The organism is Nonomuraea sp. JJY05 (genome assembly GCF_043496855.1).
GTDB lineage: Bacteria > Actinomycetota > Actinomycetes > Streptosporangiales > Streptosporangiaceae > Nonomuraea.
The window spans coordinates 169,727-226,155 of record NZ_JBIEIS010000018.1 but is presented as its reverse complement, the minus strand read 5'-3'; the positions used below and the strand labels follow the sequence as shown (position 1 = coordinate 226,155).

The 56,429-nt window shown below is 69.7% G+C and carries 53 protein-coding genes and 1 pseudogene (1 of these 54 cut by a window edge); 31 read left to right on the top strand and 23 right to left on the bottom strand.

Annotated elements, in window-relative coordinates; translation table 11 throughout:
• The first annotated feature begins 1,068 nt into the window (after positions 1-1,068).
• Positions 1,069-1,314, top strand: coding sequence for a hypothetical protein (locus ACFKCF_RS28705; RefSeq protein WP_394498316.1), 246 nt, complete (start codon positions 1,069-1,071; stop codon positions 1,312-1,314).
• 47 nt (positions 1,315-1,361) lie between these two features.
• The gene (locus ACFKCF_RS28700) at positions 1,362-1,991 is read left to right on the top strand and encodes a hypothetical protein (protein WP_394498314.1); all 630 of its coding nucleotides are present in this window, start codon (positions 1,362-1,364) and stop codon (positions 1,989-1,991) included.
• A gap of 168 nt (positions 1,992-2,159) precedes the next feature.
• Here the strand turns inward: ACFKCF_RS28700 and ACFKCF_RS28695 are convergent, their stop codons facing one another.
• On the bottom strand, positions 2,160-2,300 hold the full coding sequence (locus ACFKCF_RS28695; RefSeq protein ID WP_394498312.1) for a hypothetical protein: 141 nt from the start codon (positions 2,298-2,300) through the stop codon (positions 2,160-2,162).
• 143 nt (positions 2,301-2,443) lie between these two features.
• On the opposite strand from ACFKCF_RS28695, the gene ACFKCF_RS28690 reads away from it, so the two are divergent.
• Positions 2,444-2,773: a hypothetical protein gene (locus tag ACFKCF_RS28690; RefSeq protein WP_394498310.1), complete on the top strand. Its 330-nt coding sequence runs from the start codon at positions 2,444-2,446 to the stop codon at positions 2,771-2,773.
• 515 nt (positions 2,774-3,288) lie between these two features.
• On the opposite strand, the gene ACFKCF_RS28685 is transcribed toward ACFKCF_RS28690, so the two are convergent.
• Positions 3,289-3,864: a DoxX family protein gene (locus tag ACFKCF_RS28685; RefSeq protein ID WP_394498309.1), complete on the bottom strand. Its 576-nt coding sequence runs from the start codon at positions 3,862-3,864 to the stop codon at positions 3,289-3,291.
• Between the two features lie 857 nt (positions 3,865-4,721).
• Here ACFKCF_RS28685 and ACFKCF_RS28680 point away from each other — a divergent pair.
• Both ACFKCF_RS28680 and ACFKCF_RS28675 read left to right on the top strand, forming a co-directional pair.
• Positions 4,722-5,099 carry a hypothetical protein gene (locus tag ACFKCF_RS28680; RefSeq protein ID WP_394498307.1) on the top strand — a complete coding sequence of 126 codons (378 nt, stop codon included), beginning with the start codon at positions 4,722-4,724 and terminating at the stop codon, positions 5,097-5,099.
• Between the two features lie 72 nt (positions 5,100-5,171).
• Positions 5,172-5,366, top strand: a pseudogene (locus ACFKCF_RS28675) (hypothetical protein); the annotation flags it as partial.
• 18 nt (positions 5,367-5,384) lie between these two features.
• Here ACFKCF_RS28675 and ACFKCF_RS28670 read toward each other — a convergent pair.
• A complete protein-coding gene (locus ACFKCF_RS28670) occupies positions 5,385-5,558 on the bottom strand; it encodes a hypothetical protein (protein WP_394498324.1) in 174 nt (57 codons plus the stop codon).
• Between the two features lie 338 nt (positions 5,559-5,896).
• Here ACFKCF_RS28670 and katG point away from each other — a divergent pair, with 338 nt between their 5' ends.
• Complete coding sequence (katG, locus tag ACFKCF_RS28665; protein WP_394498305.1) at positions 5,897-8,173, top strand: catalase/peroxidase HPI; 2,277 nt, start codon at positions 5,897-5,899, stop codon at positions 8,171-8,173.
• A 117-nt stretch (positions 8,174-8,290) separates the two neighbouring features.
• Positions 8,291-9,298, top strand: a complete 1,008-nt coding sequence (locus ACFKCF_RS28660) for an NAD-dependent epimerase/dehydratase family protein (protein WP_394498303.1) — start codon at positions 8,291-8,293, stop codon at positions 9,296-9,298.
• A gap of 6 nt (positions 9,299-9,304) precedes the next feature.
• Here ACFKCF_RS28660 and ACFKCF_RS28655 read toward each other — a convergent pair whose 3' ends face one another.
• Together ACFKCF_RS28655 and ACFKCF_RS28650 are read right to left on the bottom strand one after the other, a co-directional pair.
• Positions 9,305-10,513, bottom strand: a complete 1,209-nt coding sequence (locus ACFKCF_RS28655) for a cytochrome P450 (protein ID WP_394498301.1) — start codon at positions 10,511-10,513, stop codon at positions 9,305-9,307.
• 519 nt (positions 10,514-11,032) lie between these two features.
• Positions 11,033-11,989, bottom strand: a complete 957-nt coding sequence (locus tag ACFKCF_RS28650; protein WP_394498299.1) for a Gfo/Idh/MocA family protein — start codon at positions 11,987-11,989, stop codon at positions 11,033-11,035.
• Positions 11,990-12,071: 82 nt separating this feature from the next.
• Here ACFKCF_RS28650 and ACFKCF_RS28645 point away from each other — a divergent pair, with 82 nt between their 5' ends.
• Entirely contained in the window at positions 12,072-12,971 is a 900-nt protein-coding gene (locus ACFKCF_RS28645; RefSeq protein ID WP_394498298.1) for a LysR family transcriptional regulator, read from the top strand.
• Positions 12,972-13,030: 59 nt separating this feature from the next.
• Here the strand turns inward: ACFKCF_RS28645 and ACFKCF_RS28640 are convergent, their stop codons facing one another.
• Positions 13,031-13,657: a TetR/AcrR family transcriptional regulator gene (locus tag ACFKCF_RS28640; RefSeq protein WP_394498296.1), complete on the bottom strand. Its 627-nt coding sequence runs from the start codon at positions 13,655-13,657 to the stop codon at positions 13,031-13,033.
• A gap of 156 nt (positions 13,658-13,813) precedes the next feature.
• Between ACFKCF_RS28640 and ACFKCF_RS28635 the strand changes: the two genes are divergently transcribed.
• The 4 genes from ACFKCF_RS28635 (at position 13,814) to uidA (ending at position 18,757) form a co-directional block, all read left to right on the top strand.
• On the top strand, positions 13,814-15,100 hold the full coding sequence (locus ACFKCF_RS28635; protein WP_394498294.1) for a sugar ABC transporter substrate-binding protein: 1,287 nt from the start codon (positions 13,814-13,816) through the stop codon (positions 15,098-15,100).
• A 77-nt stretch (positions 15,101-15,177) separates the two neighbouring features.
• Positions 15,178-16,056, top strand: a complete 879-nt coding sequence (locus ACFKCF_RS28630; RefSeq protein WP_394498293.1) for a carbohydrate ABC transporter permease — start codon at positions 15,178-15,180, stop codon at positions 16,054-16,056.
• A gap of 1 nt (position 16,057) precedes the next feature.
• Complete coding sequence (locus ACFKCF_RS28625) at positions 16,058-16,933, top strand: carbohydrate ABC transporter permease (RefSeq protein ID WP_394498291.1); 876 nt, start codon at positions 16,058-16,060, stop codon at positions 16,931-16,933.
• A 30-nt stretch (positions 16,934-16,963) separates the two neighbouring features.
• Positions 16,964-18,757, top strand: a complete 1,794-nt coding sequence (uidA, locus tag ACFKCF_RS28620) for a beta-glucuronidase (RefSeq protein WP_394498290.1) — start codon at positions 16,964-16,966, stop codon at positions 18,755-18,757.
• A gap of 128 nt (positions 18,758-18,885) precedes the next feature.
• Here uidA and ACFKCF_RS28615 read toward each other — a convergent pair whose 3' ends face one another.
• Complete coding sequence (locus ACFKCF_RS28615; RefSeq protein WP_394498288.1) at positions 18,886-19,299, bottom strand: RNA-binding S4 domain-containing protein; 414 nt, start codon at positions 19,297-19,299, stop codon at positions 18,886-18,888.
• A gap of 180 nt (positions 19,300-19,479) precedes the next feature.
• Between ACFKCF_RS28615 and ACFKCF_RS28610 the strand changes: the two genes are divergently transcribed.
• The 3 genes from ACFKCF_RS28610 (at position 19,480) to ACFKCF_RS28600 (ending at position 21,905) form a co-directional block, all read left to right on the top strand.
• On the top strand, positions 19,480-19,764 hold the full coding sequence (locus tag ACFKCF_RS28610) for a hypothetical protein (protein ID WP_394498286.1): 285 nt from the start codon (positions 19,480-19,482) through the stop codon (positions 19,762-19,764).
• A gap of 163 nt (positions 19,765-19,927) precedes the next feature.
• Positions 19,928-20,536, top strand: coding sequence for a dihydrofolate reductase family protein (locus ACFKCF_RS28605; protein WP_394498285.1), 609 nt, complete (start codon positions 19,928-19,930; stop codon positions 20,534-20,536).
• A 265-nt stretch (positions 20,537-20,801) separates the two neighbouring features.
• Complete coding sequence (locus ACFKCF_RS28600; protein WP_394498283.1) at positions 20,802-21,905, top strand: pentapeptide repeat-containing protein; 1,104 nt, start codon at positions 20,802-20,804, stop codon at positions 21,903-21,905.
• A 12-nt stretch (positions 21,906-21,917) separates the two neighbouring features.
• Here the strand turns inward: ACFKCF_RS28600 and ACFKCF_RS28595 are convergent, their stop codons facing one another.
• Entirely contained in the window at positions 21,918-22,520 is a 603-nt protein-coding gene (locus tag ACFKCF_RS28595; RefSeq protein ID WP_394498282.1) for a hypothetical protein, read from the bottom strand.
• A 145-nt stretch (positions 22,521-22,665) separates the two neighbouring features.
• Between ACFKCF_RS28595 and ACFKCF_RS28590 the strand changes: the two genes are divergently transcribed.
• Positions 22,666-23,625 carry a helix-turn-helix transcriptional regulator gene (locus ACFKCF_RS28590; RefSeq protein WP_394498281.1) on the top strand — a complete coding sequence of 320 codons (960 nt, stop codon included), beginning with the start codon at positions 22,666-22,668 and terminating at the stop codon, positions 23,623-23,625.
• 9 nt (positions 23,626-23,634) lie between these two features.
• On the opposite strand, the gene ACFKCF_RS28585 is transcribed toward ACFKCF_RS28590, so the two are convergent.
• Positions 23,635-23,799, bottom strand: a complete 165-nt coding sequence (locus ACFKCF_RS28585; protein WP_394498279.1) for a hypothetical protein — start codon at positions 23,797-23,799, stop codon at positions 23,635-23,637.
• A gap of 273 nt (positions 23,800-24,072) precedes the next feature.
• Here ACFKCF_RS28585 and ACFKCF_RS28580 point away from each other — a divergent pair, with 273 nt between their 5' ends.
• Positions 24,073-24,357, top strand: a complete 285-nt coding sequence (locus ACFKCF_RS28580) for a hypothetical protein (RefSeq protein ID WP_394498278.1) — start codon at positions 24,073-24,075, stop codon at positions 24,355-24,357.
• 98 nt (positions 24,358-24,455) lie between these two features.
• On the opposite strand, the gene ACFKCF_RS28575 is transcribed toward ACFKCF_RS28580, so the two are convergent.
• Genes ACFKCF_RS28575 through ACFKCF_RS28560 form a run of 4 tightly spaced genes read right to left on the bottom strand, consistent with a single transcriptional unit; the run spans position 24,456 to position 28,108 of the window.
• A complete protein-coding gene (locus ACFKCF_RS28575; protein ID WP_394498276.1) occupies positions 24,456-25,589 on the bottom strand; it encodes an NAD(P)/FAD-dependent oxidoreductase in 1,134 nt (377 codons plus the stop codon).
• Between the two features lie 22 nt (positions 25,590-25,611).
• Positions 25,612-26,376, bottom strand: a complete 765-nt coding sequence (locus ACFKCF_RS28570; protein WP_394498275.1) for an amino acid ABC transporter ATP-binding protein — start codon at positions 26,374-26,376, stop codon at positions 25,612-25,614.
• Positions 26,373-27,224: an amino acid ABC transporter permease gene (locus ACFKCF_RS28565; protein ID WP_394498273.1), complete on the bottom strand. Its 852-nt coding sequence runs from the start codon at positions 27,222-27,224 to the stop codon at positions 26,373-26,375. The genes ACFKCF_RS28570 and ACFKCF_RS28565 overlap by 4 nt, the downstream gene beginning before the upstream one ends.
• Positions 27,221-28,108, bottom strand: a complete 888-nt coding sequence (locus ACFKCF_RS28560) for an ABC transporter substrate-binding protein (RefSeq protein WP_394498271.1) — start codon at positions 28,106-28,108, stop codon at positions 27,221-27,223. The genes ACFKCF_RS28565 and ACFKCF_RS28560 overlap by 4 nt, the downstream gene beginning before the upstream one ends.
• A gap of 233 nt (positions 28,109-28,341) precedes the next feature.
• On the opposite strand from ACFKCF_RS28560, the gene ACFKCF_RS28555 reads away from it, so the two are divergent.
• The gene (locus ACFKCF_RS28555) at positions 28,342-29,268 is read left to right on the top strand and encodes a LysR family transcriptional regulator (protein ID WP_394498270.1); all 927 of its coding nucleotides are present in this window, start codon (positions 28,342-28,344) and stop codon (positions 29,266-29,268) included.
• Between the two features lie 27 nt (positions 29,269-29,295).
• On the opposite strand, the gene ACFKCF_RS28550 is transcribed toward ACFKCF_RS28555, so the two are convergent.
• From ACFKCF_RS28550 to ACFKCF_RS28540, 3 genes are all read right to left on the bottom strand, one after another.
• Entirely contained in the window at positions 29,296-31,086 is a 1,791-nt protein-coding gene (locus tag ACFKCF_RS28550) for a DUF2264 domain-containing protein (RefSeq protein WP_394498268.1), read from the bottom strand.
• A 66-nt stretch (positions 31,087-31,152) separates the two neighbouring features.
• Entirely contained in the window at positions 31,153-32,163 is a 1,011-nt protein-coding gene (locus ACFKCF_RS28545; protein WP_394498266.1) for a LacI family DNA-binding transcriptional regulator, read from the bottom strand.
• 29 nt (positions 32,164-32,192) lie between these two features.
• The gene (locus ACFKCF_RS28540) at positions 32,193-32,969 is read right to left on the bottom strand and encodes a sugar phosphate isomerase/epimerase family protein (protein ID WP_394498264.1); all 777 of its coding nucleotides are present in this window, start codon (positions 32,967-32,969) and stop codon (positions 32,193-32,195) included.
• Between the two features lie 270 nt (positions 32,970-33,239).
• Here ACFKCF_RS28540 and ACFKCF_RS28535 point away from each other — a divergent pair, with 270 nt between their 5' ends.
• The 12 genes from ACFKCF_RS28535 (at position 33,240) to ACFKCF_RS28480 (ending at position 48,080) form a co-directional block, all read left to right on the top strand.
• The gene (locus ACFKCF_RS28535; protein WP_394498262.1) at positions 33,240-34,691 is read left to right on the top strand and encodes an ABC transporter substrate-binding protein; all 1,452 of its coding nucleotides are present in this window, start codon (positions 33,240-33,242) and stop codon (positions 34,689-34,691) included.
• Between the two features lie 72 nt (positions 34,692-34,763).
• Positions 34,764-35,732 carry a carbohydrate ABC transporter permease gene (locus ACFKCF_RS28530; RefSeq protein WP_394498260.1) on the top strand — a complete coding sequence of 323 codons (969 nt, stop codon included), beginning with the start codon at positions 34,764-34,766 and terminating at the stop codon, positions 35,730-35,732.
• Complete coding sequence (locus ACFKCF_RS28525; RefSeq protein WP_394498259.1) at positions 35,732-36,604, top strand: carbohydrate ABC transporter permease; 873 nt, start codon at positions 35,732-35,734, stop codon at positions 36,602-36,604. The genes ACFKCF_RS28530 and ACFKCF_RS28525 overlap by 1 nt, the downstream gene beginning before the upstream one ends.
• An 8-nt stretch (positions 36,605-36,612) precedes the next feature.
• Positions 36,613-37,773 (top strand): hypothetical protein, encoded by a 1,161-nt coding sequence (locus ACFKCF_RS28520; RefSeq protein ID WP_394498257.1) that lies wholly within the window; start codon positions 36,613-36,615, stop codon positions 37,771-37,773.
• Positions 37,767-38,753, top strand: a complete 987-nt coding sequence (locus tag ACFKCF_RS28515) for a hydroxyacid dehydrogenase (RefSeq protein WP_394498255.1) — start codon at positions 37,767-37,769, stop codon at positions 38,751-38,753. The genes ACFKCF_RS28520 and ACFKCF_RS28515 overlap by 7 nt, the downstream gene beginning before the upstream one ends.
• Positions 38,750-39,721, top strand: a complete 972-nt coding sequence (locus ACFKCF_RS28510; protein WP_394498254.1) for a D-2-hydroxyacid dehydrogenase — start codon at positions 38,750-38,752, stop codon at positions 39,719-39,721. The genes ACFKCF_RS28515 and ACFKCF_RS28510 overlap by 4 nt, the downstream gene beginning before the upstream one ends.
• 5 nt (positions 39,722-39,726) lie before the next feature.
• Positions 39,727-40,854: a mandelate racemase/muconate lactonizing enzyme family protein gene (locus ACFKCF_RS28505; RefSeq protein WP_394498252.1), complete on the top strand. Its 1,128-nt coding sequence runs from the start codon at positions 39,727-39,729 to the stop codon at positions 40,852-40,854.
• Positions 40,855-41,175: 321 nt separating this feature from the next.
• On the top strand, positions 41,176-42,000 hold the full coding sequence (locus tag ACFKCF_RS28500; protein ID WP_394498250.1) for an alpha/beta fold hydrolase: 825 nt from the start codon (positions 41,176-41,178) through the stop codon (positions 41,998-42,000).
• Between the two features lie 85 nt (positions 42,001-42,085).
• The gene (locus tag ACFKCF_RS28495; RefSeq protein WP_394498249.1) at positions 42,086-42,700 is read left to right on the top strand and encodes an acyl-homoserine-lactone synthase; all 615 of its coding nucleotides are present in this window, start codon (positions 42,086-42,088) and stop codon (positions 42,698-42,700) included.
• Between the two features lie 82 nt (positions 42,701-42,782).
• Complete coding sequence (locus ACFKCF_RS28490; protein WP_394498322.1) at positions 42,783-45,020, top strand: GH92 family glycosyl hydrolase; 2,238 nt, start codon at positions 42,783-42,785, stop codon at positions 45,018-45,020.
• The gene (locus ACFKCF_RS28485; RefSeq protein WP_394498247.1) at positions 45,020-46,294 is read left to right on the top strand and encodes a glycosyltransferase; all 1,275 of its coding nucleotides are present in this window, start codon (positions 45,020-45,022) and stop codon (positions 46,292-46,294) included. Before ACFKCF_RS28490 ends, ACFKCF_RS28485 begins: the two co-directional genes overlap by 1 nt.
• Positions 46,295-46,502: 208 nt before the next feature.
• Positions 46,503-48,080: an alpha/beta fold hydrolase gene (locus ACFKCF_RS28480; RefSeq protein WP_394498245.1), complete on the top strand. Its 1,578-nt coding sequence runs from the start codon at positions 46,503-46,505 to the stop codon at positions 48,078-48,080.
• Positions 48,081-48,146: 66 nt separating this feature from the next.
• Here the strand turns inward: ACFKCF_RS28480 and ACFKCF_RS28475 are convergent, their stop codons facing one another.
• The 5 genes from ACFKCF_RS28475 to ACFKCF_RS28455 all read right to left on the bottom strand — a co-directional run bounded on the left by ACFKCF_RS28475 (position 48,147) and on the right by ACFKCF_RS28455 (position 52,708).
• Positions 48,147-48,809, bottom strand: coding sequence for a class I SAM-dependent methyltransferase (locus tag ACFKCF_RS28475; protein ID WP_394498244.1), 663 nt, complete (start codon positions 48,807-48,809; stop codon positions 48,147-48,149).
• A gap of 263 nt (positions 48,810-49,072) precedes the next feature.
• On the bottom strand, positions 49,073-49,501 hold the full coding sequence (locus tag ACFKCF_RS28470; RefSeq protein WP_394498243.1) for a hypothetical protein: 429 nt from the start codon (positions 49,499-49,501) through the stop codon (positions 49,073-49,075).
• 184 nt (positions 49,502-49,685) lie between these two features.
• Positions 49,686-50,840 carry a glycerophosphodiester phosphodiesterase gene (locus ACFKCF_RS28465; RefSeq protein WP_394498242.1) on the bottom strand — a complete coding sequence of 385 codons (1,155 nt, stop codon included), beginning with the start codon at positions 50,838-50,840 and terminating at the stop codon, positions 49,686-49,688.
• Positions 50,841-51,020: 180 nt separating this feature from the next.
• Positions 51,021-52,037, bottom strand: a complete 1,017-nt coding sequence (locus ACFKCF_RS28460) for an MBL fold metallo-hydrolase (protein WP_394498240.1) — start codon at positions 52,035-52,037, stop codon at positions 51,021-51,023.
• Positions 52,038-52,156: 119 nt separating this feature from the next.
• Complete coding sequence (locus ACFKCF_RS28455; protein ID WP_394498238.1) at positions 52,157-52,708, bottom strand: MFS transporter; 552 nt, start codon at positions 52,706-52,708, stop codon at positions 52,157-52,159.
• Positions 52,709-52,848: 140 nt separating this feature from the next.
• Here ACFKCF_RS28455 and ACFKCF_RS28450 point away from each other — a divergent pair, with 140 nt between their 5' ends.
• A complete protein-coding gene (locus ACFKCF_RS28450; protein WP_394498236.1) occupies positions 52,849-55,086 on the top strand; it encodes an Orn/Lys/Arg decarboxylase N-terminal domain-containing protein in 2,238 nt (745 codons plus the stop codon).
• 142 nt (positions 55,087-55,228) lie between these two features.
• Here ACFKCF_RS28450 and ACFKCF_RS28445 read toward each other — a convergent pair whose 3' ends face one another.
• Complete coding sequence (locus tag ACFKCF_RS28445) at positions 55,229-56,386, bottom strand: CU044_5270 family protein (RefSeq protein WP_394498234.1); 1,158 nt, start codon at positions 56,384-56,386, stop codon at positions 55,229-55,231.
• A 21-nt stretch (positions 56,387-56,407) separates the two neighbouring features.
• Positions 56,408-56,429 carry the 3' end of an RNA polymerase sigma factor gene (locus tag ACFKCF_RS28440; RefSeq protein ID WP_394498232.1) on the bottom strand. It continues 503 nt past the right edge of the window, so the window shows 22 of its 525 coding nt (coding positions 504-525); the start codon falls outside the window, past its right edge; it ends in the stop codon at positions 56,408-56,410.

The following is a 56,429-nucleotide window of genomic DNA, read 5'->3' as shown; positions in this document are numbered from 1 at the left end:
TCGATCGGTGTGGAGGGCAGAGACGAGTGGATCTTTACATCCCGCTTATCCGAACACAAGATCTAAAGCGGTAATGCCAAATTCCCGAGCTTGTTGAGGTTTCGGCCGGTTTTTCGTCGTACCACCCAAGCGACCGCGCCGGGCCAGTGGTCGACCCGGACATGTGCCTACCTGCAGGAATTCATGGGTTGGCCTGGGCTCACATCGACCTGTCAGGCCGATGCGCCAGGTTGAGGTAGCCAAGAGAACCATCGCCGCGTGCTCGGGGAGCGCGGCACCGTCCATCTCGGAACCGATACAGATGTAGAACGTCATGCAGTTCTCTGGTTGTTTCGGAGGTAAAGCGGGACAACCTGGTCACCCGAACCGGTCTGGAGAGCTCAAGAGAGCACCCGCTTTAGGAGAGCGGGAGCTGTTTGGAGTCCAGTATGGCTTGTAATGGGGGATATGTAGCTGGCGCTCGATATGCATCAGTTCCTCGACGATGGTCTCCCGTCATGTATTACTTGATTGCTGGTTTCCCTGCTCGGGACAATATGCCTAATGGGAGGGCGAAAGGTGTATCCGCTCTTCGGGTGCGGGTGCTTAACGGAGATGGTAGGCCATTCGTCCCGAGTGGCGACGAGGACGGGCCATGGGCGTAGAGGGCCGGATTAGCTACTCGATGTTCGTTGTGTGCGGTGTTCGACGGTCTGGCGTTGCGACAGATGTCAGAAGAACGTCAGTTGTTCCATATGGCCGTGGCCAGCGCCTCGGGTGGGCATTTTTGCCATGTTGTGCCAATCTGCCTGTCCGCCTTGGAGTGTGGCCCATCGGGGCAGTGGCTCTGTTGGCCTGAGGGCTGTGGCCGACAGTCATTTAGGGATCACGCGCTTTACCTATCCACTACACTCCGATTATGTTCAGTTGCATTCGGCGACATCCCGGTGTGGTGTTCCGAGGGAAGGAGAGGCGATGCCACGGTGGGCGACGATAGCGCCGGGAGTGTTGGTGGGTTCGTTGCTGGTGACTGGGCCTGTGTGGGCGTCCGCGCATCCGTGGACCGATGCGTATGGTCAGCTCGGTGACGTGGAGATCAGCGCTGACCGGAAGAACGTGTCACTGTGTGATCGCCTCGACGACGAGGACAAGGTGGCTGTGGAGTACAAGACCACGATCGGCCGGACGATCCTGCTGCAGGCCGGACCTAAGCGGGGATGTGTCCTGGACTCGGTCTTCTTCGGCTCCATCAAGTGGGCCAGGTTTTGCTACGGCCCGGATGTCGATCCCGACGGTGGCTCGTGGCGCTGGTGTAACCCGGCCCGCAACCTGTAGGCGAATTTTCAGGACGACTCCATCTTGTGGACGACCGGAGGAACGGTGTGCTGACCGGGGCCGCTTCCCGTGGGCTGCCGCAGCAGGCTCGTCAACGCCGGCCGGGGCTCGCCGCGCTCGCTGTGCTGCTTGTGCTTGGCGGTGCCCTGGCCACGACCCTGCTGGTGATGCGCGCCGACGAGCGTACCTCCGTTGTCCGCGTCACCAAGCGGATCGGCGCCGGTCAGCCCTTCGGTCGCGACGCGTTGCAGGAAGCTCGCATCGCCGATGAGGGGGTGTCTTATTGGCCTTGGTCTCAGCGTGATCGTGTCGCCGAGACCGTTGCCACGGTCACAGTGCTTCCGGGGACACTGCTCACCCAGCCGATGGCCGTAGCAGGCGACAGCGGAGCGGTCGCTGGCAAGACCGTCAAGGTGGGACTCGCTCTCAAGCCTGGCCAGGCCCCCTATGACCTACAGCGCGGGGAACATGTCCAGCTTATTCACGTGCCCGGGCGTGGACCCGGCTCTCTAGGGCCTTCGCTTGTTGTGGAGGAGGCTCTGGTGGACAGTGTGAGTTACGCGTCCGGTTCGGCCAGCCAAGCCACCGTTACCGTCGACAGTGCTGTCGCGCCTGTGGTTGCGGCCCACGCCGTCAGCGGTGAGATCGCCCTCGCCGTCATACGTGCGCAACCCTGACCCTGGAAACGACGCGCCACACTCTGTATTTCAGACCGGGCTGATCGAGATCGGCTTCTAATCCAACGGTCGCAGGTTGGAATCCTGCAGGGCGCTTCTCCGCGTGCGGAAATTCACGCCGTAGGCGCGCTCGGTTGAGGCATAGGGCAGATGTGAGGCAAAGCTGAGTCACCCGCTGAGCTCCCGGCCGAGCGTGGTTGCGGCGCTCAGCGCCAGGGAGGTCGTCTCCTGCGCCGTGCGATGGGCAGCCACCGATAGCCCCGAGACGTAGGTATTGGCGGTGAGCACGATGCCGGCGTGCCCGAGCATCGCCTGCACAACCTTCGAGTCCGTGTGGGGTCAGTGCCAAGGTGGCGGCGCCGTGCCGCAGGTCATGCAGCCGGACCGGTGACACTCCAGGACCAGCGAACCTTTCGGCAGCAGACGCCAAAGGGCAGCAGAAGGCCAAGCTCATGGACTCTCGGCTTACGCTGAACCTAAGGCTCAATTCCGTAGATGAGCTCTACGGGCGCATCCCCTCCGATATTTACCACCGCGTGGGCATCGGTTATGTCTATGAAGGACTGGCCGATGTGACGCACCAATGGCACAGCTATGCGAGATCGCTCAACGGTATCCCGATGATCGGAATACTGTTGCTGCCGGGTCGATATGCGGTTCCTATCGATGTTCCCGACCTTCAGCCTGTTCGGCATGCGCCGCTCGGCCCGAACGAAGTCCTTCAGATCGACATGGCTACCACGAGGTCTATGGCTGGTCGCCGGAGCCCGAAGGGAGTGTGAGATCCTTCCCGTGCCCCTACCGCCATACCACTTCAGCCCTCATCGCAGCCGGAGTGATCATCGTTCTGGTCGACGAGCTGTCGAAGCCGCTACACGATGCCGAGCATGGTCAAACAGCGCTTCTCGTGAAGGCAGGGCCGTCTTCGGCTATGCACTGGAGGTTGTGTGAGGGCGGAGCAGGCGGAGGTGTCGCCGCCGACTCCATCCCGATCTCGATAGCCGCGCTGATCAGCTTCCGAGCAGGCAGCCCCGTAGCGCGACCGTGCCTTGCTCAAGGGCGGGTTACCAGCGCGTTTGGGCACGTTCGCCGAGGTAGGGAGGGATCGCACAAGCGTGCGGCTGGACTGCTCTCCGTCCTGACCGGACGCCTCGCGAGGGGGCGGTGCCAACGTAGGAGCGTCGCCGGGGTGACCGGGAGCAGCTCCGCCCACCGGTGGGCGCGGGGCAGGGTCGAGGCGCCGGCCGTGCAGTGTGGCGATCCGCGCCCGGCGTCCTCGGCCTACCAGCGCAGGTGATCAAAATTGAACGTTGGTCATCGTGTACCACGTGGGAGCGAATACCAGCAGGGCCAGTGCGACCAGGACCGCCAACGACTTGAGTACGCGTGAGGTGGTGATGGTCGCGGGTGCGATGGGCCTCAGCTTCCATCGTCCGACCGCGATGAACGCCGCGACGCCTCCCAGCAAGAGATTCGCAGGCACCAATTCGTATTCGTCGCGCATGATATGAAAACCAGTCGCGAGGATCATTGTCAGCGTCAGGCCGGCGGCGGCGAGCGGCGTCAGCTTCGGTCTGACTCCCGTCATCGCCGGCAGGATCAGGCCGACGCCGCCGAGTACTTCAAGGACCCCGATGAAGACGATCAGGGACTGCGGCACCGCGGCGTACCAAGCCACCGCCCGGGGTGCTGCCGCATACAGAGCCTCGTCGTACAACAGCACCTTGCCGAAACCGCTGCCGGCAAAGAAGAAGCCCCACAACGCTTGGAGTGCCCAAAGTGCGCCGTTGAGAGTGAACCTCATTCCGCGCCCCTTGGGCTGCTGCTCGATGTCCTTAACGCCGAGGAGGTTCTCGCTGACGTGCTGGCTCATGTCCTGTCACTACCTTTTCTTATCGGGTGGGCCGGGGAACTCGCCGCTTTTTTGTTCCTTCGTCAGCACGTGGTGATCGGTACGTGGTGACAGGACTCATCCGACCACCGCAGCGAGGTCGCGCGCACCGTCCGTGGGACAGGGTGGGACACGCGGGGCGCGGTCTAGCTGCGAAAACAACAGTTTTTGCCGCGACTGAGGGCTGGGACGGTTCCCGCGGGGCGGGTATCGAGCGTCCCCGATCAGGCGTCCGTGAGGCTCGTGTCCGCTCTCCGGGTGCAGTGCTGGTTGCAATCCAGCGCCGCCCATGCCGTACCGGACAGACCGCCTGCGCCCGTCGGGTCCAGGTTGAAACGGGCCAAGATCCGAGCTGCGGTTCCCTTGAGCTCATGGTCATTCCTACCTGGCAGTCCCGGATGCCAGGGGGATATGGCTGAGGTGGGACGGGCAGGATGATCCGGTTGCGGTCTCGCTGCCGCCTCCTGACCTCTGCTGACTCATGCAACGCCCCGGGTTGCTTCTGCCGGAGGGACCATCGGCGTTATGGGCGTCAGGCAGAACGCCGGCGGCCGTCCGGCGCTGTCGCAGACCGGTGGGTCTTGCTGGTCAGCCCGCCACGGGATCGGCCGAGGGTGTGATCTGTCTCCTGGTTGTGGTGGTGCCCGCTCTCGGACCTCCGCCGCGTGCTGATGCGCTCGCACGATGATGGAATCCACCGCCGCCGGCCAATCGATGTTCCCCGCAGCGTCGGCTTCGGCCTGCGCCAGCTGCAGGCTCGCTGGCTCAACACCGACTCAACAGCTTCTCAACGGGTCAGGCCGCACGATACCGGCACGAACTCGAACAGGAGGCTCAGCATGAAGACGCTACAGGCCCTCGTCGCAGCCGCCGCCATCACCGCCGCGACCCTCGCCGCCGCCCCGGCCGCGAGCGCGACCACCGAGTCAGGCTGCCCCCGTCCGCGGGTGGCCAATCTGGACCCCGGCTACGTCACCATGAGAGGCACGTTCAACCTCAAGGCCGGCCCGTACGCGGGCAGCAGATGCGGCAACATCACCACGGTCGCCAAGGGCAGGGTGCTGTACGTCCACTGCTGGGTCCTCAACAGCCACGGCCACCCTTGGGGTTACATGCGGATCAAGGGCACCGGCACGCACGGCTGGATGTCGGTCGACAACGTCGACTACGGCAAGGGTCTCAACTTCGCCAAGTGCCCCGGCGCCGAACTCCGGTAGCCGGCCGTATCACGGCGGCCGGGAGGGGCGTCGGAAGGAGAGACGGTACCGTCAGCGGCCCACGCCGGTGAAGTGAACTGGCCGCCGGCCGACGGCGGGTCGTGCCGAGGCTGTGAGGCCGCGTGCGTGTCGGGGCGGCTGCCGCTGCTTGTCCACGCGTTGCGTGCCACCTGGTTGCAGCGGCATGGCGCCACGCTGACCCTGGAGGGGCACCAGAACACGGGCGGCATTCAGAAGGCCGTTGCCACCACGGCCGAGCAGGTGCACGCCGAGCTGGACAGGGCGTCAGTTCAACGGGTAGCCGAAGTCGTCGTTTCGCTGCTCGGGGGTGATGAGGACTGGGGTGTCGCGTCCAGCCGGTGGGAACACGGACACGGCTCCGTCTGCGGCGGCGAGGAGTTCGGTGGCGGCGTCGCCGTCGAGGTCGATCAGCGACACGGCCTGGCCGAAGCCCGTCACGCTGGGGTCGGAGATGCCGGCGGGCCCGCCGGGGTGGTTGAAGAGCGGCAGCGGGCTGCACGAGGTGGGAAGCCCGTTCCACGGTGAACTCTTTACGGCGGCTGGTGAGGATGAGCTGATCGCGGGCGGTCAGTGAGGCGGTGTTCCGAGGGAGCGGGGCCAGCCGGGCGAGCATCCGGTCCGGCGCCCAAGTACGACACCCGAGCCTGGAAGGCCAGGTCAACCGCCCTGCACCAGTTTTGGCCCGACACACGTCTAGATGTCATCTATTGGGGCACCTACCCGGACTGAGCGACTTAGACGCATTGCCTAGTGATCCGGAAGGTCGGAGGAAGCAGATGAGCGACACCCAGGACAACGCCCCGTCCAGCGCGCAGGGCGTGGATCGGAAGGCGGCGGCCGGCTACCCGCTCGCGCAAGACTCCGTGACCGCGCATGGCAGCGAGAGCGAGAACCCGGCAATCGACTCGCCGACTTCGAAGACCGGCGGTCGTCCGCGCACGAACCGGGACTGGTGGCCCAACCAGCTCGACCTCTCGGTGTTGCGCGCGCACTCGTCCAAGGGCAACCCGCTGGCGGAGGGCTTCAGCTACGCCAAGGAGTTCGAGAAGCTCGACGTCGAGGCCCTCAAGCAGGACATCATCGAGGTGCTCACCACCTCGCAGGACTGGTGGCCGGCCGACTTCGGCCACTACGGCGGTCTCATGATCCGGATGAGCTGGCACGCTGCGGGCACGTACCGGATCCACGACGGTCGCGGCGGGGCCGGCGATGGCGCTCAGCGTTTCGCCCCGCTCAACAGCTGGCCCGACAACGCCAACCTCGACAAGGCCCGCCGGTTGCTGTGGCCGGTGAAGCAGAAGTACGGCCAGAAGATCTCCTGGGCCGACCTGCTCGTGCTCGCCGGCAACGTCGCCCTGGAGTCGATGGGGTTCAAGACCTTCGGCTTCGGCTTCGGCCGCGAGGACGTCTGGGAGCCGGAGGAGATCTTCTGGGGGCCGGAGGACGCCTGGCTCGGTGACGAGCGCTACGTCACCGACAAGGAGATGGTGCCGAACTTCGGCGCGACCGAGATGGGTCTCATCTACGTCAACCCGGAGGGTCCCCGTGGCAACGCGGACCCGGCTGCGGCGGCGCATTTCATCCGCGAGACCTTCGGACGGATGGCGATGAACGATGAGGAGACTGTCGCACTCATCGCCGGCGGCCACACGTTCGGCAAGACCCACGGCGCCGGCGTCGCCGACGACCACGTGGGGCCGGAGCCCGAGGGCGCGCCGCTGGAGGCGCAGGGCCTGGGCTGGCTGAGCAAATACGGCACCGGCAAGGGCGGTGACACGATCACCAGCGGTCTCGAGGTGACGTGGACCGACCGGCCGACGCAGTGGAGCAGCCGTTTCTTCGAGATCCTCTTCGGGAACGAGTGGGAGCTCACCACCAGCCCCGGCGGCGCGAAGCAGTGGGTCGCCAAGGACGCCGACGCCATCATCCCCGACGCGCACGACCCGTCGAAGAAGCACAAGCCGACGATGCTCACGACCGACCTGTCGCTGCGTGTCGACCCGACGTACCGGGAGATCTCCCTCCGCTTCAAGGAGAACCCCGACGAGTTCGCGTTGGCCTTCGCCAAGGCCTGGTACAAGCTGCTGCACCGCGACATGGGTCCGGTCAGCCGCTTCCTCGGACCGTGGGTCGCCGAGCCCCAGCTGTGGCAGGACCCGGTGCCGGCCGTCGACCACGAACTCGTGGGTGACGCCGACGTCGCTTCCCTCAAGAAGAAGGTCCTGGAGTCCGGCCTCACGACCGCTCAACTGGTCTCCACCGCCTGGGCCTCCGCCGCGAGCTTCCGGTCCACCGACAAGCGCGGCGGCGCCAACGGCGCCCGGCTCCGTCTCGAGCCGCAGCGCAGCTGGGAGATCAACCAGCCCGAGCAGCTCACGACGGTTTTGGACACCCTTGAGAGCATCCAGCGCGAGTTCAACGAGGCCGGCGGCGCGAAGATCTCGCTCGCCGACCTGATCGTGCTGGCCGGCTCGGCCGCCGTCGAGAAGGCGGCAGGCGAGGCCGGCGTGGCGGTGACGGTGCCGTTCCGGCCGGGCCGCACCGACGCCACCCAGGAGCAGACCGACGTCGAGTCCTTCCGGGTCCTCGAGCCGCGGGCCGACGGGTTCCGCAACTACCTGCGTTCCGGCGAGAAGACCCAATCGGAGGTGCTGCTCGTCGATCGTGCCTACATGCTCAACCTGACCCCGCCCGAAATGACCGTCCTCATCGGCGGCCTGCGTTCCCTCGGGGCCAACTTCGGCGGTACGCAGCACGGCGTCCTCACCGACCGGCCCGGCGTGCTCACCAACGACTTCTTCACCAACCTGCTCTCCCCGGGCACCCGGTGGAGGGCATCGGACTCCGAGGAGCAGGTGTACGAGATCCGCGACGCGGCCACCGACGAGGTGAAGTGGACCGCCACCGCGGTCGACCTCATCTTCGGCTCCAACTCCCAGCTACGAGCACTCGCGGAGGTCTACGCCAGCCAGGACGCTCGCGACAAGTTCGTGACCGACTTCGTCGCGGCCTGGACCAAGGTCATGGAACTCGACCGGTTCGACCTGGCCTGACCCGTGTACTGGCGGTGGCGGCAATGTCTTGACGTGGGCTGGGGGTGCAGGCGCCCGATCCGCGCGGCTTCAGAGCCACGCCGAATAGGCCGGCAAACTGCCGGTTAATATCGGCTCGTGACGGTTCAAGATCGAAGCGCCTTCATCATCGGAGGCACAGGGCAGATCGGCCGGGCCACAGCCGCCCGGCTCACCGCCGCCGGGTACGCGGTGACCCTTGGGCACCGCCGGCCCCGTCCGGACGCCGCGGACCTGGACGGGGTGGTGTCGGTCCAGGTCGACCGGGCCGACACCGAGGCGCTGCTCGATGCCCTCGACGGCCACGATCTGGTCGTGGACACGGTCGCCTTCGCCCCCTTCCACGGTGCGCAGCTCGCCCAGCTGGCCGGCCGCGTCGGCTCGCTGGTGGTCATCTCGACGGGAGCGGTCTACCAGGCTCCCGGCCTGCCGGTGCCGATCCCGGAGACGTGGCCGACGGTCGAGCGCGACGCCCACGACTATCCGGCGGGGAAGGCGGCGCTGGAGCGCTGCCTGCTGGCCACGCCCGGCCTGCCGGTCAGCATCCTGCGGACGGGCGTGCTGCACGGCCCGTACGGCAAATCGCTGGATCACTGGTCGTTCATCAAGCGGGCGCTGGACAAGCGGCCGCACGTCGTACTCGCCCAGGACGGGCAGAGCCGGTTCCCCACCACGGCGGTGGCGAACGTCGCCGAGCTGATACATCTGTGCGCGCAGCACCCGGCGGCCCGGGTCCTCAACATCGCCGATGACCCGCTGACCGTCGCCGAGATCGGCGCCAGGATCTTCGCTGTCATGGGCCACGAGGCGGAGATCGTCACCTTCGCGGGCCCGTCGCGTCCGGACGGCCTGGGTTTCAACCCGTGGAATGTGCCGGAGCCGATCGTGTTCAGTCTGGACAGGGCCCGTGCCGAGCTCGGATACCGCCCTGCCGTCTCCTACGACGACGCGCTGCGCCAGGACATCGAATGGGCCGCCCGCGCCGTATCCGAGACCGAGGCGGGCGGCGGAGGCTGGCAGGATGTCTTCCCTGATCTGATCGTTCGCCACGGCCCCGACGTCTGGTTCCCCTACGCGGCCGAGGACGCGTATGTCGCCGGCGCGTAGGCGGCACTACCAGGCGACAGGCATCGCGTGCAGCCCGAAGAAGGGGGCATCGTCGGCGAAGGACAACTCCTCGAACCCGATCGCCAGGCGCAGCGTCGGTATCCGGCTCAGCAGCGTGCCGTAGGCGATCTGCAGCTCGGCGCGGGCGAGGTTGCGGCCGATGCACTGGTGTACCCCGTGGCCGAAGGCAACGTGGTGGTGGGCGGACCGGCGGATGTCGAACGTGTCGGGGTCCTCGAACGCCCGTACGTCACGGTTGGCGGATGCGGCCAGCACCGTCAGGCGATCACCGGCGCGGATCCGCGCGGAGCCGATGTCCAGGTCGTCGGTCGCGATCCGGTCGAAGCTGACCCAGTCCTGCACCGAGTGGAAGCGCAGCAGCTCCTCGATCGCACCCGGCAGCAGGCTCGGGTCGGCGCGCAGCGCGGCAAGCTGCTCGGGGTGCCGCAGCAGCGTGAGTACGCCCAGGGAGATCGTGTTCGCGGGCGAGTCGTAACCCGCGAGCAGCAGGAGGAAACCGATGTTGATCAGCTCGTCCGTGGTCAGCTCGCCGGTGGGCAGGTGTCTGGCGGCCAGCCGCCGGATCATTCCGTTGTGCGGTTCACGCTCTGCGCTGCGGATGAGTTCGCGCAAATAACCGCGAACGTCCCTGGACGCCTGGGCCGCCACGCTCGGATCCATACTCGTCACCGACAGCATCCGCAGCCGTGACTCGAAGAACTCGTGGTCGCCGGCCGGGATGCCGAACAACTCGCAGAGGACTCGCGCCGGAACCCGGCGGGCGTACAGACCGACGAGGTCGGCGGGCGCCCCGGCCTCCAGCAACTCGTCGACCGCCGTATCGGCGATCCGCTGGAGGGCGGGCCGCATGGCGTCCATCGGACGGGTACCGAGCTCCGAGATCAGCAACCGCCGGAACCGGCTGTGTTCCGGTGGATCCATATCGACGAAGAAGCCGTCGTCGGGGCGATCGTCGTCGGGTCCGCGAGGCCGTTCAGGGCGTCCGGTGTTCGAGCTGATCCTCGGGTCGCTGAGGAGCTGCCGAGCCTCGGCGTAGCGGGTGACCGCCCAGACCGGTGCGCCGTTGGGCAGGGCGGCTCGGACGACCGGCGCGGTGGCACGCATCCGCTGATACTCGTCCGGCGGTGCGAACGGGCAGGTCCGCTCCATGGGGAAGGTCGGCGTCGCGGTCATGTCCTGCTCGGATGCACTCATTGCGCTTCCCCGTCGATGTGGTCGGAAACGACGAGCCGGCACCTTGGCCCGGCTCCGCACCCGCGCCGTGCCGCGGTCTGCGCCTTCGGCTACGGCGGGACCATCGCCCATATGATCCTCGTCTGCTGGGGGCGTGAGCCTGCTGGAGGAATCGCTGGATCGCCGACCACAGGCCGGCGACGTGTGGCCGGGGTGCGGTCATGCTTCTCGTGTGTTGGCAGATGTGTCTGTTCAGGTAGTGCCGATGGTAAATCGGGTGGTTCAAAGATTGCTAGTGGTGGCATTTTCCGGATTTGTCATGCATAATCCCCTTCGCTTGTGATCAAGGGAGCGCAGGTGGGAGGTCTGCCCGTGAGCGACGGCCAGACAGCCCAGCCCTTGGCAGCCGACCGGCCCGCTGCGGCGCCGAGCCCCGCTCGGCAGGGCTGTCAACAACCCCCGGGTCGCCGACCTGTACGCGACCGCGACCGCCTCTACCTGGGCTGAGAGGCCGCCGATGCGACGGATCGTCAGCGGTCCTCATCGGTTCTCGCGGTGGAAGTGCTCGACGAGCTCTTGGACTCGGAGGCCGGCGGCGAAGTCGGCCAATGTGGTGTCCTCGCCCCGCACGGCGCGGGCGAACTCGCTGAGCCGGGTGTGCTCGCTGCCGCGCGGCTCGTCCACGTCGGCCGGGATCCATCCCTGCTCGTCGCCGAGCCACAGACGTGCCCAATCGGTGATCCGGTACGAGCGTTCGGTCCCGAGCAGGGTCCACTCATACGTCTCCGGGCCCGCGGCCACCTGCCCGGACAGGGTGACGGGCACGTCGCCCGCCAGGAACAGGCCATAGGCGGTGTCCTCCGCCCTCGCGCCGTAGGTGACGTGGGTGTGCACCGGTTCGAGCGGTTCCAGCAACCGGTCGGTCAGGAACAGATAGTGCGAGGCGACCTCGCGCAGGAAGCCGCCCTGCGCCCGCCCGGCCACCCATCCGGCGCTCTCCTGGAAGGCCCTGGGCCACTGGGGGAAGGTGAAGCGCAGCTCGATCCCGCGTATCGTGCCGATCTGACCCTTCTGGAGCGCGTCGCCGACGGCCAGCGCGGCGGCGCGGTCGGACAGGACGAAGTTCAGAGCGTTCGGTGCCCCCGTCGCCGCGGCTACCCGTACCATCTCCCGGCCCTCGGCGAGGTCCACGGCGAGTGGCTTTTCCGCGAAGACCGCCAGCCCTGCCTCCATGGCGCGTATGGCGTAGCGGGCGTGGGTGGCCGGGGGTGAGGCGATGTAGACGGCGTCGAGCGGATGGTGGCCGAGCAGTTCGTCCGCGTCGTCGACATAGGCGGGCCCCGGGTGGGCCGTCCGAGCTGACGCGACTGCCCGCGTGCTGGGGTCCGCGGCCGCGACGACCTCGAACTGCGGGTGCCGCTGAGCGACCTCGAGCATTTCGGCACCCATCACGCCCAGGCCGATGATGCCGAGGCGGATCCTGCTTCCGTCTTCCATGCACAGATCTTCGAGTACCTGCATATTTCAGCACAAGCGATGTTTTCTTAATGACAATGAAGTGGGGCTGTATGATCTGTGCGTGCTCGACGTTCACCGCCTGGCCGTGCTGCGCGCCGTCGTGGAGACCGGCTCCATCCAGGCCGCCGCGACCAACCTCGGTTACACCCCGTCCGCGATCAGCCAGCACATCGCCGCGCTGCAGCGGGAAACGGGCACGCTGCTCATGCAGCGACACGGGCGCGGCCTGCGCCCCACCGAGGCCGGACGGCTCCTGGCCGACCACGCCGGGGAGATCCAGACGCAGATCGCCCGCGCGGAGACCGCCCTCACCGACCTGCGCGCGGGCAAGACCAGCCGGCTGACCGTCCGCTACTTCGCCAGCGCCGGCGCCGTCCTCATTCCGCCCGTCATCGCGAAGTTCAGCCGGCTCTTCCCGGAGATCAGGCTGGAGCTACGGCTGGGCAAGGGGCTGACCGGCGAAGCCGCCGACGCCGAGATCATGGTGCTGGACGACACCGTTCACGTGCCGGCCGGGCTGCGCTGCATCCACCTGCTCGATGACCCCTTCCTGGCGATCCTGCCGCCAGGGCACACCCTCGCCGGGGAGAGGGAGATCGAGCTGGGCAGGCTGCGGGGCGAACCATGGGTCGACAACGAGTGGCCGGGCAGCATCTGCCGGCAGACGATGCTCGACGCGTGCGGGTCGGCCGGCTTCAACCCCAGCTTCGTGGTGGAAGCCCACGACTACGCCACCGCGGCCGCGTTCGTCTCCGCCGGGCTGGGCGTGACCATGGTGCCGCGGCTCGCGCTCAGCACCATGCCCTCCATCTCGTTCGCCTGCCTGCCGGTCACCCGGCCGGCCCCTGTCCGCTCCATCTTCGTCGTCGTCAAGGAGGCGAACGAAGATCATCCTGCCCTTTCGGCGTTCCTCGACCTGCTCCGCGAAACCGCCGGCTCGCACGCACCCGCCTCTGATTGACCGGCCGTCCCCAGCTGCCCCCGCGTGACTCGGCGGCGTCGGGAGAAGCTCCGAAGCGGCTACGTGCCGAGGGGGGTGTGCGGTCCCAGCAGGTCCTTCAAGGCGGCCGTCATCGCCGCGACGAGGTCGCGGCGCGGGTCGATGAGCCACTGGAGCTGGAGCCCGTCCCATAGGGCCACGAGGGACTCGGCGATGCCCTTGGGGTCCCTGGCGTTGGAGACGCGGCCCTCGTCCTGATCCCGGCGGACGGCGATCGCGAGCAGGCCGATCGTCCTGTCGTACCTGTCACGGAACCACTCATGCGCCGGATGGTCCGGCGCCGACGACTCGGCGGCCATGAGGGCGAGCAGCCGCAGCATCTCGGGCCGTTCGAGGTTCCGGCGAACGTACTGCAGCACGGCGTACGCCACGCTCTCCTTGCGGCTGTCCGAATCGAAGGAGTCGGCGTGCGCGGAGTCGGCGTTCTCGAGGACGGCCACGAGGAGCTCGCTCTTGCTGGGGAAGTGATGGACGACGCTGGTCAGGCTGAGGTCGAGCTGCTTCGCGATCTCCCGCAGCGACCCGCCCCGGTAGCCGCGTGCCGAGAAGACGGAGGTCGCGGAGGCGACGATCTCGGCGCGGCGGCGCGCGCTCTTGGCGTAGGGGCCACGCCGAGTGCCTGGCCGGCTCGCCATCTCATCGGTCATGGCAGCAACCCTATGGGCCTTGCGGCTACCGCCGGTGAATTCCGCACAAGGAAAATGTAGCAACTGTTCGGTTTTTGGGGTAGCGTCTCGCTCACCCACACCACGACGTGCGGAAGAAGCGCTCACGCTTCAATCGGGTGGAGAGGAACGGGATCGATGTTCACCCCGAACGTTGCCAAGACACTCGTCGGCGGTCTGGCCGTCGCACTACTCCTGACCGGCTGCGGCCGGTCCGACGCCCGGCCGGAGCAGGCCGCGGCAGGCGCCCTGATCGACACCGAACCCGCCGCCGGCACCATCACCGTGTGGGCGATGGGAACGGAGGGCGAGCTTCTGCCCAAGCTGGCCGCCCAGTTCGGCACGGCGAACCCCGGCGCGAAGGTCGAGGTGACAGCGGTTCCCTGGCAGGACTACGCCAAGAAGGTGCAGACGGCGATCGCCTCCGGAGACACTCCTGACGCCACCATGGTGGGTGCGGTGGACCTCGCGGCGTTCGCGTCCACGGGCGGGCTGGACCAGGTCCCGTCCAAACTCGTCGACTACGGCGCCTTCTACCGCGGCGCCGTCCAGAGCACCACCTTCGAGGGAGCCGAGTACGGCGTCCCCTGGTACGTGGAGACCCGCTCGCTCTTCTACCGCAAGGACCTGGCGCGGGCCGCCGGGGTCTCCGCGCCCAGGACCTGGGACGAGTACGGCCCGTTCCTCAAGGCCCTCCAGCGGCAAGGGGCCAAGTGGGGGCTGTCCCTGCCGACCGGCGCCACGGGGACCTGGCAGAGCGTCGTGCCGTTCATGTGGCAGGCCGGAGCCCGGATCATGAACGAGGACGGGACCACGTTCACCTTCGACACGCCCGAGGCGCTCAAAGGGCTGGAGTTCTACCGGTCGCTCATCGCCTCGAAGATCACCAGCCCGAACGGCCCGGTGAGCCTGGGAGAGATCGAGCCGCAGTTCGTCGCCGGCTCCACTGCCGCGCTGATCTCCGGCCCCTGGGAGGTGAACCTGCTGAAATCCGCCGGCGGTTCATCCTTCGTCGACGAGAAGGTGGGCATCGCACCGCTCCCGTCGGGACCGAAGTCCAACGCCGGCTACATCGGGGGCGGACAGTGGGCGGTGTTCAAGGACGCCAAGAATCGTGAAGGCGCCTGGAAGTTCATCCGGTGGCTGGCCAGTCCTGAGGTCCAGAAGACCTGGTACGACCTGTCCGGCGACCTGCCCGCCGTCCAGTCGGCCTGGAACGAGGGCAAGCTCGCGACCGACGCGACTCTGGCCGTGTTCCGCACCCAGCTGACGACGGCACAGCCAGGACCGAACACCACGACCTGGCGGCAGGTCACGGCGGTGCTGGACGGCGAGATCGAAAAGGTCGCCAAGGGCGTCAGCACACCGGAAGCGGCTCTGCGGGAGATCCAGAAGAAGGCGTCGGAGATCGGGACCGGAGCATAGGGATGGCCTCTCTCGCCTCCGTGAAATCCGCGCCGGGCCGGGCTGCCGGACCGCGGCGAACGAGGCCACCGCGGGCGATGTCGGAACGCGCCCGGCGCACGCTGGTCGCCTGGGCCTTCTGCGCCCCCTTCATCGCGCTCTTCGCCACCTTCGGCGTGTGGCCGGTCTTCTCCTCCCTGTCGATGAGCGTCACGGACATCACGAGCCGGGACATCCGGACGCCCTTCAGCGTCGACTTCGTGGGCATCGCGCACTACGCCGAGCTCTTCGGGGATCCGACTTTCCTGCGGGCGGCCCTCAACACGCTCTACTTCGTCGTCGTGGGAATCCCGCTGACGATGATCATCGCCCTGGCCCTCGCCGTCGCACTCAATTCGGGGATCCGGCGGGCGAAGGGACTCTTCCGGGTCGCGTACTTCGCGCCCGTGGTGACCAGCGTCGTGGCGACAGCGGTGGTGTGGAGGTACCTCTACCAGCCGGATGGCATGATCAACGCCGTCCTCGCCGTCGTGGGCATCCACGGGCCGGACTGGTTGAACGACCCGAACTGGTCCATGCCCGCGCTCATCCTGATGGCGGTCTGGCGCCACTTCGGCATCCCCATGGTGATCTTCCTGGCCGGGCTGCAGTCCATCCCCGAGGACCTGCGTGAGGCGGCCCGCGTGGACGGCGCCACCCGCGGGCGGGCCTTCCGCAGCATCACCCTGCCGCTGCTCCGGCCGGCCACGCTGGTGGTCGCCGTGCTGCTGAGCATCGGTTACCTGCAGTTCTTCGAGGAGCCGTTCGTGATGACGAGTGGCGGCCCGCTGGACAGCACCACCTCGATCAGTTACTACGCCTACGAGCAATTCGGCTTCGGCAACTACGGCATGGCCTCGGCCGCCTCGTACGTGCTGGTGGCCGCGATCGCGCTGCTCAGCATCCTGCAGTTCCGCATCTTCCGAGCGAAGGCATGACATGACCACCACGACCGCGAGCACCGCTGCGGCCGCGTCCGGCCTCAGCGCGCCCCGGCCCGTCCGGTACGCCCGCATCATGCTCTACGGCGCCCTCACGTTGGGCCTCCTCGCGACGCTGGCACCGTTCGCGTGGATGTTCCTGGGGGCGGTCAAGCCGACAGGGGAGATCGTCGCGCATCCGAGCGACTGGCTGCCCCGTTCTCCGACGCTCGGCAACTTCGAGGAGTTGCTGTCGAAGCAGAACTTCGCGGTGTACTTCCTCAACAGCACGCTGGTCGCCGTGACGTGTGTCGCCGGAAATCTGCTCTTCTGCTCCATGGCGGGGTACGCCTTCGCGAAGATGGAGTTCGCCGGGAAACGCCTGCTGTTCGGCCTCGTCCTCACGATGCTGATCATTCCTGGCGTCACGACCTTCGTGCCGCTCTTCGTCCTCGTCAGCAACATGGGACTGAGCAACTCCTACCTCGGGTTGATCCTGCCCTTCCTCGTGACACCGCTCGGCGTGTTTCTCATGCGGCAATTCATCAGGGACATCCCGGATTCTCTCGTCGAAGCGGCCCGCCTTGACGGCGCCGGTGAGACACACATCTTTCTCAGGGTCATCGTCCCGCTCTGCCGGCCGGCGCTGGCGACCCTGGCGATCCTGATCTTCCTCGCCCAGTGGAACAACTTCCTGTGGCCGCTGGTGATCGCGCAGACCGAAGATCGTTACACCCTGCCGGTCGCGCTCGCCCTGTTCTCGGTGGGCGCCAACGGCACCAACTACGGTCTGCTGCTCGCCGGTGCGGTGACCGTCGTCACCCCGATCGTGCTGCTGTTCCTGTTCCTGCAGAAACAGTTCATCCAGGGCATCGCCAACACCGGCCTCAAGTAGCAGGCCCCGAACAGCAAAGGAGAACCGACCATGCTTCGCCCGCAGGACGGTCCCACCCGCGAACGCCGCTCTCTGGCCGGTTTGTGGAGGTTCCGGCTGGACGCGGAGGGAGCCGGCCACACCGAAGGCTGGTGGCGCTCGCCCCTCGCGGAGGCCGTGGACATCCCCGTACCGGCCAGCTACAACGACATCTACCCCGACGCGACGGTACGGGACCACGTGGGGGACGCCTGGTACCAGACGAACGCGTGGGTGCCGGCCACGTGGGCCGGGCAGCGCATCGTCCTGCGCTTCGACGCCGCGACACACCGCGCGACCGTCTGGGTCAACGACACCGAGGTCGCCCAGCACGAGGGCGGCTACACCCCGTTCGAGGCGGACGTCACCGCATACGTGCGACCGGGAGCCGAGAACCGGGTCACCGTCGTGGTCAACAACGAACTGAGCTGGGCGTCGATCCCGCCGGGCACCATCGAGGAGCGTCCCGACGGCCGCCGGGTGCAGCGCTACTTCCACGACTTCTTCAACTACGCGGGCCTGCACCGGCCGGTCTGGCTGTACACCACGCCCCCGGCGTACATCAGCGACATCACCGTGACCACGGCCTTCGACGACACCACCGGCGTGATCGGCTACCGGGTGGACAGCACCGGGGAGACGGGCTCCCTCCGCGTGTCGCTGCGCGACGCTTCGGGCGCCGAGGTGGCCGCCGCCACCGGCGCGGCCGGCACCCTGCGGGTGCCCGACGTACATCCCTGGGCTCCCGGCGACGGTTACCTCTACGAGCTCGAGGCCACGCTGCTCGGCACCTCCGGGGAGGTCGCCGACGCTTACCGCCAGCCGGTGGGCGTGCGCACGGTGGAGGTACGCGGGAAGCAGTTCCTGATCAACGCAGACCCCTTCTACTTCAAGGGGTTCGGCAAGCACGAGGACGCGGCGGTGCGCGGCAAGGGGCACGACGACGTGCTGATGGTGCACGACTTCGCGCTGATGGAGTGGATCGGCGCGAACTCCTTCCGCACCTCGCACTACCCGTACGCGGAGGAGGTCCTCGACTACGCCGACCGGCACGGCGTGGTCGTCATCGGCGAGACGGCCGCCGTCGGGCTCAATCTCAACATCGGCGGTGGTGTCTTCACCTCCGGTGAACGGGTGTCCACCTTCTCCCCGGACACGATCAGCGAGGAGACCCGCCGCATCCACCTGCAGGCGATCCGGGAGCTGGTGGCCCGCGACAAGAACCGTCCCAGCGTCGTGCTGTGGTCCGTGGCCAACGAACCCGACCACGTCCAGCCCGAAGCGCGCGACTACTTCGCCCCGCTCGCCGCGGAAACCCGCCGCCTCGACCAGACCCGGCCCGTGGCCTACGTCAACGCGCTGCTCGCGCCGCCGGACCAGTGCGTGGTCACCGACCTGTTCGACGTCGTCCTGCTCAACCGTTACTACGGCTGGTACTTCGGCCCCGGCGACCTGGCAGCGGTCGAGACCGCGCTGGAGGCCGAACTGCGGCAGTGGGCGCAGGCGCATGACAAGCCGATCGTCATCACCGAGTACGGCGCCGACACCTACCCCGGCCTGCGCAGCATCGTGCCCGCCCCGTGGACCGAGGAGTACCAGGCCGACCTGCTCGACGTGTATCACCGGGTCTTCGACCGGGTCGACGCGGTGGTGGGCGAACAGGTCTGGAACTTCGCCGACTTCGCCACCACGCCGGGCGTCTTCCGCGTCGACGGCAACAAGAAGGGTGTTTTCACGCGCGACCGCCGTCCCAAGACCGCCGCCTTCCACCTGCGCGCCCGCTGGCGCAAGGACGAGCGATCGTGAGGGCGAGCGCGCCCAGGCTCAGCACCCCGCCCACCAGCGCCGGTGCTCACGCCCGCCGACGCGGGTTCAGCCCAGCTTTCTCTCTTTGTCCGGGATACGTGCGCGACCGCGCCAGTTGAGCGGCCCGATCACTCCGGGCGTGCCCGGCGGCCGCGCCCCTCCGCCGTCGGGCGCCCGAGCAGCTGGTCGATGCTGCGGCGCTCGCGTTTGGTGGGACGTCCGGCGCCACGAGCCCGGACGGCCACCGTCACGGTCTCCTCGCGCGGAGGAGGCGGAGGGCTCTTGTCGACATAGCACTCGGCGGCCACGGCGGCGCCGACGCGTTTGGTGATGATCCGGGAGACGACCACGATGCGTTCGCGCCCCTCGTGTCGCAGCCGGACCTCGTCACCGACCCGGACGACGTGCGCGGGCTTGACCCGCACCCCGTTGACCCGGACGTGACCGCCCCGGCAGGCGTCGGACGCGATCGAGCGAGTCCTGGTCAGCCGCACCGACCAGATCCAGCTGTCCACCCGCGCACTCACCTGCTCACCTGACACCCCGACACTGTACTGAGCGACGTGGCACCCGTCGATCGCACGAGAGTGGGGTCTGCGCCCGTGCCGTCGAGTGGTCCTCAGCGTGTTCATTCATTACGGACCCTTGGCTTCATGGGACCTAGGGCGGGGGTACTTCCTCCCTTATGGGGCGATCTTGGGCCCCCTGGAGGAGGTCGGACTATGTACGCAGTGGTGCGGCGATATGAGGGGATAACCGATCCCGCCGAGGCCGGACGCCGAGTGAAGGAAGAGTTCATCTCGCTCGTTCGCTCGATCCCCGGGTTCGTGGCTTACTACTGGGTTGACGCCGGCGGTGGGGTGATGGTCTCCACCAGCGTCTTCGAAGATGAGGCCGGAGCCGAAGAATCGAGCAAGAGAGCCGCGGACTTCGTGCGGGACCGCCTTGCCTCCCTGTATCCGAACCCTCCTCAGGTGACGGCCGGCGAGGTTGTGGCGTCCGGGTAGCGGCTGCGCCGGGGAAGCACCCTCGGGTTACGTGCGGGTGGCCGCCCAAGGGGCAAAAGGCCCAAGGGAGACCTTAAGAGATCCGTAAGGTTGGTCCGCGAGGCTACAGAACGTCAGAGCGGCTGGGGCGGACGGCCCCGCCCCTTCCCCCTGGAGGACCATCATGAGGACGATCGCCGCCAGCCTGTTCATCTCGCTCGACGGGGTCGTGGAGGAGCCGGCGCAGTGGCATTTCCCGTACTTCAACGACGAGATGGGCGCCGCCGTGACGGCGCAGATGGCCGACACCCTGCTCCTGGGGCGCAAGACCTACGACAGCTTCGCCGGAGCGTGGCCGGAGCGGGAGGCCGAGGGTGGCGAGGACGCCGGCTTCGCGAAGACGCTCGGCGACGCGCGGAAGATCGTCGTGTCGCGCCAGCCCCTGGAGTTCAGCTGGCGGAACTCCGAGCTGCTCCAGGGTGACCTGGCCGAGGCCGTGACCGCGTTGAAGAACGAGGAGGGCGGCCGGATCGCCGTCAGCGGCTCGGTCTCGGTGGTGCGCCAGCTGCTGGCCGCGGGACTGCTGGACGAACTGCACCTGCTGGTGCACCCGATCGCCGTCCGCAAGGGGGAGCGCCTGTTCGACGAGGGGGAGAGCTCCATCCCGCTGGAACTGATCAAGTCCGAGACGTTCACGACGGGTGTGCTGTACCTGGTCTATCGGCCTGCCGGGGCGAGCGGTGACGCCTCTTACGACGACGCCAAGGCCCATCTGTCCCAGGGCGAGCAGTAGGAGCGGGCGCGGGTGGCGCCGTCCCCCTTCGAACGGCGCCACGGGTGCGCGGTGACTTGAGGGAGTCGACCTGGTCGGCGCATCGCCGCGCACCTCGCACCAAGTCGTGAGCTCCGGAGTCTGGCTGTTCTCCGCTCGGATTCGGCACGATCAAACCGTAGAGGTCAGTGACGATCGGAGAGTCGCCGGACAGATGAAGAAGTCTTTTGGACGCCTTGGTAGAGGCAGGATCGAAGATCACACCCCTCCTCTCCCCGGACACCCCGTGCGAACGGACAAGATCCCACGCGTCGGCCCTTCCTGGCGGCACCGGATCTCGGGTTCCTTCATCCTCACCGCGCTCTTGGGGGTCGGCGCCTTGGCCGGCGCCCTCTTCCTTCCCCGCTACCTGCTCGCATGGGACCTGGGCACGGAGAAGCCGCCGGCCGACTACGCCACCGCCGTGAACAACATCCGCACCGCCCTGCTCCAGGGGGTCGGGGGCCTGATGCTGCTGATCGGCGCCTATCTCACCTGGCGCCAACTGCAGCTCAGCCGTCACGGGCAGGCCACCGAGTCCTTCGCCGCCGCCATCGCGCATCTGGGCGACCCGAGCGTGGACGTCCGTCTGGGCGGCATCTACGCCCTGGAACGCATCTCCCGCTCCTCCACGGCCGACCGCCGGACCATCGGGGAGATCCTCTGCGCGTTCGTCGGCAACCGCGCCCGCGAGCCGCAACGCGACACCCGGCACGCGCGTCACGCCACCACAGCGGCGGGCAGCTTGGCCAACCTCTCCCTCCGCGCCCCTGACCTCCACGCGGCACTTGCCGTCCTCGGCCGCCGGGAGGCGGTCCGAGGCCAGGTGCTCCGCCTCGACCGCCTGGTCCTGCCCAAGGCCCACCTCGCCTCCACCCGGCTGCGGGACGCGGACTTCCATTTCAGCGATCTGACCGGAGCCTCGTGCGTCGGAGCCGACCTGACTCGCGCGGATCTCACCGGAGTACGCCTGGCGGGGGCGATCCTCGCCGACGCGATCCTCTATCAGGCCGATCTGCGCGACGCGGTGCTGACCGGAGCCATTGCCGAGGGCATCGACCTCCGGGGCACCGATCTGAGCAGGGCGGACCTGCGAAACGCGAACCTGCGCGGCGCTCGCCTGGACTACGGCGACCTGCGTGGAGCCACGCTGACCGGCGCAGACCTGACCGGTGCTTCGCTGAAACGTGTGGTCTTCGACGGGACCACCGCTTGGCCCGACGGCTTCGACACCTCCCGCATCACACCTGCCCGGCTCCGGTCGCTCCCGCCTGTCCGGATGAGGACCTACGAAGAGCTCGCTGTCCGGCCGGCGTCCGCCGGCAATGATTCACCGGCCGAAGCCGAGTAGGATCCGCGGTCGTCAGCAGACGCCAGGCAGCTTGCACACCTTGGTGGCCATCTTCCTGGCCGCCTTGGTCAGCCCGCCGGGCTCGTAGCCTCCCAAGGTGGTCGTGTAGATCATCAGGGCGCTGCCTCGGCGCGCCACGACCCCGCTGATCGTGTCGTTCACGCTCCCGTCCTGCAAGGTCTCGAGCCCCATCCCCATGGCCTCGTCGCCCACCTTGACCTTGCTCGTCCGCCACCTGATCCCGAGCTCGGGCGACGACGGGTCGCCCTTGCGCGCGCACCGCTTGACCTCGGTACGCAGGCGGGTGAGCGCGGCATGGGCGGCACGGGGGCTCTTGTAGAGGACGAGCTGTTCGGAGGAGCTGCTGGGGGCGCTGGTCCAGAGGGTGATCGTGCGGGCCGCCACCCTGCCGCGGTCGACGGCGTTGCGGTGCCAGCACGGGTTCAGCTCCAATGGGCCGGTGAGCTTGTCGCTGATCTTGTAGCCCTGTTCGGACGCCACATTGGCGGGCTGGGGCTTGCGCGCCTCGCTTTCGGTGAGCAGGAAGTTCTTCGGGATCTCCGTCACGGCCGCCGGGGAGAGGGCCAGCAGGAAGGAGAGCGTTACGCTGATCATGAACCGTTTGACGACGGCCGGAGTGGCTTTGTTCAAGCAGGTCCGGTCTCGGGCGAGTCGGGGATCTTCATGCCCAGCGATCGTAGGAGCATTCGCGCGCCGAAGGAGGACGAGCACGGTCCTCGTTGCGATGCACAATGCAGGCATGCTTGAAACGTCCGCTCGGTTGCTTCGGTTGTTGTCGCTGTTGCAGCAGCACCGCGACTGGCCCGGCCCGCAGCTGGCCGACCGGCTGGGGGTGACGGTGCGCACCGTGCGCCGTGACGTCGACCGGCTGCGCGAGCTCGGTTACCCGGTGCACGCCACGATCGGGAACATCGGCGGTTACCGGCTGGGCGCGGGGGCCGCCATGCCGCCGCTGCTGCTCGACGACGAGGAGGCCGTGGCGGTCGCGGTGGGACTGCGTACCGCGGCGAACGGCACGGTGGTCGGGATCGAGGAGACGTCGGTGCGGGCACTGGCGAAACTGGAGCAGATCCTGCCGCCACGGCTGCGGTACCAGGTCGCGGCGCTGGACGCCGCCACCGTGGCCCAGCACCGGCCGGGCGCGGTGGTCTCGACGGAGCTGCTGACCACGATCGCCGCCGCCTGCCGCGATCAGCAGCGGCTGCGGGTGGACTACCGCAGCCACGACGGCACCGAGACCACCCGTACGGTCGAGCCGCACAAGCTGGTCCACGCCGGCCGCCGCTGGTATCTGGTCGCCTACGACCTCGACCGGGCCGACTGGCGGACCTTCCGCCTCGACCGGCTGCGGCCGCGCACCCCGTCCGGTCCGCGGTTCACGCCGCGCGAGCCGCCCGCCGGCGACATCGGCGGGTACGCGTCCTGGAAGGTCGGCGTGGACCGCTACCGCTACCAGGCGCGGTTCACCATGCACGCCTCCGCGGCCGAGGTCGCCGAACGGGTGCCGGCCGACGCCGGGGTGGTCGAAGCCGTCGACGAGCGCACCTGCACCCTGCGCGCCGGCTCCAACTCCCTCGACGGGCTCGCCCTGCACGTGACCCTGCTCGGCTTCGACTTCACCGTCCACGAACCGGCCGAGCTCGTCGAGCGCTTCAGGACACTGCACGCCCGCATCGGCCAGGCCCTTCGAGAGGACTGACGGGACCGCTCAGGAGAAGTCGGCGGCCCGGTCGAGGGCCCACTGGGCGAACGTACGGGCCGGCCGGCCGGTGAGCCGCTGGACGGTGCCGTACACCTGCGCGGGCCGGCCGACCGACTGCTCCCACTGCTCGAACAGGGTGTCCAGGACGAACGGCGGCACGAACCGGCTCATCTGCTCGCGGGCGACCTCTCCAGGCCAGGTCGGCGCCGCGCAGCGCCTGCTCGATCTCGGCGTGGTAGGCCGCGATCGGGTTGGCCTGCTCGGCGGCGGTGCCGTCGACCCCGTTGGACGGCAGCAGGACCACGCGCTCCACGCCGGTTATCCGCTGCCCTGTTGATGGACGCTCTGCCAGCCAAGGAGGACAAGATCGGTTGTCGTTACGCGCGGAACGGGATGGAACGCCTATCGGATGTAGATGCACCGATCGAGCCATGAGGAGCTCTCATGTCGTACCTGATGAAAAGGCTGATGGCCGTGGCGGCGCTGGCGACCGCCACCGTGACAGCCGCCGCCACCGTCCAGGGTGGCGCGCTGTTCGACGGCTTCGGCAAGGGCGTGCAGGAGGGCACGGCGCTCGCCGTCGCCGAGAGCGCCGCCAGGCAGAACGCGCTCGACCACGGGTTCGCGGCGTGCGACGTGTTCGAGTCGGTGGTCTCCCAGGACGCGCGTACGCACGTGTTCTTCGCGGTGGTCACGGTCCGCTGCGACGAGGAGGCCGTGCTGGGGTGATCCCCAGGTGCCTCCCGGACGCGGCGCTCGGCCGGCGCCGGCCGAGAGGACGAGAGACGCTCCGAGGCCGCACACTGCGCATGCGGCCTCGGGCGGGGTCAGCGGGTGGTCATGAGGGTCAGGCTCTCGTCCTGTACGGAGGTCGCGACGCCGCGGGTGATGCGGTATCCGGCGAGGTCGGGGCCGTCACCGTCGATGATCTCCTGAGCCGCGAGCCGGCCGAGCTCGGGCGCCAGGTTGACGCCGCTGTGGGTGACGAGGTGGTAGAGGCCGGGGACGTCGGGGTGCGTGCCCGCCAGCGGCAGGCCGTCCGCCGGCACGGGCCGGACGCCGAGGCGCACCCCGGCCAGCCGGGCGGTGCGCAGCGCGGGCAGGACACGCTGGCCGCCGGCGTGCAGCCGTTCGGCCAGGGCGTCGTCGCTCTGGCCGGGCAGCAGCGCGTCGACCGGCCAGGAGATGGAGCAGATGCGGTCTCCGGGCGCGGGGCGCAGGTCCACCTCGGGCGTGGCCAGGATGGCGTCGAGCCGCAGGCCGGGGACCGGGGTGCTCTCTCCTACCAGCCCGGGGATCCGGGACATGGGAAGGTCGGTGCCGGCCAGGGCCGCGACGCGGTCGGCGTCCGGGCCGGTGCAGTTGACCACCCAGTCGGCCTCCCAGCGCCGCGTGCCGGTCTCGACACCGGTGACGGCGTCGCCGTGGCGGATCAGGGCCTGTGCCCGCAGGCCGTACCTGATGTCGGCGCCGAGCGTGGCGGCGCGATCGAGCAGGCGCTGCACGAAGAGCGGGGCGTCGTACCACGCGCTCTGGTCGTGGACCACCAGCTCGCTCGCCGTGCACGCCGCCGGGTCGACGGCAGGGGCGAGCTCGCGCAGCTCGGACGGGTCGGCGATGCGGCAGGGGTGCCCCCAGGACCGCAGGCGCTCAGCCCGCTCCCTGAGCCCTTGCCGGCTCTCCTCGCTGTCGCCCCACTGGATGGCGGGCATGGGGTGCCGCCACGACGCGCCCCCGAGCTCCTCGGCCAGCGTGGCGTGCAGGGCGGAGCTGGCGCGGTTCAGCTCGTAGTAGGCGCGCGGAGTCTTCAGGTGGGTGACGTCCATGGAAAAGGTCGCGCTGGAGGTTCCCGCGGCGGGGCCGCCGGCCTCGATGACGACGACCTGAGCCCCTGCGACGGCCAGGTGGTAGGCGACGGAGGCACCGAGCACTCCGGCGCCGAGAACGATGACGCGGGACACGTGGATATCTTTCCTTCGGGAGTCAGAGAACCTTGCTGAGGAATGCCCGGGTGCGCTCGTGCCGGGGCTCGCCGAGCACGGCGCCGGGCGCCCCGGACTCCACGACGACCCCGTCGTCCATGAAGATGATGGTGTCGCACACCTCGCGGGCGAATCCCATCTCGTGGGTGACGATGATCATGGTCATGCCGTCCTCGCGTACGAGGTCGCGCATGACGTCCAGGACCTCGCCCACGAGTTCCGGGTCGAGGGCCGAGGTCGGCTCGTCGAAGAGCATGAGGTCGGGCCGCATCGCCAGGGCGCGGGCGATGGCCACGCGCTGCTGCTGGCCGCCGGACAGCTGGTCGGGGCGGCTGTTCGCCTTGTCGGCCAGCCCCACCCTGGCCAGCAGGGCGTGGGCGCGCTCGCGTACCTCGGCCTTGGGCTCTTTCTTGACCATGATCGGCGCCATCATGATGTTCTCGAGCGCGCTCATGTGCGGGAAGAGGTTGAAGCGCTGGAAGACCATGCCGATGTCCACCCGCTGGGCGGCGATCGCCTTGTCCGGCAGCTCGTAGACCTTCCCGTCGCGCTCCTCGTAGCCGATCAGGTGGTCGCGGAAGTAGAGGCGGCCGGCGTCGATGCGTTCGAGGTGGTTGATGCAGCGCAGGAAGGTGGACTTGCCGGACCCCGACGGGCCGATCATGGCCAGCACCTCGCCCTCGGCGACCTCCAGGTCGATGCCTTTGAGCACGTCGAGCGTCCCGAACCGCTTGTGCACGCCTTCCGCGCGGATGAGGGTCTTCATCTGCTGAACCTGCGTTCGATGTAGTGCTGCCCGGCGTTCAGGGCGGTCGTGGCCACGAGGTACCAGAAGCACGCGACCGTGAGCAGCGCGACCTGCTGGAAGTTCCTGGAGTAGATGCCCTGGATCGAGGTCAGGAGCTCCGGTACGGCGATGGCGAAGACGAGGGAGGTGGTCTTGAGCATGGAGACGACCTGGTTGCCCGTCGGCGGGATGATGACCCGCATGGCCTGGGGAAGGATGATCTTCCGCAGGGTCTGGAAGCGGGTCAGGCCCAGGGCGTGGGCCGCCTCCGTCTGACCGTGGTCGACGGAGGTGATGCCGGCCCGCACGATCTCGGCCATGTAGGCCGCCTCGTGCAGGCCGAGGCCCAGCACCGCCGCGGTGAGCTGGGTGATGATCAGGTTGGTGTCGACCTCGAAGAACGTCGGCCCCCAGGGCACGCCGAGCCCGATCTTCGGCACCACCGCGGACAGGAAGTACCAGAACAGCAGCTGCACCAGCAGCGGCACGCCGCGGAAGACCCAGATGTAGAACGCGCTCAGCGCCGCCAGCAACGGGTTGGGCGACATGCGCAGCACGGCCAGCACGATGCCGCCCGCGACGCCGACGGCCATGGCGAGCAGCGTGAGCAGCAGCGTGGTGCCGAGCCCGCTCAGGACCGCGGGGGAGAAGAGGTACTCGCCGACCACCTTCCACTCCATGCGCGGGTTGGCCAGCCAGCCCTGCAGCAGGAAGATCACCAGGAAGCCGAGGACGGCCGCGCTCACCCAACGCCCTGGATGTCGCAGCGGGACGGCCTGGATCCGCTCCCGGGGAGCCGGGGGAGCGCTCTGCCCGGTCGTGGTCACGACTCGCCGCCGTTGATCACGGCTTTGTCGAGTGCGCCCGACGACATCTTCCACTTGTCGAGGATCTTGGCGTAGGAGCCGTTCTCCATCAGCTTCTGCAGCGCCTGCTGCACGGCCTTGGAGAGGTTCTGGTCCTCCTTGTTGACGAGGATCCCGTACGGCAGGAAGCGGTAGGGCTCGCCCACCTGCTTCATCCGGCCACCGGACTGCTCGGCCTGGTAGGTGATGGTGGGCGTGCCGCCGATGAAGGCGTTGGCCCGGCCGGTGGAGACGGCCTGCAGGCAGCCGACCGTGTCGGGGAAGACCAGCACCTGGACCGCCGGCTTGCCCGCGTCCGTGCACTTCTTCTTCTGCTGCTCGGCGTCGTCGGCCTGGGCGGTGCCCTGCTCGACGGCCGCCGTCTTCCCGCAGAGGTCGTCGAGAGACTTGACCGTCTGAGCGTCCTTCTCCTGGACCAGGAGCGAGCTGCTGGTCTTGAAGTAGTCGACGAAGGTGACCTTCTCGCGGCGTTCCGGCTTGTCGAGCATCGCCTGGATGGCCAGGTCGTAGCGGCGTGCCTGCACACCGGCGATGAGGCTGTCGAAGCTGGCCTGGCTGAACGTCACTTCGACGCCGAGCACCTGGCCGATGGCCTTCATCAGCTCGGGTTCGAGGCCGATGACCGACTTGTTGTCGGTGTCGAGGAAGACCAGCGGCGGGTAGTTGTGACCTGCCGCCACGTTGAGCGTGCCGCTCTTCTTGATCTTGTCGGGGAGCAGGTCGTGCAGTTCTTGGTTCTTCTGCTGTGCCGGGGCGGCCGCCTGGGAGGCGCCGCCTCCGGAGCAGGCTGTGAGGGACAGGAGTCCCGCCAGGCCGAATGCGGCGGCTGCTTGGGTGAACCGCATCGCGCAGGACACCACCTTTCGCGCTTCGTACTACTACGTTCCGTAAACACCAATATTGGGGGTCCGTTTAGATACGACAAGGTAAGCGAGCATGCGCATTGGTGCACATCCTGTTCAGCCCTCCTTATCCTCTTTCTCGCCCTCCGCAGCTCGCCGCCCAGGTGATCGCTCGTCCCGCCTCAAGAAGGTTCGCGCTCTGGTGATGCTTATCGCCCGACTGTTAAGTTGGATCGATGCTTACCCCCGCCCAGCTTCAGGCGATCCGTGAGGTGGTCGCCACCGGTTCGCTCAGGACCGCCGCCAAGCGTCTCGGGTTCACCCCGTCGGCCATCTCGCAGCAAGTCTCCTCGCTGGAGCGGACCCTGGGCGTCCAGCTGTTCGAGCGCCTGCCGCGCAGCATCCGGCCCACCGCGGCGGGGGCCGAGCTGGCCCGCAAGGCCGCCCGGCTGCTGGCCGACCTGGAGGCGGCCGAGGAGGAGATGCGGTCCTTCGCCACCACCCACCGGGGCAGGCTGCGGCTCGGCAGCTTCTGGTCCGCCGGATTCCGGCTGGTGCCCGCCGTACTGGCCGAGTTCCTGCGTGACCGGCCCAACGTGGACATCCGCTACGAGGAGGGTGATCCGCACCGGACCATTCCCGCCGTGAACGAGGGGCGGCTCGACCTGGCCGTGGTCTTCGAGTACGGCATGGTGCCGCACAACTGGCCCAAGGACCTGACCATGACGTTGATCATGGAGGAGCCGCTCTACGTGCTCGTGCCGACGGGTCACCGGCTGGCCGGGCGCAAGCGCATCCAGTTCGGCGAGCTGTCCGCCGAGCGGTGGATCTCCTACACCGAGGGGATGGACGCCTCGCTCAACCTGTCGCACATCTGCGCGGCCAGCGGCTTCGACCCCGACGTGCTGTTCCGCACCAACGACTACAACCTGCCCTTCGAGCTCGTACGCAAGGGGCTGGGGGTGGCGATCGTGCCGGAGCTGGCGATGATCGAGTCGCGCGACGTGTGCGTGTTCCGGCTCGGCGACCCCTCCCAGGTCCGCAGGGTCTTCACCGTGTGCCGCGCCACCGACCCCAACCCCCTGCTCGGCCACGCGACGAGCATGCTCGTCAACGCCGCCGAAGCCCTGCACCAGCGCGCGGATCTCCCCATCGCCGTGTGAGCCCACCGCGGAACACGGCATGCACGATCACGGCCGCGCCGCCGGGCCGAGCAGCGGCTCGACGGCCTCCCACGCGGGAGGCTCCGGCCACCCGGCTCCGGCGGCCTCCAGGCCGATGACCGCGCAGGCCAGCAGATGATCGCCGGGCGGCAGGTCACCTTTCAGCGTGGGGATCACGGTGCGCGGGGCGAACACGTTGGTGCCGGGCAGAGCCGTGACGAGGTCTCCCTCCCGCTCGCCGGACAGGTCCTCGATCACGCACAGGCCGTTCGGTGAGTCGAGCCTGGCCCGCCCGGGACCGGTGTCGACCCGGGCCGGCGGCCGGTCCCGGTCGACCGCGAAGGCGCCCTCGGCCGTGCGCAGCGCCCGCCCGGTCCTGATCCGGTGCACCCGCACGTGCCACGGCGGCAGGGCCACCAGCCAGGTCATGATCTCCACGTCGTCCCAGGGCGTCCAGCGCGCGTGCAGCACGCCGTTGACGGCGGAGACGTGGTCCGGCACCTCGCACGGCCGCCAGTGCTCGCCGTCCTCGCTGAGCGCCAGCGTGCTGTCGAAGGCGCCCTGCTCCAGCCCGTACGTCCCGGCGGGCACGCTGAAGCCGAACCGCGTGGAGTAGGCGAACTTGGCGTACTTGGCCGCGCCATGACGCGCCCACGGGGCGTGCTGCCCCGCGCTCAGCAACACCACGTGCCGCCCTTCCTCGCAGCGCAGCAGCGCCACCCCCGCCTCCGGCTGGGTGCTGACCTCGGGCAGCGGCGGCGCGTCGGCCTCCTTGGCGGCCCAGAACGGGTGCTCCGCGGGCAGGGCGAGCGGCAGGAACGCCTTCATGGCCCAGTAGGGCGAGCCGGGCGCGTTGTACTGCTCGGCCAGGTGCGGCTGGGGGTAGCCGTAGCCGATGGTGAGCAGCCCGGCGGTGTCGCGGATGGGCTGCCGATCCCACCAGCGCAGATTCCGCAGCAGGTGGCCCTTGGTCACGTCCCAGGGCAGCGCCTCGACCCCGGCGAAGGCCAGCGCCCCCCAGAACGCCGACTGCGCGAAGCGGTAGGTCAGGCTCCTGCCGAACGGGACGGCGACCCCCTCGCCGGTGAACCAGTGCTGGAAGTCGTGGGCGAACGCCGCGGCCCGCTCGCGGAAGCGCCCGGCCCTGGCCGGGTCGTCGCCGAGCGCCGCGTAGATGAGGCCGTAGTAGTGCATGGCGAACGGGATGTAGTAGTCGCGCTGCCACTTGGGCCCGTCGGAGTACCATCCGTGCCCGAGGTCGAACTGCTCCAGCCGGTCGAGCCTGGCCGTGTTGGCGTCGCGGTCGTGAGCGACCCCGACGCGGTCGAGTCCGAGCCCCACCATGACCGGGAAGAACAGCCAGTTGTTGTCGTTGGGCTCCACGGTGACCGAGTGCCGCAGCCAGGCGGCCACCGTGTCGCGCTGCGCGCCGGTCAGCGGGTCCCAGATCTGCTCGGGGGCCAGGGCGAGCGCCAGGCCGATGGCGGCGGTCTCGACCAGCCGCTGGTTGCGGTCGAAGGCCGCCCCCCAGTAGTCGGGGTGATCGGGGTCGGTCCCGGCGGCGAGCCCGGCCCGCCAGAGCTCCCAGTGATCGAACCCCCCGCCGCCCGCCGCCAGCGGCGCCAGCCCCCACAGCGGGCGCGCAAACGCTTCCAGCTCGGAGGCGGCCCGATCGTAGTGCGCCGTGCTGAACCCCAGCCGCAGCCGCCCCCCGCCCGCACCGAATCTGGTCGTCAGTGGTGCGACCAGATCCAGAACCTGCCGCTGCAGATCGTCTCGGTCGCTACCAGGCCGCCCTGCGCGGTCGTCGGTGTCCACGGGTTCTCTCCTCCGGCTGGGAAAGCGCTTTCAGAAAGACAGGGTTCCCGCCGCCGCCCGTACTTGTCAACAGTGGGGCGGCGCGGTGCTGTCGCGGACGTGCAACTCCATCGGCAGGTACACCGGCTCCCCGTCGTGCCCCTCGGTCATGAGAGTCTCCAGCATCTCGGCCGCCTGCTTGCCGAGCTGCCCGCGGGGCACCGACACCGTGGTCAGGCTCGTGTGCGCCACGTGGTCCAGCGCGATGTCGTCGAATCCGACCACCGACAGATCCTCGGGGACCCGTACCCCGAGCTCGCGCATCCGGGTCACCGCCCCCAGGGCCACCAGGTCGTTGTAGGTGGTCAGCGCGGTGGCGCCGGTGCCGGCCACCTCGGCGGCGGCGTCGTACCCGGCGCGGCTGGTGGACCCGCACGGCAGGATCGTGACGGAGATGCCGAACGCCTTGGCCGCCTCCAGCGCCCTGATCCGCTCGGCGTTGGCCCAGGACACCTCGGGCCCGCTCAGGTAGGCGACCCGGCGGTGCCCCAGCTGCGCCAGGTGGCCGCAGATCAGCATCATCCCGCCGAAGAAGTCGGCGGAGACGGCGGGCGCGGCGATGCCGGGGACGATCCGGTCGAGCAGGACGAGCGGGTGGTCCCGGGCGGTCAGCACGACCAGGTCCGAGCGCTCCATGCGGGAGGAGCAGAGCAGCACCCCGTCGCAGCTGCGCATCAGGTCCTCGACCAGGTCGTGCTCGATCGAGGGGTCGTCGTCCGACTCCATGACCATGACGCGCCGCCCGTGGGAGCGGGCGACGGCCGAGACCGCCTTGAGCACGTCGGGGAAGTAGGGGTTGGCCAGGTTGGGGACCAGCACGCCGATGGTGCCCCACTCCCCGCGGGCCAGCCCCTGCGCCGCGGCGTTGGGCCGGTAGCCCAGCTGCCTGACCGCGTCGTGGACGCGCGCCGCCAGCGACGGGTCGACCTTGGCCGTGCCGTTGAGCACGCGGGAGACCGTCGAGGCCGACACCCCCGCCGCCGCCCCGACGTCGCTGATCGTCACCCTGGCCGAGCGGCCCTGCCGCAGATTACGCACCCGCTCCTCCTCCCCCCGTGGAGCGCCCGTCAGCCGAGCAGCCCGCGCAGATGGTCAAGATCCCGCCGTACGGCCGCCACCGGGTCGGCCGCCGGGTAGTGGACGTGCAGCGACAGCACTCCGGCGTAGCCGCGGGCGCGCAGCCCGGGGACGATCTCCGCCCAGGGGACCACGCCTCCGTCCGCGAACGGTTGCCACTCGCACACCCAGCCGTCCGCGGTGGACCGCCAGACGGCGTTCTTCACTCCCATGCAGGCCATCCGATCGCCCAGCAGGTCGACGTTGAGCGCCCATGCCTCGCTGCCCTCCTTGGCCTGGTTGCCGGGGTCGGCGTAGAAGCGCACATCGTCCAGGTCGCCTGCGAGCGCGAGGGCGAGCGAGGCGGATGGATGGATCGTACCGTGATGCAACTGGACCGCCAGCCGCACGCCGTGCCGGGCGGCGAGGGCGGCCAGGCGGGACAGCGCGGCCCTGGACTCCTCCAGCCGGCGGCGGTAGCCGGCGGCGGGGTCGTAGCGGTAGAAGCCCACCCGCATGAGGGGGACGCCGTTCTCGCCGCAGGCCGCGATGATCCGCTCGGCGTCCGCGCCGGCGTCGAGCAGGTCGGTGGTGACGACGTCGAGGGTGAGCCCGCGGCACTCGAGCTCGGTGGCGACGGCGGCGATGCGGCCCGGGTCGGCGGGGCTGACCGTCTGCCCCTCGCGTACGAGGAGGTCGACCCCCTCGGCGCCCACCGAGGCCACGGTCTCGGCCAGCCGGGCGGGGTCGATCGGGCCGAAGGACTTGGTGAAGGCGAGCAGGCGCACACATACTCCCGAAGTTCTGAAAGCGCTTGTAGAGATTTTTCCGGCACGCCGATCACGTGATTCGTGGGCCGGGGAATGCCTGGCAGACCAGCATATGTCGGATGGTGAGGCAGGCGGCGGACAGGTGTCATGACCGAGCATCGATCTGAAACCGCTTTCTCACAAGTCTTGAATCGGCCTGTGACCGGGGTTACTCTCGGACCCACCTCTCGGGCAAGCGCTTACCCGATGCCCGGCACCCCTCTGACCTCCGTCTCTCGGGAGGGCTTCATGAAACTCCATCGGCCCGCGATGATCACCGCGATCCTGGCGCCGCTGCTCGTGGCGGCGTGCGGCACGTCGAGCAACGGCCCCGGCGGCGGCAGCGGCTCGCAGACCACGCTGCAGATCTGGGACTTCTCCGCCGAACAGGTGAACTTCCACAAGGACATCGGCGCGCAGTTCACCAAGGAACACCCCGACATCAAGATCGAGTGGCGCTCGATCACGCAGGCCGACTACATGAAGACCCTGCCGCTGGCCTTCCAGAGCAACCAGGCGCCGGACATGTTCTACTGGAACGCGACCGGGCTGTCCCAGCTGCTCGACCAGAAGTGGATCAGCCCGCTCAGCCCGGGCGGCACCGTGCCCGCCGACTTCACCAAGCGCTGGCCGGACGGATCCTTCCTGGAAGGCATCAACGTCCAGGACGGGAAGACGTACGGTTTCCCGTTCTCGGAGAACCTCTACTGGGGCTCCGGCTACATGTTCCTCAACAAGCAGGTCTTCCAGCAGGCCGGGCTGGACGTCAACAACCCGCCCAAGACCTGGAGCGACCTCAAGAACGCCTGCGCGCAGATCAAGTCCAAGACCAAGGCCGAGTGCATCGCCGCCCCCACCAAGGGCCCGGACATGCAGCGGATCTGGTACGCGATGATCAGCAGCGTCTCCACGGACGAGTTCTTCGACTACAAGACGGGCAAGTTCGACCTGACCGAGCCCGGGCAGCTGAAGGCCTTCGGCTTCATCCAGGAGCTCAAGAAGGCCGGCTACCTGGCGCCGGGCACCAACGACAAGAACTTCTCCCGCCAGCAGTTCGCCGCCGATCAGGCCGGCATCTTCTTCGACGGCACCTGGCTGCCGAGCGTGTGGGCCAGCCAGGGCTTCAGCAGCGACAAGTACGTGGTGGCGCCGCGCCCCAACCCGGACGACGGGCAGACCGGCGCGGCCGGCCGCAAGTACGACACCAACAAGTACTGGGTCAGCTCGCAGACCAAGAACCCCGACGCCATGTGGACGTTCATCCAGTGGATGACCGACCCCGATGGCTACTTCGTCAAGCAGTACTACAAGAACGCCTTCGGCACGCTGGCCTACGTCGACAACCAGAAGATGGTCACCGACCCGGCGCTCAAGCAGATCATGCAGATCGGCGCGCAGCCGGGCTACCGGGTCCAGCTTCCCGTGCCGCTGCTCAAGTGCCCCGACATCGCCAAGTCCAAGGCGTACGTCAACGCGCTGGCGAAGAACCCCGACGGGGAGTGGGAGGCCATGGGTCAGGCGCTGGTCAGCGGCCAGTCGCTGGAGGCGGCGGGCGCCGCCATCGTCAAGCAGCGGCAGACCGCCCTGGAGGAAGGGCTCAAGCAGGAAGCGGCCGCCGGCCTGAAGGTGTCGATGGACTGCTACACCTTCCCCGACTGGGACTACACCAAGGACTACACCAAGGACATGTACAAGGACTGACCGGACGGCGTCCCCTTCTCCCTCGTGAGGACATCCATGACAACCACCGCCCCCGCCCCAGGTAGGGAGAGGGTGACGGACAGGGACCGGTCGCCCGCCGCGCGCGTGCCCGAACGCGTCGATCACTCCCGCGAGCGCGTGCGCGGCTTCGACAGGGTCTGGCTGGTCATCTTCCTGGCCCCCTTCCTCCTGCTCTACCTCGGCTTCACCCTCTGGCCGCTGGCCGCGACGATCTACTACTCCTTCTTCGACTGGTCGGGCATCGGCCCGATCGACCACTTCGTCGGGGGCGGCAACTACGGCTCGATCCTGGCCGACCCGCTGTTCTGGCTCTCCGTGGTCAACACGCTGATCTTCGCCCTGCTGACCACCGTCATCAAGCTCCCGATCTCGCTGCTGGCGGCGATCGTGCTCACCCGCAAGTGGCTGCGCGGCAAGCGGTTCTTCCGGACCCTGTTCTTCGCGCCGCTGATCATCCCCGTCGCCATGGCGGGCCTGGTCTTCACCTACCTGCTCAACCCGTCCAACGGCGCGCTGAACGCGATCCTGCGTGACCTCGGCCTGGTCGACCAGGGGTTCGACGTGTTCGCCAACCGGTGGAGCGCGCTGCTCGTGCTCGTGCTCGTCTCCGTCTGGCAGATCTTCGGCCAGTACATGATCTACTGGATCGCGGCGCTGCAGAACGTGCCGGAGGAGGTCTACGAGGCGGCCGCCATCGACGGCGCGGGCGAGTGGAAGAAGCTCACCCGCATCACGCTGCCGATGATCAGGCCGGTCGCCGTGATCATCGCCCTGCTCGGCATCGTGAACGCCATGCACGTCTTCGGGCTGGTCGTCACGCTCACCGCGGGCGGCCCGGGCACCAGCACGTACGTGGTGTCCTACTTCATCTACCAGAACGCCTTCGGCTCGGTGCCGTTCGCCTACGGCTACGCCTCGGCCGCGGCGCTGCTGTTCTCCGTCATCGCCTTCGTGCTGGTCTCCGCCCAGGGCGTCGCGGTCCGCCGGGCCCAGCGGCTCAGGAAGGAATATGGCGTCTGATGGCGACGATCACCAAGACCACCGGGATCAACCAGGCCGCCCGGCGCAGCAACAGGGTGCGGGCCAACCTCATCGCCCTGCCGATCCTGGCGGTCATCGGGCTCGTGTGGGTCTATCCGTTCCTGTGGACGATCTCGGCAGCGTTCAAGACCCAGGCCGGGATGTTCACCAGCGGCGCGAGCCTCGTGCCCGACCAGCTGAACTTCGACAACTTCGTACGCGCCTGGGTCAACGCCGGGTTCTCCGGATACTTCTTCAACACGGTGCTCTACTCGGTCGCCTCGACCCTCGTCGAGCTGGTCAAGGCGGCCCTGTGCGGCTACGTGCTGGCCAGGTACGAGTTCCCCGGCCGTACCCTGCTCTACCGGATGATCGTGGGGACCCTGTTCATCCCGGTCGCCTCGATCATCGTCCCGCAGTTCGTGCTGATCGAGAACCTCGGCCTGCTGAACACGCGGGCCGGCGTCATCCTGGCCATGTCCGGCGGCGCGGGCGCGCTCTACGTCCTGCTGTTCGTCGGGTTCTTCTCCAGCGTCCCGAGCGACCTGTTCGAGGCGGCCAAGCTCGACGGGGCCGGTTTCATCAAGACGTTCGGCCTCATCCTCCCGCTGGCCAAACCGGTCATCGCGGTGGTGGTCATCTTCCAGTTCATCAGCAGCTGGAACGAGTTCAACATCCCGCTGGTGTTCACGCTCGGCCAGCCCGACCTGCAGAACCTCGCCGTCGGGATGCTCTCCTTCCAGGGCGAGCACGCCACCGACTGGACCGGGTTCGCCGCGGGGATGACGATCTCGTTCCTGCCGATGCTGGCGATCTTCCTCTTCTTCCAGAACTACTTCACGCGCGGCCTGGCCGGCGCCACTAAGGGGTGACTGTCCGCTTGGAGACGAGGCACGGCGCGTTCGCCTACACCTGGGACCTCGTGGGCGACCCCGCGGCGGCCGAGCGCATCGCCGGACTCGGGGTGAGCACGGTGACCCTGCAGGCGGCCTACCACTCGGTCCGGGCCACCACCGCGTGGCATCCGCGCCATCGCATCGTGCAGGCCGACCACGCGGCGGCCTACTTCCGGCTGCGCCCCGACCGCTGGCGCGGGCGGCTCAAGCCGTACGCGCCGGGCTGGGGGGTGCCGGACGAGGACAGGTTCGGCACGGCGCTGGCCGCGCTGGCGGCGGCCGGGCTGCGGGCCGAGGCCTGGATGGTGCTCACGCACTCCTCGATCCTGGGCCGCGAGGCGCCCGACCTGACGGTCAGGAACGCGTACGGCGAGTCCTACCCCTACGCGCTCTGCCCCGCCCAGCCCGCCGTGCACGACTACGCGCTCACCCTCGTGAGCGAGGTCTGCGAGCAGTACGACGTGCCCGCGCTGATGCTGGAGGCGTGCGGCTGGCTGGGCGCGGAGCACGCCGGCCACCACGAGAAGACCTCCGGCGCCCACCTGTCCGCCTGCGGCAGGGCGCTGCTGTCGCTCTGCCTCTGCCCGGCCTGCCGGAGCGGGCTGGCGGAGCGCGGCCTGGACGTCGAGGAGCTGGCGCGCGACGTGCGCGCCGCCGTGGACGGGGAGCTCCAGCAGGGCGTCCCGGCCGGGGGGAGCCTGGGTGACGCGCTCGGCCACGATCGCGCCCAGGCTCTCTACGATCACCGCGGCCGGGTCATCGCCGACCTGGTCCGCGCCATGGCGGCGCCGGCCGGGGGCCGCGAGCTGCTGCTCATGGCCACCGACGACCCGCAGGTCACCGGCCCCGACGTGGGGATCGACCTGGCCGCCTTCGACGCGCCGGTCGACGCGTACGTGCTCAAGTGCTGGGGCCCGGAGGAGGCGGCACTGGCCCAGGTGAAGGCCGCGGCGAGCCGCACCGGCATCCCCCTCGTCGCCAACCTGACCGTGCTGGAGGACGGGCACGCCCGGATCCCGGCACTTGCCGCCGACCTCATCGCAGGGGGAGCGCGGCAGCTACGTTACTACCACGCCGGGCTCGGCTCACCCGCCCGCCTGGCCAGCGTGCGGGCGGCGGCTCGCGTGAAGGAGAAGCAATGCTGAACGGGCTGTACGTGATGGACCCGAACCGCTTCGACGACGTCTACGGCCCCCAGGCCAGGGAGGCGATCGAGCGGCACCTGACCATCGCCTCGCCCCTGCTCACCGCCGACCGGATCACCCCGGACGTGCTCGCCGACCTCGACGTGCTGGTGACCGGGTGGGGGGCGCCCAAGCTGGACGCCGACCTGCTCGCCGCCGCGCCCAAGCTCTCGCTGGTGCTGTACGGCGCGGGCTCCATCAAGGGGATGGTCACCCCGGAGATGTGGGCCAGGGGAGTGCGGGTCACCTCGGCGGCCACGGCCAACGCCGAGCCGGTCGCGGAGTTCGCGCTCTCGCAGATCCTGTACGCGCTCAAGCACGGCTGGCGCTACGTGCTGGCCGCCCGCGCCGCCGCCGCCACCGCCCCGCGCGGGCCCGAGATCGGGGCCTACGACGCGGTGGTCGGTCTGGTCTCGCTCGGCGCCACGGGCCGGGCCACGGCGCGGCTGCTCGCCCATCACCACCTCGACGTGCAGGCCTACGACCCGTACGCCGACCCGGCGCAGGCGGCGGAGCTCGGCGTGCGCCTCGTCGGCCTGAAGGAGCTGTTCGCCACCTCCGACGTGGTCAGCCTGCACTCGCCGCTCACGCCTGAGACGGAGCGCCTGGTCGGCACCGAGCTGCTGGAGTCGATGAAGCCCGACGCCACGCTGATCAATTCGGCGCGCGGCGGCCTCGTCGACGAGTCCGCGCTCGTGGACGTGCTGAGCCGGCGGACCGACCTGTTCGCCGTCCTCGACGTCACCGACCCGGAGCCGCCCGTCGCCGGGTCGCCGCTGTTCACGATGCCCAACATCGTCGTCACCCCGCACGTGGCGGGCAGCCTGGGCCACGAGCGGCGCCGCCACGGTCAGGCGATGGCCGAGGAGCTCGCCCGCTACGTCGCGGGAGAGCCGCTGCTGTACGAGATCACCGAATCCGGCCTGGCGAGGAGGGCGTGAGCAGCGTCTCCCTGGTGCTGCTGCCGCCGCACGACCCGGCCACCGCGGGCTGGCGGGCCCGGCTGGAGCAGGAGGTGCCGGAGCTCGTCGTCCTCCGGCCGGAGACCCGCGAGGAGGCGGTGCGCGCGCTGGCCGAGGCCGACGCCGCCTACGGCACGCTGCCCGCGGACCTGCTGGCGCACGCCGGACGGCTGCGCTGGCTGCAGGCCCCGCAGGCCGGGCCGCCTCCGGGGTTCTATCATCCGGCCCTGGTCGCGCACCCCGTGCAGGTCACCAACATGCGCGACACCTACACCGACCACGTGGCCGCGCACGCGCTGGCGCTCGTGCTCGCGCTGGCCAGGGGCCTGCCCAGGTACGCCCGCGAACAGGCCCGTGCGCACTGGGCGCCCGACTGGGACCCCGGCGCCGTGCTCTCCCTGGGCGAGGCAACGGCCCTGGTCGTGGGGGTGGGCGCGGTCGGGGCCGAGGTCGGCAGGCTGCTGGCGGCGTTCGGCACCAGGGTGGTGGGCGTGGACGCCCGGCGCGGCGGCCCCGTGCCGGGCTTCGCCGAGGTGCTGCCGGCCGACGCCCTCGACCGGCTGCTGCCCGAGGCGGACCTGGTCGTCCTGACCGTCCCGCACACCCCCGCGACCGAGGGGCTGCTGGACGCGCGGCGGCTGGCGCTGGCCAAGCCCGGGGCGTACGTCGTCAACATCGGCCGCGGGCCCACCGTGCGGCTCGGCGACCTGGCCGCCGCCCTGTCCGAGGGGCGCCTGGCCGGCGCGGCCCTGGACGTCTTCGAGACCGAACCGCTCCCCGCCGATCACCCGCTCTGGGAGCGTTCCGACGTGCTCATCACTCCGCACGTGGGGGGTGTGGGGCCGCATGGCGACGAGCGGCGCTTCGCCGTACTGCTGGAGAACGCCCGGCGTTTCGTGGACGGGCGGGAACTGATCAACCTGGTCGACAAGTCCGAATGGTACTGAATCACGTGAACCGGATTGCACGCGTCGAGACCTTCACCGTGGGCCTGCCCTCGCTGCGCGACTTCGCCGTGGCAGGCGGGTCCGTCGTCCAGGGGGGCCGTCCGGCCGTCAGAGTCCTGGTGAAGGTCACCGCCGACGACGGGACCGTCGGGTGGGGCGAGGCCACCCCGATCCCCTCCTGGACGTACGAGACCACCGAGTCCATCGTCTCCACCATCGAGAACTACCTGGCCCCGGCCGCGGTCGGCCGTCCGCTGTGGGACCTGGACGGGCTCTGCCGGACCTTCGACCGTACGATCAGCAAGGGCTTCTCGATCGGCATGCCGCTGGCGCGCGCGGCGGTCGACGTGGCCTGCCACGACGCCTACGCCCGCAGTCTCGGCCTGTCACTCGGCGAGCTGTGGGGCCGGCGCAGGCGCGACACCATCGAGCTGGCCTGGATCGTGGCCACCGAGTCGGTCGCCGTGGCCGCGGACTCGGTGGCCGAGGGCCGCGCGCTCGGCTACCGCCACGTCAAGGTCAAGGTCGGCCTGCACACCGAGGACGAGGACGTGGCCCTCGTGGAGGCCGTGCGCGCCGCCGCCCCCGACGCCGTGCTCTGGGTGGACGCCAACCAGGGTTACACGGCCGCCGCCGCGCTCCGGGTGGCCCGGCGCCTGACCGACCTGGACGTCGCCGTCTTCGAGCAGCCGCTGCCGTCCAACGACGTCGCCGGCCTGCGGCGCCTGCGTGACGCCAGCCCGATCCCGGTGGCCGTGGACGAGAGCCTGCGCCACCCTAGCGACCTGGCGACGTTCGTCCGGCTCGACGCCATCGACGTCGCCGTCGCCAAGGTGCAGCGCTGCGGCGGGCTGACCCTGGCGCTGCGCCAGTGCCAGCTCGCCGAGGACTGCGGCCTGGCGATCATGGGCTCCGGCCTCACCGAGTCCGACATCGGGCTGGCCGCCTCGCTCCACCTGTTCGCCGCGTTCGGCGTGGACACGCCCGTCGACCTCAACGGCCGGCAGTTCATCACCAGCCCCTACGCCACGGATCCGGTCATCACGGTCACCGACGGCGTCGCCCACGTGCCCACCGGTCCCGGCCTGGGGATCGGCGTGGACGAGGAGGCGGTCCGCGCCCTCGCTCTCTGAACGGGCCCATACTGGCGGTCCTCGCGGGCGAGTGGGCCGCGGGGCGGCTGCCGCTGCGCCCGCCCGCCGCCTGCGCACCCTGGGGGACGCCCTGGCCCCGCGGGGCGGCTGGGGCCCGGACGGCGCCTGGCCGTGGTCGGCGCCGGATTCCTCGCGGCGGTGGCCCGGGGCCTCGGCTGCGGCATCCGCGGCACCGACCTGACGGGAGGACATGGCCGCGCGCCCGGACGATTTAGGCCCTGTTTGTCGTTTTCATGACCTTGTGCGGGCGGTGCGGATGACACCGTGAATGGATGGGCCCCGAGAGAGGGGTACGACGACATGACGAGATGCCGAGTTCCGTGCGTCCTTCTCCTGTCGGCCGCGGCCGTCGTCCCGGCGCCCGGCGCGGTGGCGGCGCAGCGGGCGTCGTGCCCGTCGCCCGGCGCGGTCAGGCCGACGGTCGTGCTGGTGCACGGCGCGTGGGCCGACACCTCCAGCTGGAGCGGCGAGGTGCAGGCGCTGCAGCGGACGGGTCACGCCGTGCGGGCCGTGGCCAACCCGCTGCGCGGCCTGACCGGCGACGCGCAGACCGTACGGGACTTCCTGCGGACCGTCTCGGGGCCGGTCGTGCTCGTGGGGCACTCCTACGGCGGCTCGGTGATCACGAATGCCGCCGCGAGCGACCCGCGCGTCAAGGCGCTGGTGTACGTCAGCGCCGCCGCGCCTGACGTCGGCGAGACCACGGGGCGGCTCAGCGGCTCCGGCTCCGCGCTCGGCGGTGACCCGGCCGCCCTGTACGACCGCTCGGGCTACCCGGGATCGAGCGGCGACGCGGCCGACCTGTACCTGAAGCGGGAGGTGTTCCGCCGCTCCTTCGCCTCCGACCTGCCCCGCGAGACGGCCGACCGGCTGTGGGCCTCCCAGCGGGCCGCCTCGACGGTCGCGTTCACGACACCGTCGAAGGCGGCGGCGTGGAAGACGATCCCGTCCTGGTACTTCATCGCCACCGGGGACCGGATCATCGTGCCGTCCTCGCAGCGGGCGATGGCCAAGCGGGCGCGCTCGAAGGTCACCGAGTTCCCCGGCGGCTCCCACCTCACGCTCATCTCGCACCCGGACGCCGTGACACGGGTGATCGAGGACGCGGTCTGCTCCGTGCGCTGAACACCGCCCGTTCACGTCGTCCGGAGATCCCGCTCCCGCGAACAACACAAGGAAGGAGATCCGGTTCATTCGCGAAGGGGTGCTCGTGGGCGGTTCGCTGGGGGAGAGATGCGCGCAACGGATCGTGGTCGGCGGTGCGGGGGAACTGCCGGTGTGGCTGGTCGACGGCATGTTCCGCCTCCGCCACACAGTGTTCTACGAACGCCTCCGCTGGGAGGTCGACAGCTTCCACGGCAGGGAGCGCGATTTCTACGACGACTGCGATCCGGTCTACGTGATCAGTTACGCGGAGGACCGCCAGGAGGTCACGGGCTGCTGCCGGCTGCTCCCGACCGTTGGCCCCTACATGCTCCGCGACGTCTTCCCCGAGGCGTTACGCGGCGGCCCGGCCCCGTGCGACCCGGCCGTCTGGGAGCTCAGCCGGCTGGCCACCGCTCGCGCCTGGTCCCGCAAGGCGACGGTGGGGTTCGGGCCGCTCGCCCGCGCGCTGATCCGGGAGGCGTTCCGCTGGGTCGACCAGCGCGGTGACACGGTGGTCGCGGTCTCCAGCGTGGCGGTGGAGCGCAGCGTGAACGCCATGGGCGTGCCGACCCGGCGCCTCGGTGACGGCAGGGCGACGCGGCTGGGCAGTCTGCTCTGCTCCGCCTACACCACCTCCACCAGAGACTTCCTGGAGAAGGTTCCGGCTGTGCCGGGTTGAATCAAATCTTTTTGACGTGCCGCAGGCAAGAAGTTCATCTCGCCGAAACCCAAGGCGGGATCGCGCCGGATAGAGTCCCGCCATCCTCGACAACGTCGATCCATTCATCGGTACGTCGGCGACCGACCTGCCCCGGGCACGTGGTCTGGCCGCCACTTGGTGGTGGCCGAAACCGCAGGTGGGCAACACTCATCCGGGGGCCACCTCGCCGCTCGGCATGGTGTCGGCCTGTGCCTACTCCGGCGCGTACCCGACGGGGTACGGGAGATACACCAAGAACACCGAAGGCGTGCCCGAGGAGATGCTGGAGCGGCTGCAGGCGTCCGGGTTCACCCATTTCCAGCAGTCCGGCACCGGCGCGATCCGCAAGTACTACAACTACGTCCGGGTCACGCCGATGGTGCAGCCGCTGGACGCGCTGGGGGAGGCCTGGCAGCTGCACGACGAGGTGGCGGAGGCGGGCTACTACGCGGCCACCCTGGACACCGGGGTTCGCTGCGAGCTCACCGTGGGCGCCAAGGTCGCCGTGCACCGCTACACGTTCCCGGAGCACAGCAGTGCCCGGGTGGTGATCGATCTGTCCTGCGGCGGCCTGGACATCGAGCTCGGCCGTACGGTGCCGCTGCGGGCCCAGGTGGAGAGCATGGGGCACGGGCGGACCCAGGGCACCGTGGTGATGGAGGGCGTCCCGCTGTCGGTGGTCGTCGACGTCGACAGCCCGGGCTGGCGGCAGATGCTCTGGTACGACCGGCGGCTCATCGACGGCGGCACGCGCCTCGACTTCGACAGCATCCGGCACACCACGCTGCGCCCTTTCGGCATGCTCTACATGGGCCCGGCCGCGCCGGGGCAGACCATCGAGGTACGGCTGGGGTTCTCGCTGCGCGGGTGCGACCAGGCGCGCGAGAACCTGGAGCGCGAGTGCCGGCCGGGGCAGCCGGCGTTCGACGCGGTACGTGCCAGGACGCGCGCCCGCTGGGGCGACCACCTCGGCCGGGTCCAGGTCGAGGGCGGCACGCCGGCCCGCCGGACCGTGTTCGCGACGGCGCTCTACCACGCGCTGATCAAGCCGTGCGTCGCCGACGACGAGAGCCCGTTCTGGCCGACGCCCGGCCCGTTCGCGTTCGACGTGTGCACCATGTGGGACATCTACAAGACCCAGCTGCCGCTGCTCGCGGCCGTCGCCCCCGACCGGGCCGCCGACCTGCTGGAGTCGCTGATCCGGGTCTGCGAGGAAGAGGGCAACTTCCCGATCGGATACCGGATGTCCCGCGGCGCCGACCGGTTCTTCCGCCAGGCCAGCGCGCTCGCGCACACCGCGCTGGCCGACGCCCACGCGCTCGGCCTCCGGGGCCTGGACTGGAACTGGGCGCTCGTGCACATGGTCGACGACCTGCGCCGGATGTACGGCGAGGACTTCTTCGAGCACGGGGTGGTGCACCCGATCACCCACACCCTCGACCTCGCCTACGCCCACCACTGCACGGCCCAGGTCGCCCGGGCGCTGAACGACCGTCGCCTCGCCGCCGACCTCGAGGACCGCAGCCGCCACTGGTCCAACGCCTTCGACGCGGGCACGGGGCTGCTGCGCGACTCGGACTTCTACGAGGGCGGCAAGTGGAACTACTCGTTCAGGCTGCTGCACGACATGGCCGCCAGGATCGCCCTGGCCGGCGGCGACGCCGCCTTCATCGACAAGCTGGACCGGTTCTTCGGCTTCGGCGCCGCGCCGGTGACGCAGCCCGGCAGGCGTCCGAGGGCGGCGGAGATGGCGGCCGGTTACGCCCTCAACCGGTTCGAGGGGCTGAACAACGAGCCCGACATGGAGGCGCCGTGGGCGTACCACTACGCAGGCCGGCCCGACCGCACGGCCCAGGTGGTGCAGGCGGCGCTGACCTGGCAGTTCGGCACCGGTCCCGGCGGGCTGCCCGGTAACGACGACTCCGGCGGCCTGAGCTCGTGGTACGTCTGGGCGTCGCTGGGGCTGTTCCCGGTCGCCGGGCAGAACCTGTTCCTGGTCAACGCCCCCGCGTTCGAACGGGCCGTGCTCCGGGCCGGCGGCAACGAGTTCGTCATCGAGACCAGCGGGCACCGCGAGACGCCGACCGGAGTCGACGGCATCGATCATGACCCGCCGGCGCAGTACGTACAGTCGGCGACCCTCAACGGCGAACCCCTGCACGCGACCCACCTGAGCGCCACCACCGTGCACCGGGGCGGCCGGTTGCACCTGCGGCTGGGGCCGGAGCCGTCGGCGTGGGGCCGGAGGATCCGCCCGCCGTCCCTGTCCGATCCGCCCGCCACACCGGAGGAACCGTGATGACCACCCCCCGCCGCCGTCTCGTCATCGTGGTCAGGGCCGACCCGGTCATCTGCGGCCACTCCGGCGAGGCCCGCAACCTCGCCGAGGTGGCGCTGACCCGCGGGTTCACCGACGTACGGCTGCTGACCTGGCCGATCCCGACGCTGCAGGCGGCCGGGCTGCCGCTCAAGCCGCTGGACCGGCTGCTGCCGTACAGCGCCGGGATCACCGTGGAGCGGCCGGAACCGGTCGGCGACTACCGGGTGCCCGACGGGCGCCACCAGGCCGGGCTCACCGGCCGCCTCGTCGAGCTGCTCGCCGAGCCGTTACCCACGACCTGCCTGTCCATGTACCTCGCTCCGCACACCGCGGTGGTCGTGGACGCGGTCGCGGCCGCGCGGGCGGCCGGGTTCGCGCCCGACGTGCACACCATCGCCAAAGCCGTCGGCTCCGACGTGACCAACGTGATCCGCTCGTGCCTGCGGGAAGGCCGGTTCGGCGCGGCGACCGTGCTGTTCACCACCTTCCTGGCCAACGACGAGGTCGTCGCGGTCTCCGAGTACACCCGCGAGGAGATCGTCGCCTCGGCCGAGCAGGTGGACGCCCACTGCGGCACCACGTTCGCCGAGCAGTGCCGGCGCCGCGTCACCGTCAGCTACCCGCCGATCGACTCCGCCGCCTTCCTCGACCTGGACCCTGCTCAGGTGGACGCCGCGCTCGCGCGACGCGGCCTGGAGCGTGACGGATACATCCTGTTCCTGTCCCGCGTGACCCGGGCCAAGGGGATCCACGACCTGCTGGCCGCCTTCGGCCGGATGCGCTGCCGCTCGCGCGTGAAACTGGCCGTCGTCGGCACGGGCCCGGCGCTGGATCAGGTGCGCGCGGCGGCCGACGGCGACGATCGCGTGGTCCTCTTCACCGACGTCGACGACCAGGAGAAGCCGCTGCTCATGCGCGGCTGCGCGGCCTACGTGCTGCCCACCAAGCCCGAGCCCGAGTTCGTGGAGACGTTCGGCATCGCCCTGGCCGAGAAGATGCTCGCCGGCGGCGGGCCGATCGTCACCACCACGACGGGCGGGACGCTTGAGGCGGTCGGCGACACCGCCGTCGTCATCGAACCCGGGGACGTGGCCGGTCTGGTCGCGGCCGTGGACCGGGTGGTCCTCGACATGCCCGCCGCCGAACGGCAGGATCTGGAGCTTCGCGCCCGCGCCCACGCGATGTCCTTCGACCGGGTCGCGGTGTTCGACAGCCTGTTCCCACAGGAGACACCTGCCGCGGCTTCTTGCTGATTTAGGACATGTCTCATTAAGTCATGAACACGCCCATATGTTTCGTGGTAGGACGTACGCACGAACGTATGGATCGGCTGGATGTTGCGCTCGGCCTGCCCATGGCGTGCGCGCTCGCCGCGCGCCGCCGGGCCACGGGGCCGTCGACGGGGATGATCAGAGTCGGCCGCGTGCCGCGCGGGGGCCAGCCGACAACGATTGGAGCAATGTGCGACGAAAGTACTCTGTGCTGGCTGCCGCCTTCGTGGCGTTAGCAGCGCTGTTGCCCGTCTCGCCGGCCGCGAACGCGGCCACCCGGGACGGAGCCTCGGGGGAGGCCACGACAGGCACCATCGCCTGGGCGCCCTGCGAGGAGGAGCCCTCCGCCGAGTGCGGCAAGCTGGCCGTCCCGGTCGACTGGTCCAACCCGAACGGCGAGAAGATCGACCTGGCCATCGCCCGGCGCAAGGCCACGGACCCCGCGGCCCGGATCGGCTCCCTGGTGATCAACCCGGGCGGCCCCGGCGGGTCCGGCGTGGAGTCCGTGTACGGCGCCACCTGGTTCACCGACGAGCTCAAGAAGCGCTTCGACATCGTGGGCTTCGACCCCAGGGGCGTGGGCCGCAGTCACCCCGTGATCTGCTCGGCGTCGGTGTACAACCAGATGCCGCACACCGTCATCTCCTCCCAGGCCGAGTTCGACGCCTGGGACGCCTTCACCAAGAAGCTGCACAAGGACTGCCGGGAGCGCACCGGCCCTCTGTACGACCACGTCGACTCGCGCAACGTGGCCCGCGACATGGACGCCCTGCGCGCCGCCCTCGGCGAGGAGAAGCTGACCTACTACGGCATCTCGTACGGGACGCTGATCGGCCAGATGTACGCCGAGATGTTCCCGAACCGGATCCGGGCGCTCGCGCTGGACAGCAACATGGACCACAGCCTCGGCGTCGCGGGCTTCCTCGCCACCGAGGCGGTCGCGGTCGAGGACGCGTTCGACGAGTTCGTGGGCTGGTGCGAGGCCGACGAGAGCTGCGTCCTGCACGGGCGTGACGTCCGCGCGATGTGGAAGGACCTGCTGGCCAAGGCGCGGCGCGGGGAGCTGTACTACCCGACCGCCCCGGGCAAGCCCATGACGGAGCTGCAGGTCATCTACAACGCCGCGCTCGGCACCGAGGGGCCCGACTGGCGCACGCTGAGCGAGGTCATCAACTGGCTGAGCGGCGGCCCCGAGCCGTCGTGGGTGCCGCCGCTGCCGGGCCGGGGGCCCGTCGAGGGCGACGTGGCCGAGCTGCCGACCCGGATCCTGTGCCAGGACTACAACCTCCGGGTGCGGAACTACACGGAGTACGCGGCTCTCATGCGCGTCTCCAACACCCTGGCGCCCGACGTGCGGTACCACCCGTACCCGTACGACGACCTGCCGATCTGCCTCAACTCGACCCCGACGAACCCGCCGCACGCGCTGCGGTACACGGGCGACGCCCCGATCCTGCTCGGGAACTCGCTGCACGACCCGGCCACTCCGTACATGTGGTCCGCCCACGTGGGCCGCCAGCTCGGATCGAAGGCGACGCTGCTCACCTACGAGGGCTGGGGCCACCGCATCTACGGCAAGGACGAGTGCAGCACGGTGCCCATCGACAACTACCTGATCTCGCTGACCGTGCCCCCGAAGGGCTTCCGCTGTGAGGTGGGCGGCAAGGCCGAGATCATGGCCAAGCGGCAGCCTGGACGACTCTGGCCGACCGACCGGCTCAACTGGGGCGGGTCGCGCATGACCCCGTCCTTCAAGCCGGCCGGCTGAGCCGGCCACCTCTGACGCCGCCCATGGCCCGGCTACGTGGCCATGGGCGGCGTCGCCGTCTTCCCGTCAGGATCGGGGCCGGCGGGCGTGCAGGACGAAGGCCGGGGGCCAGTTGCGCCAGACCGTACGGCTGGCGATGACCTCCTCGAATCGGTCCGTCAGCAGGTCGCGGAAGCGGCGCGCGGAGCTCAGGGGGACGGCGTGGAGGTAGGTGAAGGCGGTGAAGGCGCTGTACGGCCCGAGGATCGCGATCGTCGCGTCCATGAGCTCCTGCTGGGCGGCGGCCGGGAAGAGGGTCCAGGGCAGGCCGCTCACCACGACGTCGGCGCGCTCGATCCCGCGTTCGTCCAGGAGCCGCCGCAGATGCTTGGCGTCCTCCTGGATCACCTCGGCTCCCGGATAGCGGTGGCGGAGCAGGTCGGCCAGGCGTGGGTTGAGCTCGATGGCCAGGTGGCGGCCACGGCCGCCGAGCCGGCGCTGGATCTCCGCGGTGAACGGCCCCGTGCCCGGGCCCAGCTCGACCACGACGGGCTCGCCGCGTTCCGGGAGAGAGCAGGAGACCGCGCGCGCGAGGTGCCGTGAGCTGGGCGCGACGGCCCCCATCCGCAGAGGGGATCGCAGCCACTGTCCGAGGAACAACCTGAGGTCGTTCGGCGCGAGCCGGCCCGGGGCCGCCTCGGTGTGGTGGCGGTCCGGATCGCCGGTGGCGTGAGTGGTGCTGGAGGTCATGCTTTCCCTTCGCGGTGTGCGGATGCGGGACATTGCGATCACTTACGTCGGCAACCAGGGGAGAAGCTGCTGCTGGGACTGGGTGGCGGCCATGGTGGCCGCTGGCACCGCCGCGCCCGCCGAACCCGATACCAGGACCGATCCCCCCTCACCGTCTGACCGACCAGGTCATTGGAGAGCTGTACCCAAATGAGATGTCCTGATCAGTGTGGGGTCGTCCGAGCCAGGGCGCATCTGGGAGTGGGGATCTGGCCTTGTCGGTGTCATCGGCAAGGGTGTCGCTCCAGTCGTCGCGCCTGTGACCTGGTAGTAGACCCTAATGCCGCCTGGGCCACGCCCGGGTCGCCCAGCGGCAGGTCGCTGTCGAGGAGCGTGGTGTTCGTGGAGCTGATGATCTTGCCGTGGACGTCGGCCACGGTCACCGACGTGACCCCGGATTGGGTCAGTGCCGAGTGCACCAACGGGGCGAGCACCTCGCGCGGCGCCGGCCGGTCGATCTGGGCGCGCGGCAGCGGGTTCCATGCCAGCTGCTCGGCCAGCGCGGTCACCCGCCGTCCCTCGACGCGGTCGAACGTCGCCGCCGACTGTGCCAGCGAGATGGCGCCGACGGCGAACAGGACCACCAGGACGATGGCCAGCTGGAGGATCAGCATCTCTCCGGCCAGGGTCGGGCGGCGGCGTCTCACGAACACAATGAACACAATCTCCGCTGGTCACACAAGGCAGACGACCTGTCGGCCGGGTTCGCACAATCATGGCGCTGTGCCTGTCCATGCGAAAGAGACCACCGTGAGAAATCGGATCAGCGCCCTCCTCGGCGGGCTGGGCGTCATCGGCTGAGGGCCGCCCCCGTGTGGAGGCGGCCCCGTCGCCTGCCTACTGCCGGCCCTCTTCCGGCAGCCCGTTGTCGAACTGCTGGGGCTGCACCTGCTGGTGCGGCTTGCCCCGCTCGCCCCGCGCCAGGACGGCGGCGTCCGGGTAGTCGGTGACGAACGCGTCCACGCCCAGGTCCAGGTGCGCGCGGTACTCCGCCAGCGCGTCACCGTGGTCGGTCGCGACCTGGCCGCGGCGCAGCTGCAGGGGCAGGTACTGGTTCTCGTTGCGGAAGGTGTACACGCCGATCTTCAGTCCCGCCTTGTGCGCGTCGGAGACCAGCGTCGTCGGGGTGCCCCAGCTGCCGTCCGGGTTGAGCGGGATCGCCGAGGACTTGTCCGGCCCGATCCACTGCGCGTACTGCGCGATCTTCGCCAGCCCTTCGGGCTTCATCATGTCCGCGTAGGTCGTCGGGTCCCCGGCCGCGGCCAGGTCGTACGGCTGGCCGGTGGTGCCCAGCGCCTGCCACAGCGGCACGCGCAGGTCCTTGGCCACCCGCTTGAGGCTGGACGGCTCGAACGACTGCACCACCACCGGGCCGCCCGGCCGGTCGAGGCCGTTGCGCCTGACGGTCTCGATCAGCGGCTCCTCCAGCGGCAGCCCGATCGACCTGAAGTACGTCGGGTGCTTGGTCTCGGGGAAGACGCCGACCTGCCTGCCGTACTGGCGCGAGAGCCGCTTGGCCAGGTCGAGCACCTCCTGGAAGGTGAGCACCTGGTAGTAGCCGTTGTATACGGTGTTGCGCTGGCGGATCGCGGGCAGCCGCTCGACCGCGCGCAGCGTCTTCAGCTCGGACAGCGTGAAGTCCTCGGTGAACCACCCGGTCACGTTGCGCCCGTCGACGACCTTGGTGGTCCTGCGCCCGGCGAACTCGGGGCGCAGCGACACATCGGTGGTGCCGGAGATCTCGTTCTCGTGCCGGACGACCAGCACGTGGTCCTTGGTCGGCACCAGGTCGGGCTCGATCCAATCGGCGCCCATGGCCACGGCGAGCTCGTAGCCGCCCTGCGTGTGCTCGGGGCGGTGGCCCGCCGCGCCGCGGTGGCCGATGACGACGACCTGGGACCGGTCGGGCGTGGCCTGGGCGGCGGCCGGAGCGGCGCCGGCTCCGGCGAGGGGGGTGATGACGGCGAGCGTGGTGGCCGCGATCTTTCGCACGTGAGACTCCCTGCGGCAGCTGCACCGGAGACTCTCACCGGTGATCGCCGCGGCGATTATGGTAAGGACCGAAATGCGACTATGGGCCAATATTGCCGGAATTTCCGGTGACGCCTTGTACGCGTTCCGGCAGCGCGCGCTCGGAGGCCCCCCAGCGTCCCGGTGGCCGGCTACGCGCCGTCAGCAGCAGTCGGGGGTTGACCGCACGGGTCCGGCGGACCCGGCCGCCGACCGGCTGCCGGTGCTCGCCTCCCGGTCGGCGGCGATCCGGCCGCGCAGCATGGTCTCCATGACCTTCATGAAGCGCTGCGCCCGGGGAGCGCCGATGACGAACGGGTTCGCGGCCCCGGACGACCCGCTGCGCAGCTCCTCCATGCGCGCCAGGCCGTTGTCGCAGAGCCCGTGGTTGTTCAGCTCGACGTCCACGCCCGCCTGCCTCATCCGGGCGGTGAAGGCGAGCACGGAGGCGAGGAGGGTCCGCTTGTCCCGGGTGGCGGTGGGCGGGTTGGTGCCGCCCCACAACATCGCGGTGTGCCGCTGTCCCTTCCACCGCACCGGGAAGATCGGCGAGACGGTGCCCGGCGTGTGTCCGGGCGTGTGGTGGAAGGTGACCGTGGTGTCGCCGAGGGTCAGCCGCTGACCGTCGGCGATGTCCAGGTCCCGCTTGGGAGCGTTGGCCGGGCGGTCGGCGGCGATGAGGTTCCAGTCGGCCGGGGCCATCATGACGCGGGCCCCGTACTGGTCGGCGAGGTACTGGGCGCCGCCGAAATGATCGACGTGGCCGTGGGCGGCCACCACGTACTTGATCGTCGAGGGGTCCACTCCCAGCGAACGCAGCTCCGGGACGATGACCTTCTTGGCGTCGTCCGGCGAGCCCAGCGCGTCGATGAGGATGACACCCCCGGACGTGAGGAGCGCCGTGGCCGAGACGAAGCCGGTGCTCACCACGGCCACGTTGTCGAAGATCTTCAGCGGCTTGGGGGCCTTCACCTCCGGGATCGCGGCGCCGGGGGAGAGCGCCTTGACGAGCTGGCGCAGGACCGGGTCGTCGCCGGCCAGCTCGGCCGCGCGGTCGTAGTAGTCCTTCGCGCGCCTGGCCGTGGCGGCCGACGCCTCGGCCGCGCCTCCTGCCAGCGGCAGGAGGGCCGAGACGGCCAGCAGAGTACGGCGGGACAGGTGGGACTGGTCGAACGACATGCGGGCGGACCTGCTTTCACGGGTGGACGTCGGTGCCGCCCAGCAGACCAGAGCCGATCATGCGATGTCCAATATTGGTAACGCTGGGGCTTCGATAGGGAAGCCGATATCGAAGCAGGTCAGGCGGGTGCGGGGGCTCTGCGCGGCGTGAAGAGCGCGATCAGCGCCATGGCCACGACGATCAGCGGCACATTGATCAGGAAGACCCACCGGAAGGACAGGAACTCGGTGACGACGCCGCCGATCACGGGCCCCGCGATCTGGGCCGGGACGGCGAGCGCCACCGGGATCACCAGCGCCGGCCACAATTCGGTGCCGCGGAAGTGCTCCCTGGCGAGCTCGAAGCCCGCCCGCAGCACGATCGCGGCCGCCAGCCCCTGCGCGGCCCGGCAGCCGATCAGCATGACGCCGTTCGCGGCGAACGCGCTCGCCGCCGAGGTCAGGCCGAACGCGCCGAGCCCCAGGAGGAGCACGCTGAGCCGGCCCTTCACGGGGATCGACACCGCTAACAGGGCGGCCGGATAGACGTAGACCAGCCATACGCCGGCGGCCGGGGTCAAGTGGAGGTCTCTGGAGATCGCCTCCTGCGCCGCGTGCAGCGCGGTCCAGTTCGCGGAGAAGAGTGCCACGCACAAGCCCAGGGCGACCATCATCTGCCATCGTCCAGTCACGGCCCGACACTTTACTCTCACATACTTGACGATCACTCGTCGCGACCGCTACGCCAGGTTGCCATTCGACTCCTCAGGGTTACTATGGCGTGGGGCCCGGAGGACCTTCCCGGCCCTTCCCCCTGACCACGGAGTGCCGCATGGAGCGAACGGTTCTGGCCGCCGTCACCGAACGTCCCGACGCCGATTCGGCACTCGCCGAGCAGCTCCGCCGCGTGTGCGCGGCGATGGACGAGCTCGGGCTCCAGGTGCGCTGGACCCACCGGGCCGAGGACTCCCTGGCGGTGGTCGGGTCCGACGCGTCGCTGTCGGCGGTGCTGGTGGCGTGGGAGGCGCCGGGGGCCGAGGAGCTGCTCGGTGCGGTCTCCAGGCGCTTCCGCGGCCTGCCCGTCTTCCTGATGACGCAGGAGCAGGAGCTTCCGCTGTGGGTGTACGAGGTCATCCAGGGCTACGTCTTCCCGCTGGAGGACACCCCGCGCTTCATCGCCGGGCGCATCGCCTACGCGGCCGAACAGTACGCCGAGAAGATCCTGCCGCCGTTCTTCGGCGCGCTGCGGCGCCTTGAGGACCACCATCGCTACTCCTGGCACACGCCGGCGCACGCCGGAGGCGTGGCGTTCCTCAAGTCGCCGGTGGGGCGGGCGTTCTTCGACTTCTACGGGGAGCGGCTGCTGCGCACCGATCTGTCCATCTCCGTCACCGAGCTGGGGTCGCCGCTCGACCACACCGGCCCGATCGGCGAGGCCGAGCGCAACGCCGCCCGCGTCTTCGGCGCCGACCGCACGTTCTTCGTGGTCAACGGCAACTCCACGGCCAACCGCATCGTCGGTCACCACGCGATCGCCCGTGACGACACCGTGCTGGTCGACCGCAACTGCCACAAGTCGGTCCAGCACGCGCTGGCCATCAGCGGGGCCCGCCCGGTCTACCTCGTGCCCGAGCGCAACGGGCTCGGGCTGGCGGGCCCGATCCCGCCCGCCGCGCTGGAGGCGGACGCGGTCCGGGCGCGGGTGGCCGCTCATCCCCTGGCCGCCGGAGCGCCGGCGTACGCGGTGATCACCAACTCCACCTACGACGGGGTGTGCTACGACGCGGTGCGGGTCGGCGAGCTGCTGGGCGCCAGCGTGCCGCGGCTGCACTTCGACGAGGCGTGGTTCGCCTACGGCCGGTTCAACCCGCTCTACGCCGGCCGGTACGGCATGGCGATCGACGAGTCCACGCTGCCCGGCCCCGGCCGCCCCACCGTGTTCGCCACCCAGTCGACGCACAAGCTCCTGGCCGCGCTGTCGCAGGCGGCGATGCTGCACGTCCGTCCCGCGGAGCGGGCGCCGGTCGACTACGACGCGTTCAACGAGACGTACCTCATGCACGCCTCCACCTCGCCGCTTTACCCGATGATCGCCTCGCTGGACGTCGCGGCGGCGATGATGGACGGCCCGTCGGGGCCGTTCCTCACCGGGGAGGCGATCGTCGAGGCGGTCCGGTTCCGGCAGGCGATGGTGCGGCTGGCCGCGCGCATCCGCGAGGACGGCCGGCGGCCCGACTGGTTCTTCGGCGTCTGGCAGCCCCCTGCGGTCACCGACCCGCATACCGGCCGGACCGTCCCGTTCGCCGAGGCCGATCCGGCGCTGCTGTGCGCCGAGCCCCGGTGCTGGACCCTGAATGCAGGGGCGGCGTGGCACGGGTTCGACGGGATGTCCGAGGGCTACGGCCTGCTCGATCCGGTCAAGGTGACGATCACCTGCCCGGGGGCCGACGCCGCCACCGGCACGCTCGACTGGGGCATCCCGGCCCGCGTCGTGGCCGCCTATCTGGCGCGGCGCGGCATCGTGGTGGAGAAGACGGGCGACCACACGCTGCTGGTGCTGTTCTCCATGGGGATCACCAAGGGCAAGTGGGGCACGCTGATCGACGCGCTCACCGACTTCAAGAGCGCCTACGACGACGACCTGTCCCTGGCGGAGGTGCTGCCGGGCTTCGGGCCGCCCGCGGTCTCGCTGCAGAAGTTCTGCACCCTGGTCCACGAGAAGCTGCGCGACTCCGAGCTCGGGAAGCTGCTCGACCAGGTCTTCACCACCCTGCCCGAGCCGGTGCTGACCCCCGCCGACTGCTACCAGGCCATGATCCGGGCCCGCACCGAACGCGTCCTGCTGGCCGACCTGCCGGGGCGGGTCGCCGCGGCCACGGTGGTGGTCACCCCGCCCGGCATCCCCATGCTGATGCCCGGCGAGGCGAGCGGCCCGGCCGACGGGCCGCTGATGACCTATCTGCGGGCGCTGGAGGACTTCGACCGGGCCTTCCCCGACCTGGCCACCGAGATCCACGGCGCCCACCGCGACGGTGACGGCCGCTACCGGGTGGAGGTCGTCAAGGCCTGAGCCTCCAGGGGGGACGTCCGGCTGGGGGTCACTGCGGCCGACAACGGCGCCGTGGTGCACGTCACCGTCGACGCCGGCACTCCCTCCGCGGTGATTGGCGCCGCCGAGTCCCCATGGCGGCGACAGGCGGCCGGCCGGGGCGTCAGCCGGCCGGGCGCTTGCCGAGCTCGTCGGACCAGCCCATGTCCTCCAGCGCCACCCTCAGCAGGAGTTTGTCCTTCTCGGCCAGCTCGTACTGCAGCAGCTCCGCCGACTGCTCGTCCACGATCAGCCGCACCGTGAGCGCGTGCGCCGTCGGAGCGGAGAGGGCGACCCCGGTACGCCCCAGCGCGTCCGAGGTCCTGCCCTCGAGCGTCATGACCGGCTGGTCGGCCAGCACGCGGAACAGGGCCGAGCGGGTGCCCGGCTTGAGCGGCGCCGTCATCAGGTCCACGCCGGTCTGCCAGAGGTAGCCGGCCTTGTCGGTGTTCGCGCTGTTCGGGCTGCGCTTCCACAGGTCGTCCAGGCGGCGGCGCAGCGCGTCCTCGCCGGTGGGCAGGTCCGCGATGTTGCGCAGGTTCAGGCTCGGGTTGTCGATCGACAGGATCCGCTCGGTGTCGTCGTCGTAGGTCGTGGGCCGCTTCTCGACCAGCTCGGGGGAGCCGGCCGCGCGCCAGTCGGCCTCGTCCTGCGGGGAGCCGAAGGTGACGTCGACGTCCTGGTTGCCCACGCTGCGGCCGGTCTCGCCCGCCTTCATCGGGCGCCAGGTCTCACGGGTGTCGGCGGCGAAGGCCGTGTACGGCGGCTCGGCGGTCCCGCCGTTCTTCAGCTCCGTGACCTTCCGGTCGAACTCCTTCTTCGCGGCGGCCAGCCGCTCCGGGGCGTCCTTGAGCCCCGCCTCCTTGCGCTTCTGCGCGTCGAGCAGGGCCTTGAGCTTGGCCATGTACTCGCCCGGCACGTTCTGTATCTTCGCGAACGTGCGCTCCCGGACATACCAGTAGCGGCCGGACCCGTCCGGCTCGCGCAGCGCCGTCGAGGCCGCCGCGAGCAGGAAGGAGCGGGCGTTCAGCGGCTCGGTCGCGACTCCCGGGCTCGGCGTCCTGGGGGCCGGGGTCTCGCCGGAGGCGACGACCACGGTGGCGGCCGCGAGCCCGGCCGCCGCAGCGCTCGCCACCAGCAGGAACGGTCGCCGCGAGCGCCGCTTGACGCGCGGCGTGGCGAAGGCGCGGGCCAGGTCGGCCGAGCGGCGCCGCCGGTAGCCGTCCTCGGCCAGTTCGTCCAGCCCGTCGGGCTTGAGCTCGGCGAAGAGTCGGTCGGTCATCAGGGTCCTCCAAGGGTGTGATCAGGAGTCGAGGCTGCGGGCC

What these genes read in the sequence shown, in the direction of transcription:
- ACFKCF_RS28630 (WP_394498293.1), top strand. Translation starts at nt 15,178, where the DNA reads ATGTCGGAACGCGCCCGGCGCACGCTGGTCGCCTGGGCCTTCTGCGCC.
- ACFKCF_RS28610 (WP_394498286.1), top strand. Translation starts at nt 19,480, where the DNA reads ATGTACGCAGTGGTGCGGCGATATGAGGGGATAACCGATCCCGCCGAG.
- ACFKCF_RS28475 (WP_394498244.1), bottom strand. Translation starts at nt 48,809, where the DNA reads ATGACCTCCAGCACCACTCACGCCACCGGCGATCCGGACCGCCACCAC.
- ACFKCF_RS28445 (WP_394498234.1), bottom strand. Translation starts at nt 56,386, where the DNA reads ATGACCGACCGACTCTTCGCCGAGCTCAAGCCCGACGGGCTGGACGAA.
- ACFKCF_RS28695 (WP_394498312.1), bottom strand. Translation starts at nt 2,300, where the DNA reads ATGCTCGGGCACGCCGGCATCGTGCTCACCGCCAATACCTACGTCTCG.
- katG (WP_394498305.1), top strand. Translation starts at nt 5,897, where the DNA reads ATGAGCGACACCCAGGACAACGCCCCGTCCAGCGCGCAGGGCGTGGAT.
- ACFKCF_RS28640 (WP_394498296.1), bottom strand. Translation starts at nt 13,657, where the DNA reads ATGACCGATGAGATGGCGAGCCGGCCAGGCACTCGGCGTGGCCCCTAC.
- ACFKCF_RS28535 (WP_394498262.1), top strand. Translation starts at nt 33,240, where the DNA reads ATGAAACTCCATCGGCCCGCGATGATCACCGCGATCCTGGCGCCGCTG.
- ACFKCF_RS28625 (WP_394498291.1), top strand. Translation starts at nt 16,058, where the DNA reads ATGACCACCACGACCGCGAGCACCGCTGCGGCCGCGTCCGGCCTCAGC.
- ACFKCF_RS28450 (WP_394498236.1), top strand. Translation starts at nt 52,849, where the DNA reads ATGGAGCGAACGGTTCTGGCCGCCGTCACCGAACGTCCCGACGCCGAT.
- ACFKCF_RS28515 (WP_394498255.1), top strand. Translation starts at nt 37,767, where the DNA reads ATGCTGAACGGGCTGTACGTGATGGACCCGAACCGCTTCGACGACGTC.
- ACFKCF_RS28555 (WP_394498270.1), top strand. Translation starts at nt 28,342, where the DNA reads ATGCTTACCCCCGCCCAGCTTCAGGCGATCCGTGAGGTGGTCGCCACC.
- ACFKCF_RS28655 (WP_394498301.1), bottom strand. Translation starts at nt 10,513, where the DNA reads ATGAGTGCATCCGAGCAGGACATGACCGCGACGCCGACCTTCCCCATG.
- ACFKCF_RS28650 (WP_394498299.1), bottom strand. Translation starts at nt 11,989, where the DNA reads ATGGAAGACGGAAGCAGGATCCGCCTCGGCATCATCGGCCTGGGCGTG.
- ACFKCF_RS28560 (WP_394498271.1), bottom strand. Translation starts at nt 28,108, where the DNA reads ATGCGGTTCACCCAAGCAGCCGCCGCATTCGGCCTGGCGGGACTCCTG.
- ACFKCF_RS28580 (WP_394498278.1), top strand. Translation starts at nt 24,073, where the DNA reads ATGTCGTACCTGATGAAAAGGCTGATGGCCGTGGCGGCGCTGGCGACC.
- ACFKCF_RS28485 (WP_394498247.1), top strand. Translation starts at nt 45,020, where the DNA reads ATGACCACCCCCCGCCGCCGTCTCGTCATCGTGGTCAGGGCCGACCCG.
- ACFKCF_RS28680 (WP_394498307.1), top strand. Translation starts at nt 4,722, where the DNA reads ATGAAGACGCTACAGGCCCTCGTCGCAGCCGCCGCCATCACCGCCGCG.
- ACFKCF_RS28570 (WP_394498275.1), bottom strand. Translation starts at nt 26,376, where the DNA reads ATGAAGACCCTCATCCGCGCGGAAGGCGTGCACAAGCGGTTCGGGACG.
- ACFKCF_RS28635 (WP_394498294.1), top strand. Translation starts at nt 13,814, where the DNA reads ATGTTCACCCCGAACGTTGCCAAGACACTCGTCGGCGGTCTGGCCGTC.
- ACFKCF_RS28605 (WP_394498285.1), top strand. Translation starts at nt 19,928, where the DNA reads ATGAGGACGATCGCCGCCAGCCTGTTCATCTCGCTCGACGGGGTCGTG.
- ACFKCF_RS28590 (WP_394498281.1), top strand. Translation starts at nt 22,666, where the DNA reads ATGCTTGAAACGTCCGCTCGGTTGCTTCGGTTGTTGTCGCTGTTGCAG.
- ACFKCF_RS28595 (WP_394498282.1), bottom strand. Translation starts at nt 22,520, where the DNA reads ATGATCAGCGTAACGCTCTCCTTCCTGCTGGCCCTCTCCCCGGCGGCC.
- ACFKCF_RS28690 (WP_394498310.1), top strand. Translation starts at nt 2,444, where the DNA reads ATGGACTCTCGGCTTACGCTGAACCTAAGGCTCAATTCCGTAGATGAG.
- ACFKCF_RS28500 (WP_394498250.1), top strand. Translation starts at nt 41,176, where the DNA reads ATGACGAGATGCCGAGTTCCGTGCGTCCTTCTCCTGTCGGCCGCGGCC.
- ACFKCF_RS28685 (WP_394498309.1), bottom strand. Translation starts at nt 3,864, where the DNA reads ATGAGCCAGCACGTCAGCGAGAACCTCCTCGGCGTTAAGGACATCGAG.
- ACFKCF_RS28585 (WP_394498279.1), bottom strand. Translation starts at nt 23,799, where the DNA reads ATGAGCCGGTTCGTGCCGCCGTTCGTCCTGGACACCCTGTTCGAGCAG.
- uidA (WP_394498290.1), top strand. Translation starts at nt 16,964, where the DNA reads ATGCTTCGCCCGCAGGACGGTCCCACCCGCGAACGCCGCTCTCTGGCC.
- ACFKCF_RS28460 (WP_394498240.1), bottom strand. Translation starts at nt 52,037, where the DNA reads ATGTCGTTCGACCAGTCCCACCTGTCCCGCCGTACTCTGCTGGCCGTC.
- ACFKCF_RS28525 (WP_394498259.1), top strand. Translation starts at nt 35,732, where the DNA reads ATGGCGACGATCACCAAGACCACCGGGATCAACCAGGCCGCCCGGCGC.